The following is a 57,292-nucleotide window of genomic DNA, read 5'->3' as shown; positions in this document are numbered from 1 at the left end:
CTTCCCGCTGCTGACGGCGCTGGCGTTGCAGCAGGTTTCATCCGCGCACTCGCTGGTGTTTATCGGCTTGCTGCCGCTGTGCACCGCCTTGTTCGGCGTGCTCCGTGCCGGGGAGCGTCCGCGACCGCCGTTCTGGCTGTTCTCGCTGTTGGGAGGCGCCTGCGTGGCTGGGTATGCCGCGCTGGGCGGTGGTACTGCCTCGCTGCAGGGAGATCTGTTGATGTTGGCTGCGGTCCTGGTCTGTGGTCTCGGTTATGCCGAAGGTGGCCGGCTGGCGCGTACATTCGGCGGCTGGCAGGTGATCAGCTGGGCACTGGTGTTGTCATTGCCGGTCATGTTGCCGCTCAGCCTGTTCTTCATGCCGGTGGGGCTGGAGCAAGTGCAGATACCGGCTTGGCTCGGGCTCGCCTATGTTTCGCTGTTCAGTATGCTGATCGGCTTCATGCTCTGGTATCGAGGGCTGGCGCAGGGTGGCGTCGCTGCCGTCGGTCAGTTGCAACTGCTGCAGCCCTTCTTCGGTCTTGGCTTGGCTGCGCTGCTGCTCAGTGAGGCAGTGAGCTGGACGATGTTGAGCGCGACTCTAGGTGCGGTGGTCTGTGTTTCGGGGGCTAGGCGATTTGCCTGACGGGGACAGAACGGCGAAGCCCCGCATCAAGGATGCAGGGCTTCTGAAAGAGGTGGTGCCCAGAGGCGGAATCGAACCACCGACACGGGGATTTTCAATCCCCTGCTCTACCGACTGAGCTATCTGGGCAACGAGGCGCGTATTAAACCCGACTTGTGACGGGGTGTCAACGCCCTGTTTTCACTTTTCTTTTATTAGCTTAGTTACTTGCTTTCGGACGGGGGTACGTAGCCTTCGGCCTTGTCGTACTCCTCGCCGGAGAGGAACTTCTCCATCTCCTGCTGCAGGTATTTACGGCTCTGCGGATCCATCAGGTTCAGATGCTTCTCGTTGATCAGCATGGTCTGGTGTTCGGTCCACTCCTGCCAGGCCTGCTTGGACACGTTGTCGTAGATATCCTGGCCCAGTGCGCCGGGATAGGGTGGACGCTCGAGGCCTTCCATCTCTTGTTTGTATTTGCGGCAGATGACTGTACGGCTCATCACTTTCCTCCCTTGTGGCTGGTGCTGCCGAGCGTTTCAAGCAGGCGCTTGACCGGCGCGGCCAGGCCGATATTTTGTGGTTGGCGGCTGTTATACCAGAGTGTCGGCGGGCCTTCCATGACTGAGTTTGTAGGGTCTTTCAGGCTGACCAGTACCGGAGTGATATCCAGGTGGTAGTGGCTGAAGGTGTGTCTGACCGGCTCCAGCGGTGTCGCCTCGAGGATCTCGATACCGAGCTCGGCGGGCGCGTCGCGCAGGTCCTGCACCTCCGGCAGGCTCCATAGACCGCCCCAGATACCGCTGGGCGGGCGCTGGGCCAGCAGCACCTGCTGATCGGGGTCGCGGATGATCAGCATCTGCGTCTGCTTGACCGGCAGGGTTTTCTTGGGCCTGGGGGATGGCAGCTTGCTGGTCAGACCGAGGGCGAAGGCTTTACATTCCTGTTGCAATGGGCACAGCAGGCAGCTGGGTTTGCCCCGGGTGCAGAGGGTGGCCCCCAGATCCATCATCGCCTGGGTGTAGTCGCCGACACGTTTGCTCGGGGTGTTTTGCTCGGCCAGCGACCAGAGCCTGTTCATGACCGCGGGCTGGCCGGGCCAGCCCTCGACCGCATAGAAGCGTGCCAGCACCCGTTTCACGTTGCCGTCGAGAATGGCCGCCCGCTTGCCGGTGGCGATCGACAGTATCGCCCCTGCCGTTGAGCGACCTATGCCGGGTAGTCCCTCCAGACCCTCGACGCTGTTGGGGAAATGGCCACCGAACTCCCGGCTGACGATGCCCGCCGCCTTGTGCAGGTTACGTGCGCGGGCGTAGTAACCCAGCCCGGTCCAGAGGTGGAGTACCTCGTCGATCTCCGCCTCGGCCAGGCAGTGCACGTCGGGAAAACGGTCGATAAAGCGCTGGTAGTAGGGGATCACCGTCGTCACCTGGGTCTGCTGCAGCATGATCTCGGAGATCCAGGTGTTATAGGCGGTTTTTTCCCGCTGCCAGGGCAGGTCCTTGCGGCCGTGCCGGTCGAACCACTCCAGCACGGCGCTGTGGAACCGTTTGGGTGACAGGCTTTTAACCGGGTTAGCCATCAATTGCCCAGCAACCCTTTCAGCAGGGACTTGGCACCCTCATCGCCCAGCTTTTCACCCAGTTTCTCTTCGATCTTCTTGCTCACTTTCTCCTCGACCTTTTTCTTGGCCTCGGCCTTGAGCAGGTTGGCGAAGACGCTGGCGTCGGGTTTGCACATCTTCGCCGGTGGGGTATCGAACGAACCCTTGCAGTTGACCGGGAACTCGACGCCCTCGAGGCGGTTGTTGACCGAGCAGGTCTGCTTGAACAGGTTCTCCTTGATGGTCAGGCCCAGTCGGTAGTCGATCAGAGCCTTGGGCAGGTCGACGTTGCCGCGCCCGGCCAGGGACATGGCATCCAGCGTCGCCGCCAGGTCCTTGTTGCTGACCATGCCGTTGCTGATGGTGAAGTTACCGCCCATGTTGGCGAAGGGGGTGGACTGGTCCACCTGCTCGGTGTTGATGCCGAGGCTGGCAACGTTGTTGATCCCCTGGCAGATGGTCTGTGCCATGTCGATCCCCTCGATCACGCCATCGGCGGCATGGACGCTGGCGTTGCCGTTGAGTGAGTTGACGATGGCGTAGATCGACTGGCCCTGGGCGCTGAGCTTGGCGGTGGAGTTGAGCGCGCCGGTGATTGGGGCGCTGCCGTTCATGGCGGTGAGCAGATCGCCGATCTGTACGCCGCTGATCTTCTTGTCGATACTGATCTGCAGCGGCGATTTGCGCGCATCCAGGGTGACGGCGTTGCGCAGGGTGCCGGAGTAGAGGTCGGCGTCGATGCGACTGATCTTGACCAAACCGTTATGGGCGCTGAGGGTCAGTCCCAGATTACTGGTGTTGAGGCCGGAGATCTGCAGCTGCGCCAGATCCAGCTTGGCGTCCAGGTTCAGTGCCTTGAGCGGCTCGACCGGGATGATCTCCTCTTTTGACCAGCGCTCGCCGCCACTCTTACCGCTGCCGGCGCTCTGCTGCCCTGTTTTTTCCTTACTCGCCGGTGGCAGGTAGCGGTCGGCGTTGAGGCTGTTGCCCTTAAGGGCGATGGTCTGCGCCTGGCTCTTGAGGTCGATCGCCAGCGAGCCGGTGAACTGGGTGTCGTCCAGCGTCAGCGTCAGCGGATTCAGGGTCAGTGTGTTCGCAGGGCCCGCCAACTTGGCGTTGAGGCCGACCGCGGTCAGCGCCTTGGCGTCGCTGGTTTGCGGCGCACTCTGGCCAAGTTCTGTAAGCAGCTGCTTGAGGTCGAATGGAGCCAGGTTCAGTTCACCGCTGAATATCGGCGCGGCGAAGGATTGGATGCCGACCTGGCCAGTGGCGGTCAGGTTGGCCAGCGCCAGCTGTTGCAGGGCCAGATCGATGCGCTCTGCCGCGACATCGGCATCCACCTTGCCCTTGAGTGAGAGTTGCAGCGGCTTGGAGCCAAGGGCCGCACTGTTGAGCTCGACTGTGGCGTCCAGCGCATTCAGCTGGTACTGCTTCTGCTCCAGGTTCAGCTGCGCATTGGTGTTAAGCGCAGCGTTCAAGCCGAGAGTCTGCGTATCGCCCTGGAACTGGTTTATTTGCGCACTCAGTTCAATCGGGATCTCCTGCCCGGGGGCGATGCGACCGGTATTCAGGTTCAACTGGTTGACCTCGATACGGCTGCCGGCGGCTTCGTCGACATAACGCAGTTGAGCGTTGCTCAGGGTGATCGACTCGATATCGAGGCCTTTGAGGGCGCCGCCGCTACGACCCTTGCCATCCTGCTGCTCATCCTTGGCAGGCGTTTCGGCGGCGGTCTGAGCCCGGGTCCAGTTATTGGCGCGCCCCGTGGTGATCAGGTTGAGTTTCAGGCCATCCACCAGAATGCTGCTCATCTCGACGTTGCCGGAGAACAGCGGCATCAATTTGACCGACAGCTGCGCTTGGGTCAGTGTTGCCAGTTGCGGTTGTTCGGGATAGCGGATCGCGATGTCGTTCGCGGCCAGGCCGAGCCAGGGGAAGACCGACCAGTCGATCTCGCCATTGATCTTGAGCTCGACGCCACCGCTTTCCAGCGCCGCCTGCTCTATCTCCGCGCGGTAATCATTCGGGTCGATGACGAATCCGAGGATGACGCCGCCGGCGCCGATCACCAGTACAACAAACACTAGAATGCCGATTAACAGCCTTGTCAGAAGTTTCATGCGTCGAGGGTCCTGTCTGCAGCGGTCTTTATAATAAGACTGCCATTGTAGCCAATAGCTCCCGGTTTTGACCAAAATCAACCGGGCTGTACTGCTAAACTGGGTTTATCGGGTAAACTGCCCTAACGGAGTCAGTCGCAACGTGTTTATAGACAGGGATGGTGCTATGTCTGTAGGACCAGGTTTTTCGGTAGTTTTGCTGGTCGAATCCCGCCAGAAGCGTGAGCAGATGGTGGAGATCCTCAGCAAGAGCTGCCGCGATTTCAAGGTGATCAGCAATGTTGATGACCTGCTTCGTCGTGCGCACGAGCGACCGATCAGTGTGCTGATTTTTGGCCTGGCCTCGATCGAGCAGAGTGAGGTGGCCTACTTCCGCCTGCTCAAGACCGACCCCCATATCGAGCAATATATACGTTCAACCCTGCTGCTGTGTGACCGCAACGAAGTCAAGCAGGCGTTCCAGCTTTGTCGCAAGGGGCTGTTCAATGACTACTATGTTGCCCACCCCCTGTACGATCCCTACCATCTATTGTTGCGTTTCAAGCAGCTCAAGGCGTTGCAGGATGACGGCAAGATGGGCGTGATGAAGCCCTCTTCGATCAGCGCCGTATGTGATTCGCTGGAGCAGATCGCGCATGCGGATACCCAGATCACCGGCATCAACACCGAGATGCTTCAGCGGCTGAGTGAAACCATCACCTTGGCGATGGAAGCGCTGGGCAAGACGGTGGAGAGCCAGATCGGCAGCGGTCAAGGGAGCGCCGGGGAGTTGATAAACCGGCATTCGGACGATCTGGTGCACCGTCCGATCCACTCCAATGTCAGCGAGGCGATACAGCGGGTGAAGCAGGTGACCGCCGAGGCGGCCGAGATCGCCATCGATCAGCGGGTATCGATCGGGCGCGAACACCCAGAGATGCCGCCGCGCCACAAGCGGGTTATTGTCATTGAGGATAATGTGAACTCGTTGCAGGAGCTGGTGCTGGCGCTGGAGAAGAACGACTGTGACTCAGTCTGTTTCAGTTACGGCAGCGACTTCGCGCGCGAGGCGGATGCGCTCAGCGCCGATATCATCATGCTCGACCTGACCCTGCCCGACATGCCCGCCTTCCACCTGATCAAGAAGATAAAAAGCTCACCGTCGCTGTCACGCGCGAAACTCTTCGTCATGGCGCAGCCGGGGGATCGGGAGAAGGTGGAGCTGGTGATCGGTATGGGTGTGGACGAGGTGATCATGAAGCCGATCGACGAGCAGATGATGGCGTTCAAACTGAGTCATTACTGAGCCGAATCACCCTGTCTTAACCTGCCCCTTGATCTGCCGTTGTGGCCCGGTTGTCTGTATAATGTGCGTTTCTTAATGCAAACCACGCGCAACGGCGGAGACAGAGATGGCCGATCGTACTGCCAGAGTGACCCGCAACACTCTGGAAACCCAGATCACCGTATCGATCAACCTCGATGGCACAGGCCAGTTCGAGGCCGATACCGGAGTCCCTTTCCTTGACCACATGATGGATCAGATCGCCCGTCATGGCCTGATCGATATGGAGATCAACGCCATCGGCGACCTGCATATCGACGATCACCACACGGTGGAGGATATCGGCATCACCCTGGGCCAGGCGTTCAAGCAGGCGGTGGGTGACAAGAAGGGTATCCGCCGCTACGGTCACGCCTACGTGCCGCTGGATGAAGCGCTGTCCCGCGTGGTGATCGACTTCTCCGGTCGTCCCGGGCTGGCGATGGACGTGGAGTTTGTTCGCGGCCGCGTTGGCGGTTTCGACGTCGACCTGTTCAGCGAGTTCTTCCACGGCTTTGTCAACCACGCGGGCGTTACCTTGCATATCGACAACCTGAAGGGCAAGAACACCCACCATCAGGCGGAGACGATCTTCAAGGCGTTTGGACGTGCCCTGCGCATGGCGCTGGAGGTGGACGCCCGTGCCGCCGACATCATGCCGTCGACCAAGGGGTGCCTGTAAGTCATGAGCAGCATTGCAGTCATCGATTACGGCATGGGCAACCTGCACTCCGTGGCCAAGGCGCTGGAGCATGTGCAGCCCGGCGTCGAGGTGCGCGTCACCGCCGATCCCGAGCAGGTGCGCAGCGCTGACCGGGTGCTGCTGCCCGGTGTCGGCGCGATCCGCGACTGTATGGCCGAGATCCGTCGCCTCGGTGTGGACAGAGAGGTGCGCGAGGCGATCGCCTCCGGCAAGCCGTTCCTCGGTATCTGTGTCGGTTACCAGGCACTGGTGCAGTTCTCCGAGGAGAACGCTGGCATCGACTGCCTGGGCGAGTTCGAGGGCCGGGTCAACTTCTTCGGCGACGATCTGCGCGATCAGAGCGGCGAGCGTCTGAAAGTGCCGCACATGGGCTGGAACCAGGTGCAGCAGAGTATCGATCACCCGCTCTGGGCCGACATCGACAACGGCACCCGCTTCTATTTCGTACACAGCTACTACGTCAAGCTGGCCAACCGCGGCCAGGTGGCGGCGACCTGCAATTACGGTGTCGACTTCGATGTGGCGCTGGCGCACAAAAACGTGTTTGCCGTGCAGTTCCACCCGGAAAAGAGCCATACCGCCGGCCTGCAGCTGCTGAAGAACTTCCTTAACTGGGACGGCCGCTTCTGAGCGGCCCGACACGCAAGACTTTCAAGGTTTTATCCACAATGCTGATTATCCCCGCGATCGACCTCAAGGATGGCAAGTGCGTACGCCTGCGCCAGGGCCGCATGGACGACTCCACCGTGTTTTCCGACAACCCGGTCGATATGGCCGCCAAGTGGGTCGAGGCCGGCTGCCGCCGCCTGCACCTGGTGGACTTGAACGGCGCCTTTGCCGGTAACCCGGTCAACGGCGAGATCGTCAACGCCATCGCCAGGGCCTACCCGGATCTGCCGATCCAGATCGGCGGTGGCATCCGCTCTGCCGAAATCATCCAGGCTTACCTGGACGCCGGTGTCGACTACGTGATCATCGGCACCAAGGCGGTAAAGGAGCCTGAGTTCGTCACCGAGATGTGCAAGCGGTTCCCCGGCCACATCATTGTCGGCCTGGATGCGCAGGACGGTTATGTTGCTATCGACGGCTGGGCCGAGGTCACCGACGTCAAGGCGGTGGATCTGGCGAAGAGATTTCGCAACGACGGCGTCAGTGCCATTGTCTATACCGATATCAGCCGTGACGGCATGATGCAGGGCGTCAACGTCGAGGCTACCGTCGAGCTGGCGCGCGAAGCCGGTATTCCGGTGATCGCCTCCGGCGGTGTCACCGACATCGAGGATATCCGTAAACTGGCAGCCGTTGCCGATCAGGGCATCCTCGGCGCCATCACCGGCCGTGCCATCTACGAGGGCACGCTGGACGTGGCCGAGGCGCAGCAGCTCAGCGACTCGCTGACCGGCAACTAAGCAGAGGGCAGTTCCATGGCACTGGCAAAACGCATCATCCCCTGTCTCGACGTCGAGAACGGCCGCGTGGTCAAGGGCGTGAAGTTCCTCGATATCCGTGATGCCGGTGATCCGGTCGAAGTGGCCAAGCGCTACGACGAGCAGGGTGCCGACGAGATCACTTTCCTTGATATCACCGCCAGCCACGAGGGGCGCGACACCATGGTGCATACCGTGGAGCGGATGGCATCCCAGGTGTTTATCCCGCTCACCGTCGGCGGCGGCATCCGCAGCTGCGAGGATATCCGCAAGATGCTCAACGCCGGTGCCGACAAGGTGTCGATCAACACCGCGGCGGTGTTCAACCCCGAGTTCGTGCGCGAGGCGGCCCAGCGTTTCGGCAGCCAGTGCATCGTCGTCGCCATCGATGCCAAGAAGGTCTCCGCCGAGGGCGAACCGGACCGCTGGGAGATTTTTACCCACGGTGGGCGCAAGCCGACCGGGCTGGATGCCGTGGAGTGGGCGAAAAAGATGGTCGAGTACGGCGCCGGCGAGATTTTGCTGACCTCGATGGATCAGGACGGGGTCAAGAACGGCTACGATCTCGGTGTCACCCGTGCCATCTCCGAAGCGGTGCATGTGCCGGTGATCGCCTCCGGCGGCGTCGGCAACCTGGATCATCTGGTCGAGGGCTGCATCGAGGGCAAGGCGGATGCGGTGCTGGCGGCGTCGATCTTCCACTTCAACGAGTACACCATCCCCCAGGCCAAGCAGTATATGCGCGAGCACGGGATCGAGGTGCGGCTCTGACATTGCAGTGGCAATGTGATCTGTTAGAGGCTCCGTAAGGGGCCTTTTTCGTTTCTGGTGTGCTGTGACTTAGGTGGTTCGTCAGCCATAGAGGGTCGTTTCACTGACGCGCCGTAAACCCATCCCTGGGGGCTCCACTGCGACATCCATGTCGCAGAGGGTCAGTGAAACGACCCTCTACGGCTTCCTCGGCAGGTTCGCAGTCGGCCACAGGGTCGCCGAGGATGGCTAAAGGTGCAGCTCTGCCGACCTTCCGCGCCATGGATGGCGCGGCAGAGCCCCCATGGATGGGTTTACGGCGTGTCGGCGGAGCTGTGCCTTTAGCCAGACGCTTCTACCATGCTGAATCGTACACCCGCATAAACCGCGCAAACCGAGGCTTGCCGTGGTTGGTCAGGCCGTTGTAGCGGTAGGTGACGGTAGAGCCGATGGGAGGTGGATTTTCGCGTTCGACATCGCTCAGCCCCGATCCGATACGAAAGCGCAGGCCCGTGTCGGTTTCGACGATCAGTGCTCCGGTCATCCCTGCGTACTTGCCGTTGCCGTCGGTGTAGCCGATCACTCTGGCCTCGGCGTCCTGATAGCCCTTGTACTTCAGCAGCAGTTCGCTGCGGCCGTGGATATAGCGGGCCGAGGTGTGATGCAGCATCAGCCCCTCTCCCCCCATACGCTGGATCTGGTCCAGCAACAGTGGCAACTGTTCCGGGCTTGGCGTCTGGCGTTGTTCGATTACGCGGATATTGGGGTTATCCACAGCTGAGATCAGGGTCTGCAGGGCTGCATGGCGCTCGCCGAAGGTTCCCGGATGTCGGGGCAGATCGAACAGCATGAAGCTGACCTCCCGCCATTGATCGTCTGTGCTCTCTTGGCGCCTGATCAGCGCGCTGAGTTCGTCGAACCGGCTGCGGCCTAGCCAGAGTTCGCCATCCAGTTCGATGGGCAGCAGATTGCGGGTGAACCAGTCCGGTGCCGCTATCGGCTCGCCACTGCGGGTAAGCAGCTCCTGTCCTGTCCAGCGCGCGCGCACGCCATCGAGCTTTTCACTGACCAGGTAGTCGGCGGTTTCGATCTGCTGATCGGGTAACAGCGTTTGGGCACTCATCAGTGCCGGTGCGGGCGCGGCGATGACGATTGCCGGAGTCGCGACAAGCGCGAGGGCCGCGCTTAGATGGGGTGTGCTGGGTGACATCCTTGTCTCTCCTTGTTCACGGTTCTGCCCGACACCTCCTGCGCCGGGCCTGATGCTGGATCAGAACTCGTAGCTGAGTTCCACCTTGTATCGCGTGTCGTGCCGGTCAGGGCCGTTGAGCCAGTGTTCGGCCTGCAGCTCCATCTCGAATCCGGGTGCAGGCGACTCATACTCAAGTCTGACTGTGGCCAGCCACTGCTCCTTGTCCTCCCATTGCCAGGCTTCGCCATGGTCGCGTTCGGCTTGCTCCTCCAACTGCCAGCTGGGGCCCGCGATCAGTTCCCAGCCGGCCATCGGCGTGATCCAGTCAAGCCAGAGTTTGGCTTCGTACTGCAGCTCCTGTTCCGCCTTTTCGACCTCATCCTGGGCGGTGTTGGTCCAGGCGCTGAAGCGGGTATGGGTCAGGCTCAGTTTCGGCAGTAGATACAGGCTGTACCAGGGCGTCATATATTCCGCCCGAATACTTACTTCCGATTCGTACCCGGTGCCGCGCCCGGCTATAGGTTTGGCGTCGCTCGCCAGATCGCTGGAGTGGTAGTCCACATCGAAAAAGCGGTCGTGATACAGGCGCAGGGACCAGGCATCTCCACCAAGCTGGGAGCCGTAATCATAGCGCAGACCCAGGCCTGCATAGGGGTATTGGCGCCACTCGGTGCGGGTTTTGTCCTTCTTCAGGCTGCCATCTTCACGGAAGGTTCTTTTGTGGTCGACGGTGCGACGGCTGTTGTAGCCCAGTCGGGCGCTCCAGCGCCACTCCTCTTCCGGCGTCAGTTCGATTTTGAGCAGGGTGTCGCTTTCCCAGCGCGCTTTGCGGCGCACCTCTCGCTGGTCGAAACTGCTGTCCGCCTTGTATTCGACGGTGCTACGCGAGGCGCCGTCCAGATATTTTATGCGGGTCGTGAGTTCGCCCTCTACCGCCAGGACTGAGCTGGCCACCATCAGCAGGGGTAGCGCGAAGGGGATGTAGTTCATGCGGTTTCCTGAACCTCCTGGCGAATCCTGGCCTGCAGCTCGTGCAACGGCATCGGGCGCGCCAGTCCGAACCCCTGGGCCAGGTCGACGCCCATGTCGCGCAGCGTCGCATGCTGCTGCTCCGTTTCGATCCCTTCGGCGACGGTATCGATCGACAGCGACTCGGCCAGGGCGACCATGGCGTCGATCAGCGGGCGTGAATGGCCGTCGATCAGGTTGTGCACAAAAGAGCGGTCGATCTTCAGGCCGTCGATCGACAGGCTGTTCAGGTAGGCCAGTGACGAGTAGCCGGTGCCGAAGTCGTCGATCCAGATCTCGATGCCATTCGCTTTCCAGCGCCGCAGGGCGTTCTCGCTGCTCTCCAGGTGGGTGATCATGCTGGTCTCGGTGATCTCGATGCACAGCGCGTCGTCCGGCAGGTTCCGTTGCTGCTTGAGTTCGCAGATGAAGTCACAGATCGCGGACTGGTGCAGTGCAGCGCCGGAGATATTGATCGACAGACTGAACCCGGGACTGAGTTCAAGCAGGCACTGCAGGTCCGTCACCGCCCGCTGTGCCACCCAGCGGGTCACATCTTCGATCAGGTCCGACTCCTCGATAATCGGGATAAAGCGCGCCGGCGACAGCAGTCCGTGCTGTGGGTGCTTCCAGCGCAGCAGCGCTTCCGCCCCCCTGATCTGGCCGCTGCGCATGCAATAGATCGGCTGGTAATCGAGGAACAGATAATCATGCTCGATCGCCTCGCGTATCCCCTGCTGGATCTCGAGGCGTTCGCGTATCTCCTCGGTCATCTGCGGTTGGAAGAAGGCGAACTGATTGCGGCCATGCTGTTTGGCCGAATACATGGCGATATCGGCGTGTTTCAGAATCTCGCTGCTGCTGACCCCGTCGTCGGGATAGAGGGTGATGCCGATACTGCAGGAGATCGAAAAGTACTGGCCGGACAGCAGAAACGGGGTGTTCAGTGCCGCGGACAGCATGCGTGCGACCTCGGCGGCCTCCTCCCCGGTTTCGATGGCGGGCAGCAATACCACGAACTCGTCGCCGCCGAGGCGGGCCAATAACGGCTGTGGCCGACGACGGGTGTGCCGTTGCTTGAGAATCTGGCTGAGCCGACGTGCGACTTCACGCAGCAACTGGTCGCCCTGGGCGTGGCCCGCGGTGTCGTTGACCTGCTTGAAGTGGTCCAGGTCGATGAACAGCACGGCAAAACGGTTATCCATGCTGGCGCTGCGGTGCATGATCTCACCGAGCTTGTGCTGGAAGCTGCGTCGGTTGGGCAGCGCGGTGACCGGATCCTCGTAGGCCATCTGGTGAACCTGGTCGTGGCTCTCTTCCAATCCCAATCGCATCCGTTCCAGTGCCCGGCCGAGGCGGCCGAGCTCATCCTCGCGCTGCAGATCGAAACTCAGATCACGTTCGCCGTTGGCGTAGCGGATACTGCGCTCGGTCAGCGTAGTCAGCGGCGTGAGCATACGCTTGGTGAGCAAACGGGCGCTGACCAGGCAGACGGGCAGCAGGATGATGAAGGCGATCAGCAGCGCGCTACGCACCGCCTCAAACATCTCCCGCTCATTGGCTTCGAGTGCCTGCGCGCGTTCGGCAGCGATCTGCAGCGGTGCGGTGAAGTCGAAGCCGACGGCGATCGCCGCAAAAGGCTCTCCGCCGGCGGTGATAGGGCTGTGCAGGTAGAGATGCATCCCCTGCCAATACAGTTGCGACTGTAACCCGGAGTGAGAACCCGGGGGAAGGTGGGTGCTGACATCCTCGCCGTAGCGTTTAATCGCGGGACTGCCGTCATGTATTATCCGGCCCTGGGCGTCATGGACATAGATGTAGTCCAAGTCACGGTAGTCTCTGAGATTTTCCAGTGTGTTACCGATGCCGCTCAGATCCTGCCTGTAGATGGCGTCGCTGAGATTGTCCCCCAACGCCCTGATCAGCAGACTGGCGTCGCTTTCCAGTTGTTCGCGCATGGTATCGGTCAGGTAGCTCTGGTCGACCTGAACGGATTGCCGGCGATACTCCTTGAGCGCATCATCCACCGCCATCATCAATGTGATCATGATTACCGCCGACACCAGGGTCAGCAGTATCGACAGGCGAGTAATGACCGAAAACTTGCGCTTCATCGGGTGGTTCCGCCTGTATCGACAACCATGTCATGTAGAAGCTGAAGGTCGCTCGGCTCGATGGGGGCGAAGGCTTCCGTATTTTCGTAGCGGCTCATCAGCGCGCCGTGGCTGGCGTGATCGAGATCGAGCAACAACTGCTTCAGGCGGTGGGCCGCATCCGCAGACAGGGCTGGCGTGACGGTTTCAAACGCCCGCGGATAAAACGGCGAGCGGTAGATGATCCGCAGGCGCTGGCGGACCGAGGGCGGTACGCGGTCCGGATTGTTCCAGTCGCCGTCATTCAGTGCACCGGCCGCGACGATCGCCTTGTCCACCCAGAGGGCATTGTTCTTCTCGTTGCGGCTGAACAGATAACCCACCCCTCCATCGGGCGGAGTATCGCCCGATGATTCGAGAGGAGTTAACGCCAGGCCCGCGCGCTCCAGTATGCGTTTGGGCAGGTAGTAGCTGCTGAACGAGTAGGGGTGTTCGAAAGCGAAGCGCCGGCCGACCAGGTCATGCAGCTCGCGAATGCCCGAGTCATCCCGGGTGTAGATCAGCGTCTGATATTGGCGCTGGCCGTTTTTCCACTTTTTGACCAGTGCCTGTGAGCCGGTTTCCTGGACCAGGCGCGCGGTGGTGTAGGGGGTTTCGGTGACCCAGTGAACCTCACCGGCGCGTACCGCCTCGATCAGTTCGTCGGCGCTGCGGAACAGCTTGACCTCGACACCATCAAAGCCAAATTCGCCCAGCCGGTCGGCGACGTAACTGGCCATCGGGCGTAGCTCGGCATAATCCTTCTTCGGCCGTTCGCTGACCTGGGCCAGCACCAGCGGTTGAGCGCTCAGCGACGCAGGCAGCAGCAGGACGCCGAGCGCCAGCAGCAGATTGGGTAAAGCCTGAGTCAGAAAAAGTGTGCGCGGCCGAGACATTTTAGAATCAATCTGTTAATGCAGCTTGGCAGATTACGAGATGCGGCCGTTGATTGCCAGCAGGGGAGCGTAAGCTCAGATCTTTTCCGGCGTCCACTTGACCGAGCCCAAGGCGATGCCCGCGTTGATGCGTTCCAGCAACGCGGCGATATCCGACTCGACCCAGAGCAGTTCGCGACAGCGGGCGCGGATAAAGCCCTGCTCGGCGGTGTGTTCGATAAATCTCAGTAGCGGATCGTAGAAGCCATCCACGTTGAGCAGGCCGATCGGCTTGTCGTGGTAGTCAAGCTGCGCCCAGGTCCAGACCTCGAACAGCTCCTCGAAGGTGCCGATACCGCCGGGCAGCGCGATAAAGGCATCGGCCAGTTCCGCCATCCTGGCCTTGCGCGCATGCATGTCGGGCACCACCTCCAGTGAGGTCAAACCCTGGTGGGCAACCTCGGCCCTGAACAGGCTTTCAGGGATAACGCCGGTAGCCTTGCCGCCACTGTCCATGACGCCATCGGCAACTGCGCCCATCAACCCTATCGAGCCGCCGCCATAGACCAACGCGCTGTTTTGGGCGACCAGTGCTTGGCCCAGTGCATAGGCCTGGTCGCGGTAAGCGGGTTGGGTGCCCTCACTGGAGCCACAGAATACACAGAGGGTAGTAGCCATTATTCACCTGTCGGATTGGTCTTGGGGTTGGGACCCTATTTTCGGCCTTAGCCCATACTATCATGTCATCGCGTTGCTGCCGCCGCTGAGGGCTTGCAAGGCACGGGATGTAAAGATAACCGAAACATATGACCGATATTTTGAGCTGATTGGGCTGTCCGGGATGCTTGCCCCTACAGCTGTAGCGAATCAGCACGTACAATAGCCAGCTAGACGTAACGAATCCGGCGGAGAGAGTGAATGACGGAACTGATACAGTTGGACAAACAGCTGGAGGGCCTGCAAAGCTGGCAACTGGTTGCTTTCAGTGCCGCCCTGAGCGAACGGATGTTTCCCAACTATCAGTTGTTCTCGCGGTTGGTCGGCTTTGGCGACCACCAGCAACTGCGTGGGATTCTCGATGGGGTCTGGAACCAGCTGGCCGGCAGCGGCGCCAAGATCAACGCCGAGGTGCAGCTGGATAACGTCGAGGCCAATATCCCGAACCTGGATGAGTTCGATATGTACGGGGCGATGCCGGCCTACGACGCGGTCGTGGCGCTGTATTCGACCCTGACCTGTCTGCTCGAGGGGGATGCTGCCGAGGCTGCAGGCGTGGCCAACCTGTCCCATGAGTGCGTGGCCAACTTCATCGAAGTCACCGCCGCCAACGACCAGATGTCCGACGAGGAGCTGGTGCGTTTTATCAATACTCACGACCTGATGCTGGATGAGGATGCCTTCCGCGAGGAGCTGCTGGAGCGCCTGCATGCCCAGGCCAAGCCCGACGCCGCCTTTATCCGTGATCTGCGCACGCTGGCCGAGAATGAAGGGGTCAGCAATATCGGTATCAGCGGTGACGACACCTGATGCTGCGACTGGGCCTGTTACTGCTGATTCTGCCGCCGCTGGGGCTGATGGCGGGCTATATGATGGAGCAGGCGGACGTGGACGCCTGTCTTGATGCCGGTGGTGCCTGGAACTACCTCAAGCGCCTCTGCATCGACAGCGCCGAGACCGGTGCGCTGCCGTTCGTTCCGTTCATGCAGCGTCATCCGGTACTGGTCAACGGCGGCATGTTGCTGTCCGTATTGGGACTGCTGTTCTGTCTGGCCGGACTCTACCGCGGCCGCACCTGATCTGTTCGGAGTTTCCCTATGTTGAAAAAGGTCCTGTTGGCCTTGCTGGCGCTGGCTGTGTTGGGTGGTGGTTATCTATGGCTGAACCGGGATCGGTTTGTCGAGGATTTCAACCGGCAGCGGGCGGAAGAGGTGCGGCGTTTCCACGCGGCCGGTATCGAGTATGGGCGCAATCACGATCAGCAGGCCTGTCTGGACAAGGCACTGACCGACTTTGACACCCAGTGCACCGGCTTCGAATGCACGGTGCGCTACGGTCAGTTTCTCAAGGCGTGCCTCGACAACGCCAGCGTTGCTCCCGCATTTTGCCAGGAGGTGCCGGCGTTCAACGAGGAGCTCACTGAAGAGGATAAGAACTGGGCGCGGCAAAGCTGCTGGGGGCGGGACATTCGCGGTGAAGGTTGCCGCCTGTTGATGCGGCAGCAGCAGCTGTTCTGCTCCTCCGACGCGGCGGCTGCGCCCGGCAGTCTGTCTGCCGGGCAATAGGGCTTGAGCGAAAGCGCTTAGCCGATACTCAGCACCAACTTGCCACGTTGATGGCCGCTGGCGCTGAGCTGGTGTGCCCGCCCGGCTTCGGCCAGGGGCAGCGTGTCAGCCAGGCTCAGTTTCAATTGACCGGCAGCGCACAGGGACGCGAGCTCGGCGAGCTCCATGCCGTTGGGTTCGACCCGTATACCCAAGACGCGATAACCGCCCCGCTCGCCCGCCTCAGCGACCTCAGCCGCCGTGACCGAGGGCAGGGTCACTATTACGCCGCCGGGCTTAAGGCAACCCAACGCCTCTATCGCCGTGGCACCGCCCACGCCATCGATAATGATATCCACATCACGCAGACTGACCGATAGATTGGTGTTGGTGTAGTCGATACACTCGTCACAGCCCAAGGATGCGATAAAGGCCTGGTTGGCGGCAGAGGCGGTGCCGATCACATAGGCACCGGCCGCCTTCGCCAGCTGTACCGCCAAGTGGCCTACTCCGCCCGCCGCGGCCAGTACCAGCACCCGCTGTCCGGCCTGAACACCGGCCTTGCTGTGCAGTGCCTGCCAGGCGGTCAGCCCGGCCAATCCCAGCCCCGCCGCCGCATTTACGTCAAGAGAATCGGGCCGCTTGGCGATCTGATTGACCGGGGCACAGACACACTCGGCATAGCAGCCGGCCGCTTCGGGAAAGCGCAGAAAGCCGAACACCTCATCGCCGACGCTGAACTCGCTGACGCCTTCACCCAGCGCCTCCACCGTGCCGGCGCACTCCCAGCCCGGAATGTAGGGCAGCTCGCCGATAAAGGCGCTGGCACCGCCGCCGGAGCAGGTCTTCCAATCGATCGGGTTGACGCCTGCGGCCCGGTTGCGGATCAGCACCTCGCCAGGTGCCGGTACAGGAGTGTCGACCTCATCGAGGCTGAGGTTTTCCGGACCGCCAAAGGCATGGAGTCGAATCGCTTTCATGTTACTCTCCGTCAACTGAATTACCGGGCGTACAGAGGGTGTGCCCGGCAGGTGTCTATCTAAATCGCGAGAAGGATTCCGATGATCTATCTGGCCATTATCGAGCCATTTCTGTTCTGGGGCGGGTTGCTGGTATTTCTGACCTCACTGGGACTCTATGTCAAACGCACCCAGGACTGGCAAGCAGTGCTGAGGTTCTGGCAACCGCTGATCAGCTTTACACCGCTGGAGTTCAGAATCAACCGTATCGGGCTGTCGTTGATGCTGATCGCCGTGGTGATCCGCTTCGTTTTCTATTTTATGGCATAGGGAGGTGTTATGAAGGGTAACCCGGTCAGGGGCTCAGGTTATTTTTTGCGTGGACTGGCGATGTTGCCGCAGCCGGGCATCCGCAGTTTTGTCCTGGTGCCGCTGCTGATCAATATCCTGCTGTTTGGTGGCGCGATCTGGCTGCTGGCGAGCCAGTTCGGCAGCTGGATCGACTACCTGATGCAGGCCTGGCTGCCGGACTGGCAGTGGTTGGAGTTCCTGCGCTACCTGCTCTGGCCGCTGTTTGCGCTGCTGGTGCTGGTGGTGGTCTATTACGGTTTCTCCATCGTCGCCAACTTCATCGCCGCGCCGTTCAATGGCTTCCTGGCGGAAAAAGTGGAGCGTCAGCTGCGTGGCGACCCTCTGGGTAACGAAGGCTGGGGCGAGGTAGTGAAGATGATTCCCCGGACGCTGCATCGCGAAGTGGCGAAACTGCTCTACTATCTGCCGCGGGTGCTGTTTCTGTTGATCCTGAGTTTTATCCCGCTGGTCAACCTGGCGATGCCGGTGATCTGGTTCCTGTTCGGCGCCTGGATGATGGCGATCCAATACTGCGACTATCCGATGGACAACAACAAGGTCAGTTTTGCCGATATGAAGGGCCTGCTGAAGTCGCACCGCTTTACCGCGGTGGGGTTTGGCTCGCTGGTGCAGTTCGGCATGCTGGTGCCGCTGTTCAATCTGATCATCATGCCGGCGGCCGTGGTCGGTGCCACGATCTACTGGGTCGAGGAGTACGCCGGTGATAATGGTACCGAGCGCGTGATCAATTCCGCTGGGGTCGTTCGCCGTTAGGCCTCGGCGGCGCAGTCCTGCTGCTCCAGGCGGCGCAGCATATCCGGCGGGAAGTGGCAGCTGAAGGTGCTGCCCTTGCCGCTGCGACTCTCGATGGTGAGCTGGGCGCCGTGGCGCATCAGCACGTGCTTGACGATCGCCAGGCCGAGACCGGTACCGCCGCTGGCGGATGAGCGGCTCTCGTCGACGCGGTAGAAGCGTTCGGTCAGGCGCGGGATGTGCGCCGGATCTATGCCGATACCGTTGTCACGCACCGCGAAGTGGCCGCCCCGGCCATCCACTTTCCAGCTGATCTCGATCTCGCCGGACCCTGGTGTGTACCGCACCGCGTTGAACACCAGGTTGGAGAAGGCGCTCTGCAGCTCCAGCTCCTGGCCCACCAGGTCGTACATCGTATCGACGTCAAGGTGAAACTGGTGGCCGCGATCGGCGGACAGATCACGGGCATCCTGGGTGATCTGCGCGATCAGCGCTTGAATACGGATCGGTTGCTCATCGCTGATATGCTGGGTCGACTCCAGCCGGGACAGCAGCAACAGGTCCGCCACCAGGCTCTCCATCCGCTTGGCCTGCTGCTGCATCTGCGACAGTGCACGCTGCAGCGAGCGCGGCAGCTCCTGGTCGAGAAAGGTTTCCAGATAGCCACGGATCACGGTCAGCGGTGTACGCAGCTCGTGGGAGGCGTTGGCGACGAAATCCTGGCGGGTCTGCTCCAGTTTGACCAGACGGGTGATGTCGCGGGCGACCAGCACCCGGTCGTCCTCGCCGAAGCGGCTGATCTGGTACTGCAGGTGGATGTCGGGATTGACCGGTGAGAGCAGCTGCAGCGGCTCTTGGTAGTTGCTCTTGCGGTAGTAGCGTACGAAGCGGGGATCGCGGATCAGGTTCAGCAGCGGTTTGCCGCGATCGCCCGGCTGCAGGCCGAGCAGGTGGTTGGCGGTACTGTTCCACCACTCGAGGCTGTTGTGGCTATCGACGATGATGATGGCGTCGTCCAGCGCGGCGGTGGATTGCTGGAAGCGGGCGATGATCGATTTTAGCTGCTGCTCGCGGGTCTGGGCATGCTTCTGGTGGCGCGCCAGTTCGTCCAGCAGCTCACCCCAGGCGCCCTGGCTCTCCGGCGGCTCGCTCTGATCCTCGCGCTGCAACCAGGTCATCAACAGGTTGTACTGGCGGATCTGCTGGTAGGCCCAGATAGCGATACCGGCCGCCACGCCCCAACCCGGGTAGGCAAACAGCAAGCCGAGCAGCAGGCCGATGCCGGCATAAGCCAGCAGGGCGTAGGTCATGGAGTAGCGCGAACGTCGCATACTATCTCTTTACGGTAGCCGCGAGCGGTTGGTCAGGCGACCTGGGAGGAAAAGCGATAGCCGGTACCACGCACGGTTTGCACCAGGTAGTCGTGGCGTTCACCGAGCGCTTTGCGCAGGCGGCGGATATGGACATCGACGGTACGCTCCTCCACGTAGACATTGCCGCCCCACACCATATCGAGCAGCTGGCTGCGAGAGTATGCACGATCCTGGTGGGTCATGAAAAACTGCAGCAGGCGAAATTCTGTCGGCCCCAGCTCCACCGGATGGCCATCGGCGGTGACGCGGTGGGAGACCGGATCCAGGGTCAGGCCATCGACGGTGACCGGCTCCTCGACACCCTTGGGCGTGGCACGGCGCAGTACCGCTTTCAGCCGTGCTACCAGCTCCCGCGGCGAGAACGGCTTGATGATATAGTCGTCGACACCCGCTTCCAGGCCCTTGATCTTGTTGTCCTCGTCCGCCTTGGCGGTGAGCATGATCACCGGTACATCGGCGGTGACCTCATCCTTGCGCAGGCGACGGGCAAACTCGATACCGCTGGTGCCGGGCATCATCCAGTCCAGCAGCACCATGTCCGGTTTATGATCCAGGATCAGTGCGTGCGCCGCTTGGGCGTTCTCCGCTTCCATGCACTCGTAACCGGCCATCTCAAGCGCCACCGCAATCATCTCCCGGATCGGCGCTTCGTCGTCAACGATCAACACGCGTTTTGATGCAGACATCTGTCTCTGCCTCTGATTTCTTTGCTGTTATCAACCGCGACTATTACAAGACGTTTAGGTTACATAAATATGACAGCTGCGACGCGGCGCGGCAAATACCGCATTCTAGGCGCGGGATTTGCGTTCCGGATCCGAATCAGCCCAGCGCGTAGTCGGCGACGATGCCGAGCAGGACCAGTAGCTCTGCCCAGTGGTTGTTCAGGAAGGCTTTCAGGCAGGGCATCCGCTCACGCTCACGGATCAGCCACTGCTGATAGACGAAGAGTACTGCAGCGCCCGCCAGACCGAGATGGAAGTAGAGTCCGAGATTGGCCAGCAGGCCGACGGCGATCAGCAGCAGCAGGGCACAGATCTGCAGCAGGGCGATGATCAGCCGGTCGTGGTGGCCGAACAGTACAGCCGTAGATTTAATGCCGATCTTGAGATCGTCGTCACGGTCGACCATGGCGTACATCGAGTCGTAGGCCACGGTCCAGAACATCTTGGCCATGAAGATCAGCCAGGCCAGCACCGGCAACTGCTCCTGCACGGCGGTGAAGGCCATCGGGATCGCCCAACCGAACGCGGCGCCGAGCACCACCTGAGGCAGGTGGGTATGGCGTTTCATAAACGGATAGGTGAACGCCAGCGCCAGTCCGCCGAACGACATCAGGATGGTCATGCCGTTGGTGAACAGCACCAGGACAAAGGCGAGCAGCATCAAGCCGGCGAACAGCAGCAGCGCTTCGCGTTCGGTGACGCGGCCGGTGGGCAGCGGGCGCTCCCGGGTGCGCTTGACGTGGCCATCCAGATGGCGATCGGCGTAGTCGTTGATCACGCAGCCGGCGGAGCGGGTCAGAAACACGCCGAGCGTGAAGATCAGCAGCAGATGCAGCGGCGGCACCCCTTCGGCCGCTATCCACAGCGCCCAGAGCGTGGGCCAGAGCAGCAGGTAGGTACCGATAGGACGGTCGGCGCGCATCAGCTGGATATACGCGGTTAACTTGTCGCTTTTCGGGCTGTTGGTCATCGACATCGCCATGCTATCCCCCCTGAGTCTCAGGCCGGGTATTGTATGCCCTCAAGGGCAGGTAGAAAAACCTCGCATACCAGCAGGGGTTTATCGTCGAGATGGAAGATCGAACGCCGGGCCCACAGCCGCTCGCCCCGGGCGTTGTCCACACGCGCTATCTGCAGCGGATCGCGGCGCATGCCCGGGTCGTTGAACAGCAGCGAACCGAGTGAGCGGGAACCGATCAGTTTCAGCGTGCGGTGACGGCCGCGCAGGGTGGTCGCCGGGATCACGGTACGGGCATAGACCCAAGGTTCACCGGCGCCGCAGAGCAGCACCTCGCGGATCAACACGGACTGGCGAGGATTCAGACCCAGCGCCACCGTTTCGCCGGCACCGGGACGGCCATACTCCTGGCGCAGTACCCGAACCGAGAAGCGGCCGCGACTGGCGCGTTTCAGCAGTCGCGTCAGCGATCCTTCGTCGGTCAACCAGCGGCGCAGATGGCGGGGGGCCTGGATCGGGTGTTCCAGTGTACGCCAGTGCAGCGTCTGTTCCGGCCTGGGCTGCGGTGTATCGGTGATCACAGTGTTTCCGCTATTGGTGATGTGTACGCACGACAGGGTCGGCAGAAGGGGGCATAGTTTACCATCCGTATGGGCTGGCGGGCAGGTTGCTTTTGACAGCCTGAGCTGGTGGCGATATCCCTGTATAAAAGGTAGTGCTTGAGCGGTTCATGAATACGGCCACGCTGTTAATAGGGAATAGAACATCTCTACCGGCTTGTCAGAATATCCTTCTTTTTTAGGCTGCTATTGATTTCGATTAAACTTCACAGCAGACTTGCGACCGGAATATTATCTAAAGTGTCGACGACCTATTAGATAGTGTCTCTAGTACAGAACATGGATGTGGTACCTCAATGGATATGAAGTCCAACGGATTCGGACTTTCGGGTCCTGTCGTGTGCTTGGCCATCTTGATGGCACTGACGACCCTGTTTTCTGATTCTGCAATCGCCGCCACCGATCCCGGTGACAAAGAACTTCAGCGGCAGTTGTTGCGCCAGCAACAGCTGGAGCAAACGCTGCAACCCGACGTGCCGGATGTGCGTCTTCAGCCCAGGCTGGAGCCGTTGGCCGAGTCTTTCCCCGAAGAAAGCCCCTGTTTTGTCATCGACTCCGTCGAGCTGATTGGCGGCGAGGCCCTGCCGTCGCAACGCCAGGCGAGGTCGATCATGACCGACGCAAGGGGACACTGCCTGGGCGTCCAGGGGATACAGCTGATAATGTCTCGTCTGCAGAACCTGTGGGTGGCGCAGGGGCTGGTTACGACCCGAGTACTGGCGCCGCCGCAGGACGTCGCCTCGGGCAGGCTGGAACTGGTCGTGGTACCGGGCGTGTTGCGCGCGCTGACCTCTCCGGCGTCCGACGAGGTCAGCCTGCGAAGTGCGATACCAGCCGTGGAGGGTGAGACTCTCAACCTGAGGGATATCGAACAGGGGCTGGAGAACCTGCAACGATTGCCGACCGTTACGGCCGGGTTCAAGATCCTGCCTGCAGAGCAGCCCGGCGAAAGCGACATCGCCGTCGACTGGCAGCAGAGCAAAAAGTGGCGTCTGGCCCTGGCCGCCAACGATGCCGGCTCCCGGGCAACCGGTCGCAATCAGGGCACGGCCACGCTGTATCTCGACAACGCGCTGGGCCTGAGCGATCTGTTCTACCTCTCTTACGGCAGCGACCTTCAGCGGGGCTCCGCGCTGGGCACCGACAGCTACACCGGGCACTACTCGCTGCCTCTCGGTTACTGGAACCTGGGGTTTACCGCCAGCGGATACGACTACCATCAGACCATCGCCGGATCCAGTCGAAACGTCGAGTACAGCGGCGAGAGCAGTACGCAGAGACTCGATCTAGGTCGTGCGATCCAACGCTCTTCCCACTCGAAGACCTCGCTTTCACTGGCGTTTGCCCACCGCAAGTCACGCAACTATATCGAAGATGTCGAGGTCGAACTGCAGCGCCGCGAAACCGCCTACTGGGAGCTGGCATTGAGCAATCGCTATTTTCTGAATAGCGCCACACTCAACAGTTCCATCAGCTACCGCAAGGGGATCCGGGCCTTCGGTGCCGACCCGGCGCCCGAAGAGTCCACCGGCGACGCCACGGCGCTATCCAGCATCCTGATGCTGGACCTGTCGCTGTCCGCTCCCTTCCAGCTAGGCGAGCAGCGTTTGCGCTGGAGCAGCACTCTCAGTGGTCAGTGGACCGATACCCCACTGACCCCGCAGGAACAGTTCACTATCGGTGGTCGTTACACGGTTCGAGGGTTTGACGGCCAGGTATCGCTGGCAGCCGACCGCGGCTGGTATATCCGCAACGACCTGGCCTGGCTGATCCCCGGCAGCCATCAGGAACTCTATGTCGGCCTCGATTACGGCAGGGTCTCCGGCGAGGGCAGCGAGTTCCTTCCTGGTCAATCCTTGACCGGCACCGTGCTGGGGCTCAAGGGTAACTGGAAAGGTCTGAGCTACCGCCTGTTCGCGGGCAGACCTGTCTCCAAACCGGAGGGTTTCGAAACGGATCGCCATACCTATGGTTTCAGCCTGAACTGGGAGATCTAGAGATGGTTTATCTGTCGCCGGCCAACGGCATGCCCTATAGCGAGGCCGAAGCGCTGGGCTCGGCCATTTGGTTGTGGATGCACTCGCAACGGCATCAGGAGGTCAGTGTCGGTCAACTGTCCGGTCTACTGCTGCCCGCAATCAAACATGGACAGTTCATACTGGCCACCGAGAATGGCAAGCCGGTGTTCTTCACCAGCTGGGCCTACTTCAGCGCCGAATCCGAACGCGAATATCTGGATGATCCGCAGCGGATGATGGCCGATGAGGACTGGCACAGTGGCGACCGGCAGTGGTTCATCGACTGGATAGCACCGTTCGGCCACTCGTTCCGGATTTCGGAGTATATACGCTCTGTGCTCTTCCCCAGGCTGCTGGCAAGGGTGCTGAGCAGGCCCAAGCGCGATGGCTCGGTATCGATGTATCAGATCACCGGGCGAGAGATCACCAGGGAGCGAGCCCGAGAGTATTTCTCCCAACGACCTTTGGTATAGACCCTCACCGACTGAATTGTCAGGGAAGACAATGAACAAGCACCTGTTTCGCATCATCTTCAGCAAGGCACGCGGTATGTTGGTCGTCGTTGCCGAGTCCACACGTTCGCGGACCAAGTGCCGCACCGGGAGGGGGCGATCGATCAAGGTCGGACCGCCGATCCTCGCCAAGCCACTGACGCTGTGGATATTGCTGGCACTGGGAGCCCCGTTCGCACTGATCGATCGGGCGGTGGCCGAGATCATCGTCGACAGCACGGCGCCTGCATCCCAGAGGCCCACGCTGGGCACCTCCGCCAACGGCACCACGCGGGTCGATATCCAGACCCCCAGTGCCGCGGGTGTATCGCGCAACACCTACAGCCGGTTCGATGTCGAACAGCGGGGCGTGATCCTCAACAATGCCCGCACGGCGGTTAACACCAGAATCGGCGGATTCGTCGACGGCAACCCGAACCTTGGCCACGGCGAAGCCGGCATCATCCTCAACGAGGTCAACGCGGCTGACCCCTCCCGCCTGAACGGCTTTATCGAGGTCGCCGGCCAACGTGCCGAGGTGATCGTCGCCAACCCCGCGGGGATCAGTTGCAGCGGCTGCGGCTTTATCAACGCGTCGCGCTCCACGTTGACCACCGGCACGCCGCTGATCGAGGGCGGTCGACTCGAGGGTTTCCGGGTCGAGGGCGGTACGATCTCGATCGGCGCAGGCGGGCTGAACGACAGCGACTCCGACTATACCCAACTGATCGCCCGCGCGGTCGAGGTCAACGCCTCGATCCAGGCGCAGGAACTGCGGGTGACCACCGGCAGCAACGATGTCGGCCGCGATGCCCAGCCAACGACAGTCAATACGCCCTCCCCCGGAAGCTCTGCTCCGGCATTCGCCCTGGATGTCGCACAGCTGGGCGGCATGTATGCGGGCAAGATTCTGCTGGTCGGCACAGAGAACGGCGTAGGTGTGCGCAACGCGGGTTCGATCGGCGCCATGACCGGCAGTCTGAGCCTGTCCGCAGATGGCAAGCTGACCAACAGCGGGCTGATCTCGGCGGCCACCGATGCCGAGATCGAGGTTACCGGCGCTCTCGACAACAGCGGTTCGATCTACGCCGCCGGCGATCAGACAATCACTGCCGAGCAGATCGACAATAGCGATATCATTGCCGCCGGTCAGGATCTGAGCCTGACCGCCACCGACTCGATCAGCGGTACATCTGACTCCATACTCGCTGCGGGCGTCAACGGCGACCTGTCCCTGGCCGACAGCGGCTCGCTCAGCCTGAATGCGGCCGGGGCTCTGACGCTCCATGGGCAGAACCTGGCGGCCGACAGGCTGCAGATGCAAGCCGCCGCGATCGATATGACCAACTCCACCAACCTCGCGACCGATGTCGACATCAGAGCGCAAAGTGGTGATATCGATACCGGCAGCACGCGGATCACGGCGGTCGGCCAGGCGACGCTGACCACCGACAACGGCGACCTGCTCAACGGTAATGGCCAGATCCTGGCCAAGAACCTGAACACAAACGTCAACGGCACGCTCGATAACCGCAGCGGCCTGATGCAGGCCTCCGACACCCTCTCCCTTACCGCTGTCAACGTCGACAACCGCAACACCAACGGCGATAACCAGGGTTTGCGTGCAACCGATATCGACTTTGAAGCCGCCACCCTCGACAACAGCTCCGGCTTTATCGGCGCTGTCGACAGTCTGCAACTCAGCGTCGAACAGCAACTGGACAACAGCAACGGCGGGATCACCGCGCTGAACAAGGCGGTGCTGAACGATAGCAGCTCCGGCACGCTGGCCATCGTCAATACAAGCGGCAAGATCCAAGCGGGCAACGACCTGCAACTGCAGGCCCTTACCCTGAGCGGCAGCGGCAGCCTGCAATCGGGCGGCGACCTGAGTCTGACGCTGCAGCAGGACCACACCCTGGAGGGCGAGCTGCGGGCCGACCACGATGCGACACTGAATGTCGCCGGAGAGCTGACCAACGCAGGCACACTGGCGGCGATCAATCAGCTGTCGGTCTACGCCGTTAATCTGAACAACGCCGCCGAGGGCGAGATCACCGCCGCCACCGCATTGCTGAACATCGACGGGGCACTACAGAACCGAGGCCTGATCGACGGCGGACTGGTGCGGATCGAGGCGCAACTGCTTGACAACATCGGCAGCGGGCGGCTCTACGGCGATCATTTGGCAACCCAGATCGATCAACTGCAAAACCGCGCCGAATCCGGAAGCCCAGCCACGCTGGCCGCACGCGACCGGCTCGACCTGGGCCTGCGCACGCTGACCAACAGCGACGGTTCGCTGATCTTCAGCGCCGGTGACCTGGCCATTGGCCGTGAACTGGACAGTGACAACCGCGCCACAGGTCAAGCTGAACTGCTCGACAACCGAAGTGCCAGCATCGAAGCGCTGGGCGATATCGTCATCGATGTGGCAACACTGCAGAACGTCGACGACGACTATCAGGTCACCAAAACCCTGCTCTCGAACGAAGCCCACACCGACTATCGCCCGAAAAACAGCGCCACCCGTTATGACTCAAGCCTGATCCAGTGGGGCCACACCAGCAAGGGCGCCACAAAGATCATCTCCCCGTTCAATGCCGAAGACTTCTATGTCTACAACTACACCCGCTCCATCTCTGAAGACCGGGTCTCCAACCAGGCCCCCGCCAGTATTCTGTCGGGTGGCAATATGCAGATCGACGCCGACACGCTGATCAACGACCAGAGCAAACTGCTGGCCGGTGGCGCCCTGGTGGCCAACGCCGGCACGCTGCAAAACGACGAGATCAACCTTCAGCGCTACACCCAGGACAGCGGCACCGTCTATTTCACCTGGGTAGACTCCTGCGGCAAGGATGACCACTGCCGTGAATACGGTTCAAAATCCAACTACGCCCCTGCACAGCAGATCCAGACGCTGTCCACACTCACCGGTACCGTCGACCAGAACCAGGCGATCACTGGATCGGGCACCAGCCTGTCCGCCTACGCTGCACAGGGCACGCTGATTAATCTCTCTGGCATAGACGGTCAGCAGGTGCAGCTTGGCGGTGACTCCGTCGACGGCGTCGTGCGCAGCGGCGGCTACCTTTCGCTGCCCAACGCTGGCCTGTTCACCACCAGCAGCGGCGACGTCAGTCAACCGCTGATCGAGACCGACCCGCGTTTCACCAGCTACCGCAGCTGGCTGAACGCCGAATACGCCCTAGGGCGTTTAACGACCAACCCGGATATCACTCAGCGTCGTCTCGGTGACGGCTTTATTGAACAGCGCCTGGTGCAACAGCAGATCTCCGAACTGACCGGGCGGCGCTACCTGCCCGGCTTCAGCAACGATGAAGAGCAGTACCGCGCACTGCTTGACGCTGGCGTCACCTTCGGTAGCACATTCAACCTGAGCCCCGGCATCGCCCTGACCGAGGCGCAGATGCAGCAACTCACCAGCGATATCGTCTGGTTGGTCGAAGAGTCAGTCTCCCTGCCCGACGGCACCCGCGCCAACGTACTCGTACCCCGTGTCTACGCCCTGGTGCAGGCCGGTGACCTGAACGGCAGCGGTGCGCTGCTTGGTGGCAACAACGTTGACCTCAATATCGACAACCGCCTGAGCAACAGCGGTCGGATCCTCGCCGCCGAAACCCTGCTGGTCGACGCCGCCGACCTGACCAACCGCCGTGGCGGCATCGCTGCCCGTCAGCTGCAACTGACCACCGCCGGTAACCTCAACAACGAAGGCGGACTGATCCAGGCCGAACACACCCTCAGCCTGGGTGCCGGTGGCGACCTCAACCTCACCACCCTGACCCGCGCGACCGAGAACCGGGTCGACGGAAACGAATTTGAACAGGAGTCGGTCGACAGCGTCGGCACCCTGCTGGTCACCGGCGAGGAGGGCGTCCTCTCCGCCCGCGCCGAAGGCGACCTCAACCTGACAGGCGCCGCCGTCGTCAACCAGGGCGCGAACGGCAGCACCACCCTCTCCGCCGGCAACGACCTCAACCTCCTCGACCTCCACACCCGCCGCCGCGATGCCTTGGTGTGGGACTCGCGCAACTACCTGAAGGAGGAGAGCAGCCAGAGCATCGGCACCCTGCTCAGCGGCGAGGGCCGCGCCACCCTCGTGGCCGGGCGCGATATCAATACCCGTGCCGCCGAGATCGACCTCAACGGCGATCTGCAGGCCGTGGCCGGACGCGACCTCAACATCGCTGCTGGTCAGAACACCTCATCTCAGGACGAGAGCCACTACATCACCTCGTCCGGTCTGCTCTCGAGCAAGACCATGATCAACCAGTATCGCCGCGAGAGCGCCACAGCCCAGGGCAGCAGCCTCCAGGCCGGCAACGCCACCCTCGCGGCCGGGCGCGATCTCAACGTTACCGGCTCCACCCTCATCACCGATAACGACCTGAGCCTGCAGTCCGGCAATGACATCAACATCCAGGCGGCCGAGAACAGCCACCTGAGCGAGAGCTTCTCCAGCAAGACCAAATCCGGGCTGATGAGCGGCGGCGACTTCGGCGTCTTCGTCGGTACCCGCCTCAACTCGAAGCAGATCGACGAGCGCCGGACCGGCCTCTCCGTCTCCACCCTCGGCCCCTCGACGGCTCGATCAGCCTCGAAGTCGACAACGATATCAGCGTCACCGCCTCCGACCTTCTCGCCCGCAGCGGCGATATCCGCCTCTCGGGCGACAACGTCAGCCTCGACAGCGGTTACGACCACCTGGCCCGCGACAAGGTCCAGCGCTTCGAGCAGACCGGCTTCACCCTGGCGATCTCCGGCGGTGTGGTCAGCACCGTGCAGCAGATCCAGCAGGCCGCCGAGAGCGCCAAAGAGAGCGACAACACCAAGCTTCAGGCCCTGCAGGCCTGGCGCAGCGGACGACTGGCCGGCGATCTGATGGGCCAGGTTGACAGCCTGCAATACCTCGGCGACGACTTCAGCGACCCCATGACCGCCAACACCGACACCGATGACGAGGGCAACGCGCAAAGCTCCGGCATGAACCTCTCCCTGTCGTTCGGCGCCAGTCGCAGCGAGCAGACCCGCACACTGCGCGACGATCGTGCCCTCGGCACCAGCCTGATCGCCGACGGCGATATCACGATCCAAGCCCGTGGCGACAGCGCACGCGAAGGCTCGGGCGACATCACCAGCGTCGGCAGCCTGATCGAGGGCCGCAACATCAACCTCGACGCCGCCGACGACATCCGCCTGCTCAGCGCCGAGAACACCCATACCGACGACAGCGACAGCAAGAGCTCCAGCGCCGGGATCGGCATCTCCATCGGCAGCGACGGCCTGCAGCTCTACGTCGAGGGCAGCCTCGCCCGCGGCGAGATCAACCAGAGCAACGACCGCTACCTCGAGACCCAGCTCAACGCCGAACAGAGCGTCTCGCTCACCTCCGGCAACGACACCCGCCTCGAAGGCGCCCAGGTCAACGCCGAGCGCATCCTCGCCGATATCGGCGGCGACCTCAGCATCATCAGCCAGCAAGACGAAGAGCACTACAGCAACCAGCAGCAGTCCCTCGGCGTCAAGGTCGGCGTCGGCATCGGCCCCAGCACCCCGGTCAACCTCAGCCTCAACTACAGCGAGCTCGACGCCAAGTCCGAGTACATCGCGGTACAGGAGCAGAGCGGCCTGTTCGCCGGTGCTGGCGGGTTCGACGTACAGGTCGGCGGCAACACCGACCTGCAGGGCGGCGCCATCGTCAGCGACTCCGATCCGGCCAACAACCGCCTGAGCACCGAGACGCTGACCTACAACGCCCTGAACAACCACGCCGAGTACGACATCGACTCGATGAGCATCGGCATCAGCACCAGCCTCAGCGGCAACATGCAGAACCTGGCCCAGGGCCTCGGCGGCGGGTTCGGCAGCGACAGCGGCGAGGCGAGCAACACCACCTACGCCGCGATCTCCGACGGCAACATCGAGGTCCGCAGCAACCCCGGCCAGAGACTGGATGATCTCAAGCGCAGCAAGGAAGAAGCGCACCGGGTGCTGGAGCGGATATTCAGCGATGACAAGGTCGACGCGGTGCAGGAGCAGGTCGAGCTGACCCAGGTGTTCGCGGAAGAGGCCTATCTGCAGGTGGGTCACCTCTACCGCGACCTCGACAACGCCGAAGCGATGTTGGCCGCCGCCGAACGCCGGGGCGATCCCGAACTGATCGCGCTCTGGCAGGACCGGGTCGCCGTGGAGCAGGCCAAACTGCCGCTGGACAAGTCCCTCGCCCACGCCCTGGTCGGCGGCATGACCGCCGTGCTCGGTGGTGGCGACTTCACCCAGGGTGCGTTGGCGGCGGGCGTCAACGAAGCGGTGGCGGCACAGCTCAAGGAACAGCTGGGCACCTCGGCCACCCTCAACAACCTGGCCAAGGTACTGATCGGCAGCACCGTCGGAGGCACACCCGGCGGCCTCATCGCCGGCACCGCCGACCTGAACAACCGGCAGTTGCACCCGACCGAGATCGATTTGATCGAGGCTAGCGCTGAAGCCTTTGCCGAACGCCTCGGCATCACCGATACGGAACTGGCGACCGCGATCCTGACCGAAGTCGCCCTGAACGGCATCGACAGAGACCGGAACGCCACCGCCGACAACATCGGCATAGGCGCCGATACCCTTGCTGCCGCCCAAGCCTTTCTGAAGGAGCTGGCGGCCACCACCACCGCCAACAACCCGGACGGTATCAACGGCGCCTGGTTCACCGCCACGGACAAGGCCTTCAACGACGCCCTGATCAATGCTGATCGGCTGTTCCCGCAGAGCGAAGACCTGGACGCCTTCGGCTTCGACGCCGCGGAAGGGCTCAATCAACGGCGGGACTACACCGACTTCTACGAGCGATTCGCCGCCGTCAAAGACCCGGTCGCCGCCAAACAGAGCACGCTGGACTATGCCAAAGCCGCCCTGGCCGACAAGGGCGTCAACCTGGCCGATGCCCTGACCAGCAAGGAGACCTGGATCGCCGCCTACGACGGCGCGGTCGAGATCCTCAGCGACGACAACCCCTTCCTCGCCTTCGCCGACAGTCAGCTCAAGGGCATGCAAGGCGACCATGCTCTAAGCGACGCCCTCAAGGCAGTCGAAACCCAGGCCGTCATCTATGAGCTGCAGGGCGATGAAGAAACCGCCAACCGCCTGCGTGGCCAGGCGACCGCCGAGATACTGGTGGCGGAGATCGGGGCCGCCACCAACGCGACAGGCGTGGGCGTATCGACGAAAGTGGGCTCTGTGCTGACCGGCAAACTCAATGATCTTGCGGGTGCAGCGAAGCAGAAGCTGGCGTCCAACATCAGTAGTAAAATCGACCAGCTTGCAATGAGTGCATTGATTGACAGCGGGGGTATCATCGATAAAACCGGTACGCCTCTTCTCGATTTAAGAGTACTCACGAGAGAGCAGAAGGGTATCCTGGGCGATCTGTTCGGTGCCGAAACGGTCAAACGGATAGTGCCAGAGGGGCAGAAGCTGGCGCGTGTGCCGGGTGTCGGTGAAACCGGCATCGACGACTTGTACAAGGTCAATCGGGCGGACGTGGATTACGTGGTGATCGAGTACAAGTTCGTGGGAACCGACAGCAAGACCGGTGCACAGTCGTTGGGTAGAACGAAGGACGGTCGCCAGGGGAGCGATAGTTGGACTTTGGGCTCTGGGCGGATTGAAAAAGCGGTGGGTGAGAAAAACGCTACGGCTATTTATAAAGCTATTGATAATAATCGTGTTGAGACGTGGGTCGTTACTACACGGGCTGATGGTGCAACCGAAATTCAAGTACTTGATGCATTGGGAGTGGCAAAAGAGATTGATACATCAAGCATTCTGAATTCTACAATGAGCTTAACAGGGGCTGCTCCATGATAAGGGCATCTATTGGCAATCAGAGCTATTGGTGTGAATGGACGGAATTCAGTGCTAAGACAATTGAAGACATTGAGATTCAGTTGTCATCTACCAGTGGCAACACTCTGTATCGGCCGCAGTATGTTTGGAATCTTACAAGTGAGTACTGCCGCATCATCCTCCGCCGATACTCCCGAGGCGATTCAATTTTAGAGCTAGCCCAATACTTCCCAGGCCTGCTCGACGCCTGGGAGCTATCCAACAAGCTAGCCGCAGAAGTTTGTGCCGCCCATAACCTCAAAACCTGCCGGGACTGGATCTTCAATCTGTCCGATCTCAATCACTACAACTGGTGTTTCTGGTTGGTGGGATTGGCGTTGGCGCTGGAGATTCCCGATGACCAATGGCAGCGTCTGCTCGACTTGATCGACGCCGAAGGGGAAGACGTGCTGCTCGACAGGGTCATTGCCAGTCGGCAACCGGGACGCAGGATCGGCTCCCAGCTTCTGCATAAGAAGCCCTACGGACGCTTGCTCAGCGCAATCGATGCTTCAAAAGAGCGACAAGCAGACTTGCTGCGCGAGTTTGTCGATCATTGGTATCCCGAGCTCGCCCGTAAGGGTAAAAACGAATTGTGGTGGTACCTCTATGGCGACCCGGAGAAACATCCGCTGGAGATGGGTAGCTACTTTGGGCGTTGGTGCATAGAAGCGGTAGCGGCAGTGAAAGCACTGGGGCTGGACGATAGTCAGTGCCTGGGACATGAACACTATCCCGGTGACTTGCTAAGACCCGAAGGGCCGACTACCCATCCATATCGTGAAGAGGTTGAAAAACCGAACACGAAAAGTTGGATAAAGCGGATATTCGGAGGATAAAAAACACCACCAGCTCAACGGAGCTGGCGCGCTACTCTGATTGCTAGGGTGCGATCATGACGACCTGTTGCCTGCCAGGGTTACTTTTGCCGCGCTTGGCGGTAGGATCGCGGCATGAAGATGATGACCGAAGAACAACGCTTGATCGAACAAGCGCAGAACCTGACCCGTGACTGGGTCGAAAAGATGGTGGTGGGCCTGAACCTCTGCCCCTTCGCCGCACCGGTGGTGCGCGCCGGCACGATTCGTTACCGGGTATCCGAGGCCCGGGACGAGGAGAATTTTCTGCGCGATTTCCTGCAGCAGCTGTCGGATCTGGTGGAGACGCCGGAGGCGGAGCTGTCCACGACGCTGCTGATCACGCCCTGGCTGCTGGCCGATTTCGACGATTTTCTGGATATCGTCGCCGATGCGGAGGCGTTGATCGAGCAGGCCGGGGTCGAGGATCTGTTCCAGATCGCGACCTTTCATCCCGGCTATCTGTTCGACGGCGTCGATGCGGACGATATCAGTCACTGGACCAACCGGGCGCCCTATCCGACGCTGCATCTGATCCGCCAGGATGAGATGAGTCGGGCGCTGGCCAGCTATCGCGACCCCGAGTCGATACCGGGGCGCAACATCAAGCGGCTGCGAGAGCTGGGCAGAGCGGGACTGCTGGCGCAGTTCCCGCCCCTGGCCGCTTACTGGCCTGAAGAGGAGCTTTAGACGACGGACGATTACTCGACGTCGTCGCTGTCCTCGTCGCTGCTGCCGGTCTCGTCGCGTACCGCCTGCTTCATCGTCTGCAGGCTCTTGTGGCGCACGTCGGTGCCGCTGACCTGGTAGATCAGGTGTTCGGCCAGGTTGCGGGCATGATCGCCGATACGCTCCAGGCTGCGCAGTACCCAGATCACGTTCATGATGCTGGAGATCGAACGTACGTCTTCCATCATGTAGGTGACCAGGGTACGCATGGCGGTGCGGTACTCCTGATCGACGATGCGATCCTGCTTGGCCACGCGGTAGGCCATCTCAAGGTCGTTGCGGGCGAAGGCGGTGAGTACGTCCTTGACCATGTCGCGGACCACGTTGCCGATGTGGCGTACTTCGTGGAAGCCGTGCTGGGTGCGGGTACCCTCGGCCATCTCGATCGCCTGCTGGGCGATGCGGCTGGCTTCGTCGCCGATGCGCTCCAGGTCGGCCACGGCGCGGCTGATCGAGATGATCAGGCGCAGGTCCGAGGCGGCCGGTTGGCGGCGGGCGATGGTCATGGTGCACTGCTCGTCGATCAGCAGCTCCATTTCGTTGGTCTGCTTATCGATACGACGCGCCTGCTCGGCCAGCTCGTTATCGCCGGTCAGCAGTGCTTCGATGGCGTCATGAACCTGACGCTCGACGATTCCACCCATGGTCAGCATCTGAGTGCGAATGGTCTCCAGCTCTTCGTTGAATTGCTGGGAGATATGGGTGGAGTAACTATCCTTTTCGAATTCCACGGTCTCTGTCTCCGTTACGGAATGTTGCTGGGCAGTTCAGGGATGGCGAGTGAGGCGCCATCAGCCGTAACGACCAGTAATATAGTCTTCGGTCTGCTTCTCAGCCGGGTTGGTAAACAGGGTGTCGGTGACACCGAACTCGATCAGATCACCCATGTACATGAAGGCAGTGTAATCGGAAACACGGGCTGCCTGCTGCATATTGTGGGTAACGATGACGATGGTGAAGTCGCGCTTGAGCTCATGGATCAGCTCCTCGATCTTCAGTGTGGAGATCGGGTCCAGTGCGGAGGCCGGCTCGTCCAGCAGCAGTACCTCGGGTTTTACCGCCACGGTACGGGCGATAACCAGACGCTGCTGCTGACCACCGGACATACCCAGCGCCGATTCGTGCAGGCGATCCTTGACCTCATCCCAGAGCGCCGCCGAGCGCAGCGCCCACTCGACGGTATCGTCGATCACGCGCTTCTTCTTCACGCCCTGGATACGCAGGCCATAGGCCACGTTCTCGTAGATCGACTTGGGGAAGGGGTTGGGCTTCTGGAACACCATGCCGACGCGGCGGCGCAGATCGGCCACATTGACCGTACGATCGTAGATGTTTTCGCCGTCTAGCAGCAGCTGACCCTCAATGCGGCAGCTGTCCACCAGGTCATTCATGCGGTTGAAACAGCGTAGCAGGGTGGATTTACCGCAGCCGGATGGGCCGATGAAGGCGGTGACGCGGTTCTTGGCGATATCCATGTTGATACCGTGCAGGGCTTCTTTCTCGCCGTAGAACAGCTTGAGATCGCGTACCTGCAGGGTATGCGTTTCCTCTTCCAGGCGCAGTGTGCGGCTATCGCGCTGCATGGAGGCGATATCGATGGCGTGAGTTTTGATTTCGCTAGTCATCTCTAAAAACCTTTATTCAGTAATCGGTGCCGACATCACATTTCGAGCGCTTTGTACTTTTCACGCAGGTGGTTGCGGATCGCGATGGCCGAGAAGTTCAGCAGTGCAATCACAACCACCAGCAGCAGCGCCGTGGCGTAGACCAGCGGACGGGCCGCTTCGACGTTGGGGCTCTGGAAGCCTACATCATAGATGTGGAAACCCAGGTGCATGAACTTCTGATCCAGATGCAGATAGGGGTAGTTGGTATCCAGCGGCAGGCTCGGCGCCAGCTTGACCACGCCCACCAGCATCAGCGGGGCGACCTCACCGGCGGCACGGGCGATGGCGAGGATAACACCGGTCATCATCGCCGGGCTGGCCATCGGCAGCACCACCTTCCACAGGGTTTCGAACTTGGTCGCACCCAGGGCCAGGGAGCCCTCGCGCACCGCGCGCGGGATACGCGCCAGGCCCTCTTCGGTGGCGACGATCACCACCGGCACGGTGAGCAGGGCCAGGGTGATCGAGGCCCACATCAGACCGCCGGTGCCGAAGGTCGGTGACGGCTTGGCTTCGGGGAAGAACAGGTCGTCGATATGGCCGCCGAGGAAATAGACGAAGAAGCCGAGGCCAAATACGCCGTAGACGATCGATGGTACACCGGCCAGGTTGTTCACCGCGATGCGGATCAGACGGGTGACAAACCCCTGCTTGGCGTATTCACGCAGGTAGACGGCGGCGATGACGCCGAACGGCGTTACCAGTACCGACATCAGGATCACCATCATCACGGTACCGAAGATCGCCGGGAAGATACCGCCCTCGGTGTTGGCTTCGCGAGGTTCGTCGGAGAGGAACTCCCACACCTTCTCGGCGTAGTGGATGATCTTGGCGCCCAGGCCCATATCGTTGGGCAGGAAGGCGCGGACAATCTTGGCGATGGCGATCTCCACTTCGCGACCATCGGCGATCTCGGCGACAAAAGTATCGCGGTTGATTTGCGTGTAGAGGTCGGTCAGACGCTGCTGCAGCCCCTCATACTCCGCATTCAGTTCCTTACGGCGTGCGTCGATCCTGGCGTAGGCCTCGGTATCGGTGGACTGTTCGAGGTCCAGGCCGCGCTCTTTCAGGCGCAGTCGCTCGATCTCGTAGTTGATGCTGCCGATCTCTTGCTTCTCGATCACCAAAATCTGTTCGCGGATCTCGAGAACACGCTCGATACGTTGCTGGAACTCGGCCCAGAGCGTCAGGTACTCCTGGTTCTTTTCGTAACCGGTATAACGACTGACGCTCTGCCCCGCTTCCTTCACTTCACGCAGGTAGCCGTAGAAGTTGCCCCACTCCAGCCGCTCGGCAGTGAACAGCATCTCCGGACGCTGGATGTCGGTGATGAAGTGATCCATCGCCCAGAGGAAGTCGGCGCTGCCAAAGTCCCGGTTGCCGACCTTGATCAGGTCGCGGGCCATCGCCTCGACCCCTTCCGGCACCTCGATGCCGGCACCGCGAAGCTGCGGGGCCGGTACCATTTCGCGCTCGACCAGTTCACCGATAATGGTATGTTTCTGGCCGCGCTCTTCGTAGTCCGCCTGGATCACGTCGGCGGGCCAGAAATGGCCCAGGCCGCGCACGGCGATCAGCGCCAACAGGCCGACCACCATGATGATACAGATGGCGACGGCACCGGCGTTGAGCCAGACCCAGGGAGAGCCCGACTTGGTCCATTCGCTGAATGAGATACGCATAGTCAATCCTCAGTGGTGCCTTAAAGTGAACCGTATTTCTTGCGCAGGTGCTGACGGATCGACTCCGCCAGAGTGTTCACGACAAAGGTGAACAGGAACAGCACGAACGCGGCCAGGAACAGGATGCGGAAGTGAGTACTGCCCACCTCGGATTCCGGCATCTCCACGGCGATGTTTGCCGCCAGGGTGCGCATACCTTCGAAGATGTTCACATCCATGATCGGGGTGTTGCCTGTAGCCATCAGTACGATCATCGTCTCGCCCACGGCGCGGCCCATACCGATCATCAGCGCCGAGAAGATACCGGGGCTGGCGGTGGGCAGCACGACGCGGGTCAGTGTCTGCCACTGGGTGGCGCCCAGGGCCAGGGAACCGTAACTGAGGTGCTTGGGCACGGCGAAGATCGCGTCCTCGGTGATCGAGAAGATGGTCGGGATCACGGCGAAGCCCATGGCGATGCCGACCACCAGGGCGTTACGCTGGTCGTAGGGGATGCCGGCTTCGTTGCTGAGCCAGGTGCGCAGGTCGCCGTCGAACAGCAACTGTTCCAGCGGTATCGCAATGCCCAGTGCGAACCAGGTGGCCAGAATCACCACCGGGATCAGCAGAGCGGCGTCCCAGCCTTCCGGCAGCAGGAAACGGATCCGGTCCGGCATGTTCTGCCAGGTAAAGCCGAACGCGACCACTGCAACCGGGATTACCAGCAGCGCTGCGAAGATACCGGCCAGATTGGCTTCCATGAACGGTGCCAGCCAGAGGCCGGCGAGGAAGCCGAGGATTACGGTGGGCAGCGCTTCCATCAGCTCGATAAACGGCTTCACCTTGCGGCGCATGCCCGGCACCATGAAGTAGGCGGTGTAGATGGCGCCGCAGATTGCCAGCGGTGTGGCCAGCAGCATGGCGTAGAACGCCGCCTTCAGGGTACCGAACGCCAGTGGCATAAGGCTGTACTTGGGCTCGAAGTCGTTGTTCGACGCGGAGGATTGCCAGATGAACGCCGGCTCGTCATAGCCTTCGTACCACACCTTCTCCCAGAGTACCGACCAGGAGATCTCCGGGTGTTCGTTTTCCACGTGCCAGTAGGAGAGCTTGCCGTTCTGCTCCACCAGCAGTGCATCGGCACGTGGTGCCATCGCGATATGACCGACCGGGCCGTCGAACAGCGGCTCATTGAACGCGGTGCGACGGGCAGTGGCGTTGTACAGCGACAGATCGCCCTGGCTATCCACGGTAATCAGGCCCTTGCGGCGCTGTTCGGTGGTCATGCCGACGATGGCATCGCTGGAGTGCTCGAAATCACGAATGTGGGTTAACTCCGGGGCGCCGGCATCGTTGCGGACGAAGAACCACTGCGACAGCTTGCCCTTGTCATCGCCAATCAGCAGGGAGTTTGCGCCGAGCAGCAGCTGGAAGCTGGTGATCTGGCCTTCGGAGGCATCGAACAGCTGGGTGATCTCAGGTTCGCCGCGCAGGTTGACCACGGCGACCTTGCCATCGGCGGCGCTGGCCATCAGCCAGGCCAGGTCCGGCGTCAGCAGCAGTTTTCGCGGCGCCAGACCCAGCGGCGGCAGCTGCTTCTCGCTACGCTCGACACTGGTCTCGCCGGTAAACAGGTTTTCAGTCAGCGAGATGCGGGTAAAGCTCAGTTGACCGTTGCTCAGGGTGACGATGCCCCAGCGATCGCCGTCGCTGGTAAGCGCCAGCCTGTCGATAGCGCCGTCGGTCAGCTTGATGGCATCTTTCCCCAGCGGGTACTCGATGATCGGTGTAAGGACACGTTGCCCGCCCGGGTATGTCGCCTTGTAGCTGTGGCGCAGTACGCGTATCTCGCCATTGCTCAAACCAAAGGCGAAGATGCGACTGGCTTCCGACAGCAGCGCAAAACTGCTGATCTCGACGCCCTCCGGCAGCTCCAGAACCATGCTGTCGACCGGGGTGCCGTCGGCGGCCTGGAAAAACACCATCTCGCCATCCGCACTGACGCGGAAGCCGATCTCCGCCTGCTCCTCTACCGCCAGATAGCGGGTATCCGCCTGGCTGCCCGGTACTGCATAGGGTGCAACCGGTGCCCCCTGGACGTGCCAGGGCTCGACGCTGGCGGGCTGGAACAGGGGGGCTACCTCATACAGCAGGTAGAAGAAGATCATGACGACAGCGATGATGACACTGACGCCGCCAACGGCGATGCCTCCGGCGGCCAGTTTGTCCTGCAGCATGCGACGCTGACGCAGACGGCGGGACGCCGGCGTCGTGAAGTCGAGATCCGGCGGTGCTGTGGTTTGGTCAATGCTCATGGTTGAGGATCCTGAGAGAGCTCTGAACGTGATTTGCAGCGTACGATAAGTCAATAGTATGACGGTTATGTTACAACGTCCGGCAAACGCGAAAGGGGAGTCCAGTGGACTCCCCCAAGGGTCTTTTCAGCTTTTAATCTGAAGCTTACAGACCCAGGTCGGAAAGCTGTTTCTCAACAACTTTCGCTGGCAGCGGGATGTAGCCGTCCTTGACTACGACTTCCTGGCCAACCTTGGACAGTACCAGCTTGACGAACTCACGCTCCAGCGGCGCCAGTTCCTGGCCCGGCTTCTTGTTCACGTAAACCCACAGGAAGCGAGACAGCGGGTAGCTACCGTTGGCAGCATTTTCCGGAGAGGCTTCAACGTAGTTGGTACCTTCCTTGGACAGCGGCAGGGCGCGTACGGACGCGGTCTTGTAGCCGATACCGGAGTAGCCTACACCGTTGATGGAGGTAGAGACAGACTGTACCACGGAAGCGGAGCCCGGCTGTTCGTTGACGCTGTTCTTGAAGTCGCCTTTGCACAGTGCGTGCTCTTTGAAGTAACCGTAAGTGCCGGATACAGAGTTACGACCGAACAGCTGGATGCTCTGGTCTGCCAGGGAGCCGGTCAGACCCAGATCGCCCCACTTGGTGATGTCGGTGCCATCGCCACACTTATGGGTAGAGGAGAAGATGGCATCGACCTGAGCCATGCTCAGACCCGCGATCGGGTTATCCTTGTGTGCGAATACGGCCAGGGCGTCGATGGCGACCGGAATAGCGGTTGGCTTGTAACCGAACTTCTTCTCGAACGCTTCGATCTCCTTGTCCTTCATCTTGCGGCTCATCGGCCCCATGTTGGAGGTGCCTTCGGTCAGCGCTGGGGGAGCGGTAGAGGAACCGGCCGCCTGAATCTGGATATTAACGTTCGGGTAGTTGCGCTTGAACTCTTCAGCCCACAGAGTCATCAGGTTGGCCAGAGTATCGGAACCCACGCTGGACAGGTTGCCGGACACGCCTGAAGCCTTTTCATAGGTCGGCAGGTTCGGGTCAAGCAGGTCAGCGGCATTCGCAGTTACGGCTGCAGCGGAGATCGCTACGGCTGCGAACAGCTTGTTCATCGGTTTCATTGTACGCTCCTGATCGGTGCATTTGGTTTCAATTCGTGTGCGTACTATAGGATCGGTTTGTGACCGCTATGTTACAGGTGTTGATCCGATGCAAATTTCTGTTTAGGGCTGAACCTGGGCAGGTATAATGCACTGCAACATAAGGTATGCCGGTCGCCCGGTAATCAATACGCGCAGGTTCCAAATAATGAAAATAGAGAACGATCAATTGCTCCAGCCCGAGGGGGAGTTGAGTTTGCAACTGCCCGCAGGGCCCGATGCCGTCAATATGTTTGGCGATGTCTACGGTGGTTGGGTGAGCGCGCAGGCAGTACTGGCCTGTGAAATCCGCGCCGGTCAGGAGGCCAAGGGGCGTATCGCGACGGTTTCCGTCGGTCGCATGTCGTTCATGTCGCCCGTTATGAAGGGCACCATACTCGGCTTTTATACCCAGGTGTTGGAGCGCGGCCATAGTTCGCTGCGCATCGCCGTCGAGTGTTGGGGGCAGTGTCCGGACGGGCGGGAGCCGCGCAAGGTCACCGTCTGTGAGTGTGTACAGGTGGCGATCGATGCCGACGGTCATATCCGGCGGCTGCCACCGGCAGCGGGTACGAATTAAAGCATCAGCATTGCAGCGCCGGTGATGACGGTGGTCATCACCGCGTTGAGCACGATGCCGGCGCGCATCATCTGGGCCTGGGGTACCGCGCCCGAACCGTACACGATGGCGTTGGGCGGCGTCGCCACCGGCAGCATAAAGGCGCAAGATGCCGCTACGGCGATCACCATCGCCATCACCACCTCTGGCATGCCCATGGCACCGGCGATACCCACGAAGATAGGCACCAGCAGCGCGCTGCTGGCGGTGTTGCTCGCTATCTCGGTCAACATCACCACGAACCCGGCGACGACAAGCACGAATAGAATGAGCGGCGCGCCGGCGAGAAGATCGCTGATCGACTGAGCCAGGTAGAGACTGGTACCGGTCTCTTTCAACATCGCGGACAGGGTCAGCCCACCACCGAACAGCAGCAATACGCCCCAGTCGGCGGACCTCTCCACCGCCTTCCATGACACCAGCCGCAACATGCAGAGCATCAGGAGCGCGGCGATGGCGATCAGCGAGTCCATGCCACCCTTGATGCCGAGCCATGTCGACAGTGGCGCACTGAACAGCCAGAGGCATACGGTCAGTGCGAACACGCCAAGTGTTGCCCATTGGGTGGCGTTCAGGGGTTGATGCGAGGCTTCGCGTTCGAAGTGGTGGTCCAGGTTGGGACGGATCACCAGCCAGAGTACGGTGATCATCAGTGGGAAAGAGACGATCACCAGTGGCAGGCCGATCTTGAGCCAATCCACGAAACTGAGCCCGACCGCCGCAGCCGCTATGGCATTGGGCGGACTGCCGACCAGGGTGCCGATGCCGCCGATACTGGCGGAATACGCCAGACCGAGCAGGATGAACCAGTAACTGCGCTTGTTCTCTTCATAGGGAAGTTGTTTGAGCAGTCCCAATACCAGCGGCAGCATCATCGCGGTGGTGGCGGTATTGGATATCCACATCGACAGGCCGGCGGCGGTCAGAAACAGCAGCAGCGAGGCGATAACGAGCCGGCCGCCGGCCAGTCGCAGGACCTGGTTGGAGATATAGCGATCGAGCTTCTGTTCGCTCAATGCGGCAGCCAGGGCGAAACCGCCGAGGAACAGGAAAATGATCGGATTGGCGAAGTTTTTCAGTGCATCAGCCGTCGTAAAGGTACCGGTCACCACCGCCAGTACCGGGATCAGCAGTGCCGTGACGGTGATATTGAAGGTCTCGGTCATCCACAGGATGGCGATCAGTGCCAGCACCGACAGGCCGGTGCGCAGAGCCGGGTCGAACGGGGACATAAAGTAGATCGCCGCGGCGGCGAGCAGCGCTATCGGGAAGGTTATCTTGCTACCGGGCACCTATGAGGCTCCTGCTGGCTGTCGATGTAGGTTTGAGTGTAGTCCGCTGACCGATACATGTCGCCGCTCCTGCGCATCCATGCGCCCGCGGCATACCGTACTTCCTGTACATAAAAACGGCGCCCGCTTTGGACGCCGTTCAAGTATCGCTGACGGTCAGATCGCTTCCAACCGGGCGAAGCCCACCACCAGCCACTTGCTGCCTTCATAGTCGAAGTTGATCTGCACCCGCGCCTTCGGTCCGCTGCCTTCGAAATTGACTACCAGGCCATCGCCGAACTTGGGATGACGTACCCGCTGGCCCAAGTTGAAACCGGTTTCTGGAATATCGCTGCCACCCAGGCTTGATGAGCCACCGAACAGCGAACCGCCCTCCTGTTGATAACCGCCGCTGCCGTAGGGGCGGCGCACGGTGGCGTTCAGGCGCACCTCTTCGACCAACTCGGTGGGTATCTCCTGGATAAAGCGCGAGGGCCGGTTGTAGTTCTCCTGGCCGTGCAGACGGCGGGACTCGGCGTAGGTCAGGTAGAGCTTCTGCATGGCGCGGGTGATGCCGACGTAGCAGAGGCGGCGCTCCTCCTCCAGCCGTCCCGGCTCTTCGGCGGACATGCTGTGCGGGAACAGCCCCTCCTCCATGCCGGCCAGGAACACCAGAGGGAACTCCAGCCCCTTGGCCGAGTGCAGCGTCATCAGCTGGACGCTGTCGGTGTGCACGTCGGCCTGGGCGTCGCCGGCGTCCAGTGCGGCCTGGTCAAGGAAGGCGGCGAGCACGGAGTTGAACCCTTCCGGCGCCTCATCCTCCTGCCACTGGCCGGCGAACTGGCGTGCGGCGGTGACCAGCTCCTCCAGGTTTTCGATTCGCGACTGGGCCTTCTCGCCCTTCTCCTTCTCGTGGTGCTCGATCAGGCCGGAGTGCTGGATCACATGCTCGGTCTGCTCATGCAGCTCGGTGTCGCGGGTGGTGCTGTCCAGGCTGTTGACCAGGTCGAGGAAACCCTGCAGGGCGTTGCCGGCACGGGCGGCAAGCTGGCCCAGCTCGATGATCTCGTTGGCGGCGCGCCACATCGATACCCCTTCGGCGCGGGCGTGCTCGCGGATCTGTTCGATGGTGCGGGTACCGATACCGCGGGTGGGTACATTGATGATCCGCTCCATCGCCGTGTCATCGTCACGATTGGCGATCAGGCGCATATAGGCGAGGGCGTTCTTGATCTCGAGGCGGTCATAGAAGCGCTGGCCGCCGTAGATGCGGTAGGGGATGCCGGTGCGGATCAGTGTCTCCTCCAGCACCCGCGACTGGGCGTTGGAGCGGTAGAGGATCGCGCTCTCGTCGCGGCGGTTGCCCTCGTCGACCCACTTGCTGATCTGGTCGATGATGAAGCGCGCTTCGTCCTGCTCGTTGAACGCGGCATAGACGCTGATCGCCTCGCCGTCGCCCAGATTGGTCCACAGCTCCTTGCCGAGGCGGCCGAAGTTGTTGCGGATTACCGCGTTGGCGGCACCGAGGATGGTACCGGTGGAGCGGTAGTTCTGCTCCAGACGGATGGTTTCGGTGCCGGGGAAGTGTTCCGGCAGGTGCTGGATATTCTCGATTCGGGCACCACGCCAGCCGTAGATCGACTGGTCGTCGTCGCCCACCGCCATCAGCTTGTCGTCGCCCTGGCAGAGCAGGCGCAGCCAGGCGTACTGGATGGCGTTGGTGTCCTGAAACTCGTCCACCAGTACGTAGCGGAAGCGCTCGCGGTAGTGCTTGAGTAGCGCAGGCGCCCGGTCGCGCAGCAATTCCAATGCGCGCAACAATAGTTCGCCGAAGTCGATCATGCCGCCGCGCTCGCACGCCTCTTCGTAGGCTTCGTACACCCTGACCATCGTGTCCTGGAACAGGTCGCCGCTACGCTCGATATGCCGGCTGCGCAGCCCCTCATCCTTCTGCGCGTTGATGTACCACTGCATCTGCTTAGGCGGCCAGCGGGTCTCGTCCAGGTTCATCTCCTTGCACAGCCGCTTGATCAGCCGCAGCTGGTCGTCGCTGTCCATGATCTGGAAGTTGTCGCGCAGCCCGGCGTCCTGCCAGTGTGCGCGCAGCAGGCGGTGGGCCAGGCCGTGGAAGGTACCCACCCACATGCCGTGGGTATTCAGCCCCAACAGATGCTCGATACGCCCGCGCATCTCCCGCGCCGCCTTGTTGGTAAAGGTCACGGCCATGATCGAGTAGGGCGAGATCCCCTCCGCCTCGATCAGCCAGGCGATACGGTGTACCAGCACCCGGGTCTTGCCGGAGCCGGCTCCGGCCAGCACCAGCAGGTTCTTGACGTCGGCGGTCACCGCCTGGCGCTGGGCATCGTTGAGGGAGTCGATGATGTGGGTAACGTCCATGGGATCTGCGTCGTTTGGGGTCTGGTTGGCTACAAAACGGAAACGAGTATACCGAACAGCGGGAATACTGGAAAAGTATACAGGAAAAGGCCCCGTTGTCGGGGCCGGATATCGAAGCGGATCCGGTTCAGCCGAGATCCGCCGGGTGGGCGATCCGTGTCAGCAGGATCCGCTTGAGCTCGTCGGGGTCTTTCAGCTTCATCTCCCCGCCCTGGCGAGAGGCCTGGGCGATGCCGAGCCAGGGGATCAGGCGTGACAGCCAGAAACGCATCGCGGCGGTGCGGCATAGCTGCGGCCAGGCCGCGCGCTCGGCGTCGTTGAACGGCCGCACCTCGGCGTAGGCGTCGAGCAGGGCGCGCTCGCGCACGTTGTCGATGCTACCGTCCGGGTTCACGCACCAGTCGTTGGCGACGATCGCCAGGTCGTACAGCCAGTAGGCGGTGGCGGCGTTGTAGATATCCAGTATCGCCTCGACCTCACTGCCGACAAACAGGGCGTTGTCGTGGAACAGGTCGCCGTGGGTAATCCCCATCGGCAGCTGCTCGGCGTTCTGGCGCAGTTCGTCGAACAGGCGTACCTCCTGCAGCAGCAGTTCGCCATCCTCTTCACTCAACCGCGGTGCTATGCTCTCGCTCTCCCGGCGCCACCAGAATACTCCGCGGTGCGCCTGACGGGTCAGATAGAAGTCCTTGCCGGCCAAGTGCAGGCGGGCGAGTGCACGGCCGATGCTGGCGCAGTGCTCGGCGGTCAGCGCCCGCTGGTCGACATGCTCTCCCCTGAACCGGGGCTGCAGAAACGCGGGGCGACCGCACAGCTGTTTCAGGCCGATACCGTTGCGGTCTTCGATAGCGTAGGGCACGGGAACGTCGCGTTCGGCCAGCCATTTGCCAAGCTCGACGAAGAAGGGCATCTCATCGTAGCTGAACTCTTCGAACAGGGTCAGCACATATTCGCTACGCTTACCCTCCTGTTCGAGGGTGACGAAGTAGTTGGTGTTTTCGATGCCACCGTCGATCCCCTTGAGGTCGACACAGGTGCCAAGGTCATAATCAGCCAGCAGCTTGTCCAGCTCGGCTCGGGATACGGATGTGTAGACTGCCACGATCGATGGTTACCAGCTGAAGATGACCCATTTCGGGATCAGGATTTGTGATTCTTCGACCCGAATATACTCATCGCCCGAGCCGGGGGCGGGGACCAGATAGTAGGGTTTACCCACCTTCGGCACCACCTTGATCTCCTTGAGCTGACCGTTGACCTTGTACTCGTAGTAGGTGGCCTCCTGATCATGGGTGATGGTGATCTCCGGCTCACGGGTTTCGGTGTCGGTCACCACCTCCGCCTGCGCCAGCGGAGCCAAGACCAGCAGTCCCGCCAGCAGAAACTCTTTCATCATTGCGATTTTCCCTGTTTTACCAACGGCCGTAACGCATTGGTCGTCGCGGCCTTATTTGTCTATGATTGTGGGCCTTTACGGCGGACCGAACAAGCCCGCACCCGTATTCACCAGTCGATGGAAACCAGCGATGAGCGCACAGAAACCTCCTGTTATTCTAGTTGACGGCTCCTCCTATTTATATAGAGCCTTCTTCGCCTCACAGCAGGCGGACCTGAGAACGGCAGAGGGTTTTCCGACCGGTGCGGTGCGGGTGGTGACATCGATGCTGCGCAGTCTGCTGAAACAGTATCCGGAAAGCCCGGTCGCTGTGGTGTTCGATGCCAAGGGCAAGACCTTTCGCGACGATCTCTACCCGGAGTATAAGTCGCACCGCCCCCCCATGCCGGATGATCTGCGCGACCAGATCGAGCCGATTCACGACATTATCCGCGCCATGGGGATCCCGATCTTCGTCGAAGAGGGGGTCGAAGCGGACGATGTGATCGGTACCCTGGCGTGCCAGGCCGAGGCGGCCTGCTGTGATGTGGTGATCTCCACCGGCGACAAGGATATGGCGCAACTGGTGGATGACAAGGTCACACTGATCAACACCATGACCGATACCCGGCTCGATATCGATGGTGTGCGCGAGAAGTATGGCATCGAACCGGCGCTGATCATCGACTACCTGGCACTGATGGGGGATAAGGTCGACAACATTCCCGGCGTGCCCGGAGTGGGCGAGAAAACCGCGCTGGCGTTGCTACAGGGGATCGGCAGCATCAAGGCTCTGTACCAGAACCTGGACCGAATTTCAGAGCTCGGTTTTCGCGGCGCCAAGACAATGTCGAAAAAACTGGAGGAAAACCGCGAGATGGCGGAGCTCTCCTACCTGCTGGCCACGATCAAGACCGACGTGCAGCTGCATATCGGCCTGGGCGATATCAAGCTTACGGAGCCTGATCGCGACAAGCTGATGGAGCTGTTCAAGCGCTTCGAGTTCAAGAGCTGGGTCGCCGAGCTGGAGCAGGGTGACAGCGCGGCTGAATCTGCGCAGCCGGAGTCGCCCGCTGTTGAGGTCGAGTATGAAACGGTATTTGATCAGGCCGAGCTGGATCGCTGGCTGGACAAACTGAAGGCGGCGGGCAGTTTCGCCTTCGATACCGAGACCACAAGCCTCAACTATATGGAGGCCGAGCTGGTCGGGGTCTCCTTCGCCGTCGAGCCCGGCAAGGCTGCTTATGTGCCGCTGGCGCACGACTACGTCGGTGCACCGGCTCAGCTCGACCGTAAAGCGGTGCTCGCACAGCTCAAGCCGCTGCTGGAGGATCCGCAGCTGAAAAAGATCGGTCAGCACATCAAGTACGACATGAATGTGCTGGCGAACTACGGTATCGAGCTGCAGGGCATAGGCTCCGACACCATGCTCGAGTCCTACGTGCTCAACTCCACCGCCAGTCGTCACGATATGGATACGCTGGCGCAGCGCTATCTGAATACCGAAACGGTCAGCTTCGAGGCGATCGCCGGCAAGGGCAAGAAGCAGCTCACCTTCAATCAGATCGACCTGGAGCAGGCCGCGCCCTATGCCGCCGAAGATGCCGATATCACCCTGCGCCTGCATCAAACCCTGATGTCGAAGCTGGAGGCCGAGGGTGAGCTGGTCTCGGTATTGAATGAGATTGAGTTGCCGCTGGTGCCGGTGCTGTCGCGGATCGAGCGCAACGGCGCGTTGATCGATGCCGGTCTGCTGGCGCAGCAGAGCCGGGAGATCGAGCAACGGCTCAAGGAGCTGGAGGTCGAGGCGCATGAGTTGGCCGGTGGGCCGTTCAATCTGAGCTCCACCAAGCAGCTGCAGGAGATTCTGTTCGACAAGCAGGGCCTGCCGGTGAAGAAAAAGACCCCCAAGGGGGCGCCGTCCACCGCGGAGGAGGTGCTGCAGGAGCTGGCGCTGGACTATCCGTTGCCGAAGGTGATCATCGAGCATCGGGGCCTGAGCAAGCTCAAGTCGACCTATACCGACAAGCTGCCGCAGATGATCAACAAGGCCACCGGCCGCGTTCATACCTCCTACCATCAGGCGGTGACTGCGACCGGACGACTCTCCTCCACCGACCCCAACCTGCAGAACATCCCGGTGCGTACCGCCGAGGGGCGGCGTATCCGCCAGGCGTTTATCGCGCCCAAGGGCTACAAGATCGTCGCCGCCGACTATTCCCAGATCGAGCTGCGCATCATGGCACATCTATCCGGCGACCAGGGGCTGCTGGATGCCTTTGCCAAGGGCGAAGATATCCACAGGGCCACGGCCGCCGAGGTGTTCAAGGTATCGCGCGACCAGGTAAGTGCCGATCAACGGCGCAGTGCCAAGGCGATCAACTTTGGTCTGATCTACGGTATGTCCGCATTCGGTCTGGCCAAGCAACTGGGATTGGGCCGTAAGGAGGCGCAGACCTATATCGATCACTACTTCGAGACCTACCCTGGCGTGCAGCGCTATATGGACAGTACCCGTGAACGGGCGCGCGAGCAGGGCTATGTGGAGACGATCTTCGGTCGCCGGCTCTACCTGCCGGAGATCAACGCGCGCAACCCGATGAGCCGTCAGGCCGCCGAGCGCACCGCGATCAACGCTCCGATGCAGGGTACGGCGGCCGACATCATCAAGAAGGCGATGGTGCGGGTCGACGACTGGCTCCGGGAAAGCGATATCGATGCCCGCATGATCATGCAGGTGCACGACGAACTGGTGTTCGAAGTGCGCGAATCCGATGTGGAGGCGTTTCTCGCACAGGTGCATCCACTGATGGAAAAAACCGTGCAGCTGGATGTACCGCTGCTGGTCGAAGCCCAGTCCGGGGACAACTGGGAACAGGCGCATTGAGTTTTTTTTCACCAGCGGTGAACTTTTATTTTTTTGACTACTCTTAGATATAGAGACCGTTGGTGTTCAGGACGCAGCATGTAAGAAGAGGCGGTCTCTGTGTCATGACAAATCCACTGACCCCGGGCGCCGTTTCCCTTCCCCTTCGCGGCTCCGGGGTTTTTTATGGCCTGCCATCCGTGGCGGCCATCCTTCGGGCAATCGCTATCGGCATCAACTAGGCTTCGGCGTCCTCATCGGCACCGGCCTGTTCCGGCAACAGCCAGCTGTCGAGACGGGCGCGCAGCTGATCGACACCGGTTCTCTTCAGTGCCGAGAAGGTCTGCACCGAAACGCGGTCTCCCAGCGCCTCCTTGAGCAGTTTACGTATCTGCAGCAGCGTGCTTTGGGCCGGGCCGCGTTTGAGCTTGTCGGTTTTGGTCAGCAGTACATGCAGCGGTACGCCGGTGGATCGGCACCACTGCACCATCATCTCGTCGAACTCCTTCATCGGGTGGCGGATATCCATCACCAGCACCACGCCGCGCAGGCATTCGCGATGCTGCAGGTAGGCATCGAGATGTTTCTGCCAGTGCTGTTTCAGCGCGATCGGTACCTTGGCATAGCCGTAACCCGGCAGGTCGACCAGGCGTAGCCCTTCGATATTCAGATCGAAGAAGTTGATCAGTTGGGTGCGCCCCGGTGTTTTGGATACGCGAGCGAGTTGAGTATGCTGAGTCAGGGTATTGATCGCGCTCGATTTTCCGGCATTCGAACGGCCGGCGAAGGCCACCTCGGCACCTTCGTCGGCCGGACACTGGCTCAGCTTGGAAGCGCTGGTGTTAAAACGGGCGGATGGATAATGAATAACCGGTTCGCTGGAGGACATGGGATTCCGCTGATGGAGCCCCGACTAACGGATACGCTTATATACGTTCCAGTTTGTGGGGATATTAGTTTATAATGCCGCCAAATTTTACCCGCGATCTGGTTAGCGCTCCAGTCAGGGATAGTACGACTTCGAATGTTTTCACTGTTTTTAGGGCAGTGGGAATACTACATTTTTGTCTTACAAGGTCTGGGTTATTCACAATGAACAAACTACTGATCAGCTTACTGGTTACTCTCGGCATCACCGGTGTTGCGCATGCTGCGGGCGACGCTGCACAGGGCAAGCAGAAAGTGGCCGTATGTGCAGCCTGTCATGGTGCCGATGGTAACAGCCTTGCTCCCAACTTCCCGAAACTTGCCGGTCAGAATGAAGGCTACCTGCTCAAGCAACTTACAGATATCAAGGCAGGCGATCGTACCGTGCTGGAGATGACCGGCATGCTGAATAACCTGAGTGATCAGGATCTGGCCGATATCGCTGCGTTTTTTGCAAGTCAGAAGATCCAGCTCGGCCAGGCAGCCGAGGATCAGGTAGCAGCTGGCCAGCAGATCTACCGTGCCGGAATTGCCGACAAGGGTGTTACCGCTTGCACCGCTTGCCACGGCCCGCAGGGCAAGGGCAATAACTCTGCAGGTTTCCCGTCGCTGGGCGGACAGAGTGCGGCTTATGTCGAGAGTTCTCTGAAGAAGTTCGCAGCGGGTGAACGCGCAAACGATCCGGCAGGCATGATGCGCGATATCGCGGTGAAGATGAACGATGCCGAGATCAAGGCGGTGGCTCAGTACGTACAGGGCCTCCATTAATCGTTGATTCAGTGATCTAGTTTTACAAAGGCAGCCTAGTGCTGCCTTTGCTGTTTCTGCGTCTGGAAATGAACTTTAAACCGGCGCGCAGTCTCTGAACGATATTGATGCCTATGGACTGGAGATGACGTGATGAAAAAATGGTTGCTGGCTGCTGTTGCAGCCTGTTTTGCGGTAACGGCCTGGGCTCAGGAAGCTCCGCGCTATGAAGAGGGTGTGCAGTACGAGCGGATTGCACGACCTGTGCCGACGACGACCGGAGACAAGATCGAAGTGGTCGAGATGTTTGGCTACCTCTGTCCACACTGCAACAGTTTCGAACCTCTGTTGGAAAGCTGGACAGCCAAACAACCGGCTGACGTGCAGCTGGTCACCATTCCGGTCGTTTTCGGGCGTAGCTGGGAGCCGTTGGCACGTGCTTTCTACGTGGCCGAGCTGCTCGGCAAAGTGGATGAGACCCACAAGCCGATGTTTGATGCGATCCACAAGGAGCGTCGTAATATGCGTTCGGCGGATGACCTGGCCGACTTCTACGCGGATTATGGTGTGGAGCCGGACAACTTCCGCAAGCAGTACGAGTCCTTTGCCGTCAATATGAAGCTGAAGCAGGGTGATGCCAAGGCGCGCGGCTATGAAATTACCGGCGTTCCGACCCTGATCGTAAACGGCAAGTACCGCATTACTGCCGGGAGCGCAGGTGGTCATGAGCAGATGCTGAAAGTTGCGGACTACCTGATCGAGCAAGAGCGGCAGGGCAACTGACAACCCTGATCTAGTTCAGGAATTTTGCTCTTGCCCCGGGGTTCGGTCTGTTAACTATCGCGTAGCGTGATATATTGCGGCATTGGATCAATCAGGGCGCTACAAGGCGTTTCGTAGCGTGGAGCTTCCCGGTAGTGGCAGAGCAAGACGACTGGAAACAGAAATATAAGGAACTGGCGCAGGAGTGCGAGGTGTTGCAGCAGCAGGTTGATGCAGCACAAACACTCAATCGTACGTTGAGTAACCAGCTCGCTTTGGGGGTGCGCGGGCAGAGCGCAGCCCTCGATGTAGAATTGGATCAACTGCGTGATCTGGTGCAGAAGTCTGCCGGTGGCAGCCAGTTCGACAAGGCGTTGGCTCGAGTTGAGCGGCAGATCAAGCTGCTCGACGACCAGCGCTTGTCTGTTTCCGGCGATATTCGCAACGCGTTTGAGCGCTGGTTGGGGCAGCTGCGTGGGCTCAGTCAGAGCGAAGCCTTTGCCAACCTTCTGAAAAGCGCCGCCCGGCGTGTCCCGGATGCATCGGAGCATCTTTACAAGCTTTCCAGCTTGCTGCTGGAGATGGTTGAACTGCAGAAGGGGCTATTGCCTCGTTCTACCGAAGAGCAGTCATTCGCGCTGAATCACGGCAACCAGGAGGATAGCCTCGATCTTGAGCTGCTCGAGAGCCAGGTTGCCGAGGAGATGCTCAAGCTGATCGAGGCGCTCAATGTGCAGAGCTCCGGCGTCGCGCTGGCCCGTCAGCTAATCGAGCGTATCGAGTCTGGCCTCAAGATCGCCGAGATTGGTGAGGTGATGGTAGACCTGGTCAAGCTGGCGCGTCTCTCGGCCGGGCTTGAACACCAGGAGTTCGAGAACTACCTGTTGAACCTGAATGAACAGCTGGCCTATGTGCAGAACTTCCTCTCGCATAGCCAGGACGAGGAGCGTTTGGCGTTTGAGGCGCACCAGCACTTCGATCGAGAGGTTCGCCAGAATGTCAGCAAACTGCATCAAAGCGTTAAATCGTCCAATGATCTGCCATCGTTAAAACAGGCGGTGTCACAGCAGCTGAATAGCATCGTGCAGAGCATGGATCAGTATCGCTTACGTGAAAGCGAGCGGGAAAAACGGATGCAGGTGCGCTATGAGTCTCTGCTGGAGAAAGTGGAGCAGATGGAGGCGGAAACCAGCCGTGTCCGTTCCCGAATGGAGGAGGAGCAGCTGCGCGCGCGTACCGATCCTTTGACCGGCCTGCCTAACCGGGTCGCCTACGACGATCAGTTGAAAGATACGATGGGTCGCTGGGAGCGCTACCAGACGCCGTTTTCCGTGGCCGTTATTGATCTTGACCGGTTTAAGGAGATTAACGATGCCTATGGCCATCTGGCCGGGGATAAGGTGCTCCGGCTGGTTGCACGAGTACTGCAGCGCAATCTCCGTAGTAGTGATTTTATTGCACGCTACGGTGGGGAAGAGTTTGTCGTTATTTTTCCATCCACTGTCGATGCCGATGCCAGGGCCGCGGCTGAAAAGCTGCGCGATGCGGTAGCCAAGAGCCCGTTCAATTTCCATGGTGAGCCGGTAACGGTAACGGCCTCCATCGGGGTCGCTGAAGTCAGTAACGGAGATGATGATGACAAGGTTTTTGCCCGTGCTGATAGCGCATTGTACAAGGCGAAAGAGCAGGGGCGTAACAAGGTAGTCTCCGCTTAACGTACCATCCCTTCTTTACACAGTAACGCTACCCTCTGGAGCCCTTTTGTGCGAACGGTATTCCGTCTGATCAAAATCGCGCACGTTGTTGCGCTCTACCGACTTGATACCTTTATCCAAGAGGCGCCCCTCCCCGGGTTCCTGCGTTTTCTGCTGCTGTTTTTACCCTCGCGCTGGTTTATTCGGGTCCGCGAACCTCGGGGTGTGCGTTTACGTCTGGCGCTGGAAGCGCTGGGCCCCGTTTTCATCAAGTTCGGCCAGATGTTGTCTACCCGGCGAGACCTCTTGCCCGACGATCTGGCGGTTGAGTTGGCGCGTCTGCAAGATAGGGTGCCGCCCTTTGCCGGCGAGGAAGCTCAGCGCATTATTGAGCGCTCGCTTGGCCGCTCGATTACTGAGCTGTTCTCTGAATTCAGTGTGACGCCGATGGCGTCTGCGTCAGTTGCACAGGTACATGGAGCACGGCTGCATAGCGGCCAGGAGGTCGTGGTTAAAGTGATACGGCCGGGTATTGCAGCGGTTATCCGACAGGATGTCGCACTGCTCTACACTCTGGCTCACTTGGTGCAGAAACTCTGGTCGGAAGGGCGGCGTCTGCGGCCGGTGGAGGTAGTCGCCGAGTATGAGCAGACTATTTTCGATGAGCTGGATCTGCGCAAAGAGGCCGCCAATGGCTCCCAGCTGCGGCGCAATTTCGAAGGTTCGTCGATGCTTTATGTGCCGGAGATCTATTGGGACCTGACGCGCCAGAATGTACTTGTTATGGAGCGCATATACGGCATTCCGGTCGCTGATGTGGAGCAGTTGAAGCGCCGGGAGACCGACATGAAGCTCCTCGCTGAACGCGGTGTCGAGATCTTCTTTACCCAGGTGTTTCGCGACAGCTTCTTTCACGCCGACATGCATCCCGGCAATATATTTGTCTCCGACCAGTCGCCTGCAGATCCGCGTTACATCGCAGTCGACTTTGGCATAATTGGTGCTCTGTCTGAAGAGGATCAAAGTTATCTGGCGCGTAATATCCTGGCGTTCTTTAAACGGGACTATCGCCAGGTAGCACAGCTGCATATAGATTCCGGATGGGTGCCAGCCGATACCAACGTAAACGCATTCGAAACGTCGATCCGCAGTGTCTGTGAGCCTATATTTGAGAAGCCGCTGAAGGATATCTCTTTCGGAATGGTGCTGCTGGGGCTTTTTCAGACCGCGCGGCGCTTCAATATGGAGGTGCAGCCTCAGTTGGTGTTACTGCAGAAGACCCTGCTCAATATCGAGGGCTTGGGGCGTCAGCTCTATCCCGATCTGGATCTGTGGAAAACCGCCAAGCCGTTCTTGGAAAACTGGATGCATGAACGGATGGGACCAAAAGCGGTCTACCGAAAGATGAAGCAACAGGCACCGGACTGGCTGGACAAGCTACCGCACATGCCTCAACTGGTGTTTGACGGCTTACAGCAGATGCGCCGATTGGAGGAGAGTCAGCAGCGGTTGATGCGGCAGTATGACGAGTCGCAAGGACGACGGCAGAGCGCTGGCCGTCGTTTCTTGAGTCTGGGCGTGTTGCTGCTGCTGCTGGCGATGCTGAGTGCTCTACCGGAGGGGCGTCTATTGGTTGAACAGATGCCGTGGTATGGTTGGGTTAGTGCGGTGGCCGGTGCGGCGTTACTCTGGCGGGCGTAATTGAGATCGACGTGATCGATTATGTTTTCAGCTCTTGCCAAAACGAAAGTTTATTGTGAATAAGATAGTCAAAACGATGGAAAATAGCTGGCTAGACGAAGTAATTTGGGATGACAAGGGCTTGGTGCCCGCGATTGCTCAGGATTGGTCCAGCGGTCGTATACTGATGGTGGCCTGGATGAATCGTGAAGCGCTGGAGCTTACGGTACGTGAACAGCGAGCCATATATTGGTCACGTTCCCGTGGCAAACTTTGGCGAAAGGGCGAAGAGTCGGGGCATGTTCAACGTCTGCATGAGCTGAGATTGGACTGCGACGGCGATGTCGTCCTGCTGCAGGTAGAGCAGATAGGTGAGATTGCTTGCCACACCGGGCGCGAGAGTTGCTTTTACAGAAAACTCGACAATAACGGTGAATGGCAGGTAACGGATCCGGTGCAAAAAGATCCGCATGAAATCTACGCGAATCAGGAAAAATAGAGATGAGCAGTGTGCTTGAGCAGCTCGGTGTGGTGCTGGAGCAGCGCAAAATGGCATCGGCAGAAACCTCTTACGTCGCCAGCTTGCATGCCAAAGGGCTGAACAAAATACTGGAGAAGGTAGGGGAGGAAGCGACAGAAACCATACTGGCGGCAAAGGATGCGCAGCTCAGTGGCGAGAATGCCGATCTGATCTACGAAACGGCGGACCTATGGTTTCACACTCTGGTAATGTTGTCGCATCTTGGTGAATCGCCCGAGGCGGTGCTGAACGAGCTAGCCAGGCGATTTGATCTGTCCGGGTTGGAAGAGAAAGCCTCCCGTACAACTAAATGATTGAGGGGCCGGTTGGCCTCGGTAGTGGAGAATAGATATGGGCTTTGGTGGAATCAGTATCTGGCAGTTGGTGATCGTGCTTGGCATCATTATTCTGCTGTTTGGAACCAAGAAACTGCGCAATCTGGGTAGTGACGTCGGGGGAGCGGTGAAGGGTTTTAAAAAGGCGATGAATGAGGACAGCAGCAAAGACGATAGTACTGTTCAGAAATCTATCAGCCAGGATGATGCCGACTTCGCCGCTTCGGACAAGAGCGCGGAGCAGTCAGAAAAGAAAACTGAAAATAAATAATTACACGGCTGAGTGACAGATGTTTGATATCGGCTTTGCCGAACTGCTGGTGGTGGCGGTCGTCGCGCTTCTGGTACTCGGTCCGGAAAAACTGCCGATGGCAGCGCGCACCTGTGGCCTATGGTTGGGTCGGGTGCGGCGAACGGTCGGCAATATTCAGCGCGAAATAAACGAAGAGCTGCGAGTCGAAGAGTTGCGCCGTACTACGGCGATCAACAAGGAGAAGTTAGATGAAGAGCTTGCAGAGATGCGTAAGCCTTTTGCTTCCAACGACTCAGTAGCTGCCGAGTCACCTCAGTCTGAGAGTGAGTCTCCGCAACCGGAAAACGGTGCCAATGAGCCCAGTCTGAAGAAAACGACTACAGATGAGTGAATCACATCCTGATCCAGAACAGCCGCTGATCTCTCATCTGGTTGAGCTCCGGCAACGCCTGCTGCATAGTGTGCTGATCATTCTGGCGATCTTTCTGGCACTGTTCTACTTTGCCAACGACCTTTATGAATGGTTGTCTGCACCGCTGACGGCCCTCTTGCCAGAGGGTGCAAGCATGATAGCGACCGATGTTACGTCGCCGTTTTTTGCGCCGTTCAAGCTGACGTTGGTTGCGGCGATCTTTGCGGCTATGCCTTTTCTGCTCCATCAGGCCTGGGCGTTTATCTCCCCTGGTCTGTATAAGCATGAGAAACGCCTTGCGGTGCCTCTGCTGCTATCCAGTATCGTGCTGTTTTATCTTGGCATTGCCTTCGCCTATTTTGTCGTGTTTCCGCTAGTGTTTGGTTTCTTCACCAGTGTTGGGCCGGAGAATGTGGCGGTAATGACGGATATCAGCAGCTACCTCAATTTCGTTCTTAAGCTGTTCTTCGCTTTTGGGATAGTGTTTGAAATACCGGTAGCGACGTTGCTGATCGTGTGGTCCGGCATGACCGATGTACCATCGCTCGCCTCTAAGCGAGCCTACGTTATCGTAGGCTGTTTCGTCGTTGGTATGCTTTTAACTCCTCCCGATATCATTTCCCAGAGTCTTTTGGCAGTGCCGATGTGGTTGCTGTTCGAGCTCGGCTTAATCATGGCGCGCTTGACCCACCGTGCCCGTGATGAGTCTGTGGGCGAAGAGGGCGAGGCGAATAGCTGACCTCGCTCTTTGGGGTATCGCATATTTATTGAAAAAATATTACAGCGCCCTGTTGACTCCCTCGGTGAGGTCTGTAGAATGCGCCTCCTCGCTTGAGCTGAACGCCTTAACGGGCCGGGCAAGATCAAGCGAGGCGGTCTCCAAGCTGTTGAATTCATTGTTTATTTTTTGAGTTCGAGGCGAAGAGGTCGCGGTGAAAAAGCGAA

General features: G+C 60.3%; 51 protein-coding genes and 1 tRNA gene (1 of these 52 cut by a window edge). 28 read left to right on the top strand and 24 right to left on the bottom strand.

Features of this window, described 5'->3' with window-relative positions; translation table 11 throughout:
- Positions 1–625: the 3' portion of a DMT family transporter gene (locus KQ940_RS14610; RefSeq protein ID WP_217414474.1), read on the top strand. 236 nt of this gene lie to the left of the window's left edge; the window shows 625 of its 861 coding nt (coding positions 237–861); the start codon falls outside the window, past its left edge; it ends in the stop codon at positions 623–625.
- A 53-nt stretch (positions 626–678) separates the two neighbouring features.
- Here the strand turns inward: KQ940_RS14610 and KQ940_RS14605 are convergent.
- The 4 genes from KQ940_RS14605 to KQ940_RS14590 all read right to left on the bottom strand — a co-directional run bounded on the left by KQ940_RS14605 (position 679) and on the right by KQ940_RS14590 (position 4,327).
- A tRNA-Phe gene (locus KQ940_RS14605) sits at positions 679–754 on the bottom strand.
- 74 nt (positions 755–828) lie between these two features.
- Entirely contained in the window at positions 829–1,107 is a 279-nt protein-coding gene (locus KQ940_RS14600; RefSeq protein ID WP_188751885.1) for an oxidative damage protection protein, read from the bottom strand.
- Positions 1,107–2,186: an A/G-specific adenine glycosylase gene (gene mutY / locus KQ940_RS14595; protein ID WP_246590088.1), complete on the bottom strand. Its 1,080-nt coding sequence runs from the start codon at positions 2,184–2,186 to the stop codon at positions 1,107–1,109. Before mutY ends, KQ940_RS14600 begins: the two co-directional genes overlap by 1 nt.
- Positions 2,186–4,327 (bottom strand): AsmA family protein, encoded by a 2,142-nt coding sequence (locus KQ940_RS14590; RefSeq protein WP_217414473.1) that lies wholly within the window; start codon positions 4,325–4,327, stop codon positions 2,186–2,188. The genes mutY and KQ940_RS14590 overlap by 1 nt, the downstream gene beginning before the upstream one ends.
- A gap of 166 nt (positions 4,328–4,493) precedes the next feature.
- Here KQ940_RS14590 and KQ940_RS14585 point away from each other — a divergent pair, with 166 nt between their 5' ends.
- From KQ940_RS14585 to hisF, 5 genes are all read left to right on the top strand, one after another.
- Positions 4,494–5,612 carry a response regulator gene (locus KQ940_RS14585; RefSeq protein WP_217414472.1) on the top strand — a complete coding sequence of 373 codons (1,119 nt, stop codon included), beginning with the start codon at positions 4,494–4,496 and terminating at the stop codon, positions 5,610–5,612.
- Between the two features lie 106 nt (positions 5,613–5,718).
- The gene (gene hisB / locus KQ940_RS14580; RefSeq protein WP_217414471.1) at positions 5,719–6,312 is read left to right on the top strand and encodes an imidazoleglycerol-phosphate dehydratase HisB; all 594 of its coding nucleotides are present in this window, start codon (positions 5,719–5,721) and stop codon (positions 6,310–6,312) included.
- Positions 6,313–6,315: 3 nt separating this feature from the next.
- Positions 6,316–6,963: an imidazole glycerol phosphate synthase subunit HisH gene (gene hisH, locus KQ940_RS14575; protein ID WP_217414470.1), complete on the top strand. Its 648-nt coding sequence runs from the start codon at positions 6,316–6,318 to the stop codon at positions 6,961–6,963.
- A gap of 38 nt (positions 6,964–7,001) precedes the next feature.
- The gene (gene hisA / locus KQ940_RS14570) at positions 7,002–7,742 is read left to right on the top strand and encodes a 1-(5-phosphoribosyl)-5-[(5-phosphoribosylamino)methylideneamino]imidazole-4-carboxamide isomerase (protein WP_217414469.1); all 741 of its coding nucleotides are present in this window, start codon (positions 7,002–7,004) and stop codon (positions 7,740–7,742) included.
- 15 nt (positions 7,743–7,757) lie between these two features.
- A complete protein-coding gene (hisF, locus tag KQ940_RS14565; RefSeq protein ID WP_217414467.1) occupies positions 7,758–8,531 on the top strand; it encodes an imidazole glycerol phosphate synthase subunit HisF in 774 nt (257 codons plus the stop codon).
- 334 nt (positions 8,532–8,865) lie between these two features.
- On the opposite strand, the gene KQ940_RS14560 is transcribed toward hisF, so the two are convergent.
- The 5 genes from KQ940_RS14560 to KQ940_RS14540 all read right to left on the bottom strand — a co-directional run bounded on the left by KQ940_RS14560 (position 8,866) and on the right by KQ940_RS14540 (position 14,395).
- Positions 8,866–9,720 carry a DNA ligase gene (locus KQ940_RS14560; RefSeq protein ID WP_217414465.1) on the bottom strand — a complete coding sequence of 285 codons (855 nt, stop codon included), beginning with the start codon at positions 9,718–9,720 and terminating at the stop codon, positions 8,866–8,868.
- Between the two features lie 60 nt (positions 9,721–9,780).
- Complete coding sequence (locus tag KQ940_RS14555) at positions 9,781–10,692, bottom strand: hypothetical protein (protein WP_217414464.1); 912 nt, start codon at positions 10,690–10,692, stop codon at positions 9,781–9,783.
- Entirely contained in the window at positions 10,689–12,824 is a 2,136-nt protein-coding gene (locus KQ940_RS14550) for a putative bifunctional diguanylate cyclase/phosphodiesterase (RefSeq protein WP_217414463.1), read from the bottom strand. Before KQ940_RS14550 ends, KQ940_RS14555 begins: the two co-directional genes overlap by 4 nt.
- Positions 12,821–13,738 carry a phosphate/phosphite/phosphonate ABC transporter substrate-binding protein gene (locus KQ940_RS14545; RefSeq protein ID WP_217414462.1) on the bottom strand — a complete coding sequence of 306 codons (918 nt, stop codon included), beginning with the start codon at positions 13,736–13,738 and terminating at the stop codon, positions 12,821–12,823. Before KQ940_RS14545 ends, KQ940_RS14550 begins: the two co-directional genes overlap by 4 nt.
- A gap of 75 nt (positions 13,739–13,813) precedes the next feature.
- Positions 13,814–14,395: an LOG family protein gene (locus KQ940_RS14540; protein WP_217414461.1), complete on the bottom strand. Its 582-nt coding sequence runs from the start codon at positions 14,393–14,395 to the stop codon at positions 13,814–13,816.
- Between the two features lie 240 nt (positions 14,396–14,635).
- Between KQ940_RS14540 and KQ940_RS14535 the strand changes: the two genes are divergently transcribed.
- The 3 genes from KQ940_RS14535 to KQ940_RS14525 are packed head-to-tail and all read left to right on the top strand — an operon-like array spanning position 14,636 to position 15,999.
- Positions 14,636–15,244 carry a YjaG family protein gene (locus tag KQ940_RS14535; protein WP_217414460.1) on the top strand — a complete coding sequence of 203 codons (609 nt, stop codon included), beginning with the start codon at positions 14,636–14,638 and terminating at the stop codon, positions 15,242–15,244.
- On the top strand, positions 15,244–15,513 hold the full coding sequence (locus tag KQ940_RS14530) for a hypothetical protein (protein ID WP_217414458.1): 270 nt from the start codon (positions 15,244–15,246) through the stop codon (positions 15,511–15,513). The genes KQ940_RS14535 and KQ940_RS14530 overlap by 1 nt, the downstream gene beginning before the upstream one ends.
- An 18-nt stretch (positions 15,514–15,531) precedes the next feature.
- Positions 15,532–15,999, top strand: a complete 468-nt coding sequence (locus KQ940_RS14525) for a hypothetical protein (protein WP_217414456.1) — start codon at positions 15,532–15,534, stop codon at positions 15,997–15,999.
- A gap of 17 nt (positions 16,000–16,016) precedes the next feature.
- Here the strand turns inward: KQ940_RS14525 and KQ940_RS14520 are convergent, their stop codons facing one another.
- A complete protein-coding gene (locus tag KQ940_RS14520; protein ID WP_217414455.1) occupies positions 16,017–16,958 on the bottom strand; it encodes an NADP-dependent oxidoreductase in 942 nt (313 codons plus the stop codon).
- A gap of 81 nt (positions 16,959–17,039) precedes the next feature.
- On the opposite strand from KQ940_RS14520, the gene KQ940_RS14515 reads away from it, so the two are divergent.
- Positions 17,040–17,267: a hypothetical protein gene (locus KQ940_RS14515; RefSeq protein WP_217414454.1), complete on the top strand. Its 228-nt coding sequence runs from the start codon at positions 17,040–17,042 to the stop codon at positions 17,265–17,267.
- 9 nt (positions 17,268–17,276) lie between these two features.
- Positions 17,277–18,062, top strand: coding sequence for a sulfate transporter CysZ (gene cysZ, locus KQ940_RS14510; protein ID WP_217414453.1), 786 nt, complete (start codon positions 17,277–17,279; stop codon positions 18,060–18,062).
- Here cysZ and phoR read toward each other — a convergent pair.
- From phoR to KQ940_RS14490, 4 genes are all read right to left on the bottom strand, one after another.
- Positions 18,059–19,372, bottom strand: coding sequence for a phosphate regulon sensor histidine kinase PhoR (phoR, locus tag KQ940_RS14505; RefSeq protein ID WP_217414452.1), 1,314 nt, complete (start codon positions 19,370–19,372; stop codon positions 18,059–18,061). The two genes, cysZ and phoR, sit on opposite strands and share 4 nt — an antisense overlap.
- A 32-nt stretch (positions 19,373–19,404) precedes the next feature.
- Entirely contained in the window at positions 19,405–20,100 is a 696-nt protein-coding gene (phoB, locus tag KQ940_RS14500; RefSeq protein ID WP_217414451.1) for a phosphate regulon transcriptional regulator PhoB, read from the bottom strand.
- A 136-nt stretch (positions 20,101–20,236) separates the two neighbouring features.
- A complete protein-coding gene (gene ubiA / locus KQ940_RS14495; protein ID WP_217414450.1) occupies positions 20,237–21,121 on the bottom strand; it encodes a 4-hydroxybenzoate octaprenyltransferase in 885 nt (294 codons plus the stop codon).
- A 17-nt stretch (positions 21,122–21,138) separates the two neighbouring features.
- Positions 21,139–21,678, bottom strand: a complete 540-nt coding sequence (locus tag KQ940_RS14490) for a chorismate--pyruvate lyase family protein (RefSeq protein ID WP_217414449.1) — start codon at positions 21,676–21,678, stop codon at positions 21,139–21,141.
- A 395-nt stretch (positions 21,679–22,073) separates the two neighbouring features.
- Here KQ940_RS14490 and KQ940_RS14485 point away from each other — a divergent pair, with 395 nt between their 5' ends.
- The 6 genes from KQ940_RS14485 (at position 22,074) to KQ940_RS14460 (ending at position 33,675) form a co-directional block, all read left to right on the top strand.
- Complete coding sequence (locus tag KQ940_RS14485; protein WP_217414448.1) at positions 22,074–23,714, top strand: ShlB/FhaC/HecB family hemolysin secretion/activation protein; 1,641 nt, start codon at positions 22,074–22,076, stop codon at positions 23,712–23,714.
- A 2-nt stretch (positions 23,715–23,716) separates the two neighbouring features.
- Entirely contained in the window at positions 23,717–24,208 is a 492-nt protein-coding gene (locus KQ940_RS14480; RefSeq protein WP_217414447.1) for a toxin-activating lysine-acyltransferase, read from the top strand.
- Positions 24,209–24,239: 31 nt separating this feature from the next.
- Complete coding sequence (locus tag KQ940_RS14475) at positions 24,240–29,135, top strand: two-partner secretion domain-containing protein (RefSeq protein WP_217414446.1); 4,896 nt, start codon at positions 24,240–24,242, stop codon at positions 29,133–29,135.
- Entirely contained in the window at positions 29,021–32,107 is a 3,087-nt protein-coding gene (locus KQ940_RS14470) for a hemagglutinin repeat-containing protein (protein ID WP_217414444.1), read from the top strand. The genes KQ940_RS14475 and KQ940_RS14470 overlap by 115 nt, the downstream gene beginning before the upstream one ends.
- Positions 32,104–32,967 carry a PoNe immunity protein domain-containing protein gene (locus KQ940_RS14465; protein WP_217414443.1) on the top strand — a complete coding sequence of 288 codons (864 nt, stop codon included), beginning with the start codon at positions 32,104–32,106 and terminating at the stop codon, positions 32,965–32,967. The genes KQ940_RS14470 and KQ940_RS14465 overlap by 4 nt, the downstream gene beginning before the upstream one ends.
- Before the next feature lie 114 nt (positions 32,968–33,081).
- Complete coding sequence (locus KQ940_RS14460; protein ID WP_246590087.1) at positions 33,082–33,675, top strand: DUF1415 domain-containing protein; 594 nt, start codon at positions 33,082–33,084, stop codon at positions 33,673–33,675.
- 11 nt (positions 33,676–33,686) lie between these two features.
- On the opposite strand, the gene phoU is transcribed toward KQ940_RS14460, so the two are convergent.
- The 5 genes from phoU to KQ940_RS14435 all read right to left on the bottom strand — a co-directional run bounded on the left by phoU (position 33,687) and on the right by KQ940_RS14435 (position 40,471).
- Entirely contained in the window at positions 33,687–34,445 is a 759-nt protein-coding gene (gene phoU / locus KQ940_RS14455) for a phosphate signaling complex protein PhoU (protein WP_217414442.1), read from the bottom strand.
- Positions 34,446–34,505: 60 nt separating this feature from the next.
- On the bottom strand, positions 34,506–35,339 hold the full coding sequence (gene pstB, locus KQ940_RS14450) for a phosphate ABC transporter ATP-binding protein PstB (protein WP_217414441.1): 834 nt from the start codon (positions 35,337–35,339) through the stop codon (positions 34,506–34,508).
- A gap of 35 nt (positions 35,340–35,374) precedes the next feature.
- Positions 35,375–37,063, bottom strand: coding sequence for a phosphate ABC transporter permease PstA (gene pstA, locus KQ940_RS14445; RefSeq protein WP_217414440.1), 1,689 nt, complete (start codon positions 37,061–37,063; stop codon positions 35,375–35,377).
- A 20-nt stretch (positions 37,064–37,083) separates the two neighbouring features.
- Complete coding sequence (locus tag KQ940_RS14440) at positions 37,084–39,357, bottom strand: ABC transporter permease subunit (RefSeq protein WP_217414439.1); 2,274 nt, start codon at positions 39,355–39,357, stop codon at positions 37,084–37,086.
- A 145-nt stretch (positions 39,358–39,502) separates the two neighbouring features.
- A complete protein-coding gene (locus KQ940_RS14435) occupies positions 39,503–40,471 on the bottom strand; it encodes a PstS family phosphate ABC transporter substrate-binding protein (RefSeq protein ID WP_217414438.1) in 969 nt (322 codons plus the stop codon).
- Positions 40,472–40,658: 187 nt separating this feature from the next.
- Between KQ940_RS14435 and KQ940_RS14430 the strand changes: the two genes are divergently transcribed.
- Positions 40,659–41,069 (top strand): acyl-CoA thioesterase, encoded by a 411-nt coding sequence (locus KQ940_RS14430; protein ID WP_217414437.1) that lies wholly within the window; start codon positions 40,659–40,661, stop codon positions 41,067–41,069.
- On the opposite strand, the gene KQ940_RS14425 is transcribed toward KQ940_RS14430, so the two are convergent.
- The 4 genes from KQ940_RS14425 to KQ940_RS14410 all read right to left on the bottom strand — a co-directional run bounded on the left by KQ940_RS14425 (position 41,066) and on the right by KQ940_RS14410 (position 46,172).
- Positions 41,066–42,400, bottom strand: coding sequence for an SLC13 family permease (locus KQ940_RS14425; RefSeq protein ID WP_217414436.1), 1,335 nt, complete (start codon positions 42,398–42,400; stop codon positions 41,066–41,068). The genes KQ940_RS14430 and KQ940_RS14425 overlap by 4 nt on opposite strands.
- Positions 42,401–42,556: 156 nt before the next feature.
- Positions 42,557–44,776, bottom strand: coding sequence for a DNA helicase II (gene uvrD, locus KQ940_RS14420; protein ID WP_217414435.1), 2,220 nt, complete (start codon positions 44,774–44,776; stop codon positions 42,557–42,559).
- A gap of 127 nt (positions 44,777–44,903) precedes the next feature.
- Positions 44,904–45,878, bottom strand: a complete 975-nt coding sequence (locus KQ940_RS14415; RefSeq protein WP_217414434.1) for a homoserine kinase — start codon at positions 45,876–45,878, stop codon at positions 44,904–44,906.
- A gap of 9 nt (positions 45,879–45,887) precedes the next feature.
- On the bottom strand, positions 45,888–46,172 hold the full coding sequence (locus KQ940_RS14410; protein ID WP_217414432.1) for a DUF2782 domain-containing protein: 285 nt from the start codon (positions 46,170–46,172) through the stop codon (positions 45,888–45,890).
- A 130-nt stretch (positions 46,173–46,302) separates the two neighbouring features.
- Between KQ940_RS14410 and polA the strand changes: the two genes are divergently transcribed.
- Positions 46,303–49,038, top strand: coding sequence for a DNA polymerase I (gene polA, locus KQ940_RS14405; protein WP_217414430.1), 2,736 nt, complete (start codon positions 46,303–46,305; stop codon positions 49,036–49,038).
- A 217-nt stretch (positions 49,039–49,255) separates the two neighbouring features.
- Here the strand turns inward: polA and yihA are convergent, their stop codons facing one another.
- A complete protein-coding gene (gene yihA, locus KQ940_RS14400) occupies positions 49,256–49,906 on the bottom strand; it encodes a ribosome biogenesis GTP-binding protein YihA/YsxC (protein ID WP_217414429.1) in 651 nt (216 codons plus the stop codon).
- A 203-nt stretch (positions 49,907–50,109) separates the two neighbouring features.
- On the opposite strand from yihA, the gene KQ940_RS14395 reads away from it, so the two are divergent.
- The 9 genes from KQ940_RS14395 to tatC all read left to right on the top strand — a co-directional run bounded on the left by KQ940_RS14395 (position 50,110) and on the right by tatC (position 57,086).
- Positions 50,110–50,712, top strand: a complete 603-nt coding sequence (locus KQ940_RS14395; protein WP_217414428.1) for a c-type cytochrome — start codon at positions 50,110–50,112, stop codon at positions 50,710–50,712.
- 132 nt (positions 50,713–50,844) lie between these two features.
- Positions 50,845–51,474, top strand: coding sequence for a thiol:disulfide interchange protein DsbA/DsbL (locus tag KQ940_RS14390; protein ID WP_217414427.1), 630 nt, complete (start codon positions 50,845–50,847; stop codon positions 51,472–51,474).
- 134 nt (positions 51,475–51,608) lie between these two features.
- Entirely contained in the window at positions 51,609–53,168 is a 1,560-nt protein-coding gene (locus KQ940_RS23090; protein WP_217414426.1) for a GGDEF domain-containing protein, read from the top strand.
- A 48-nt stretch (positions 53,169–53,216) separates the two neighbouring features.
- A complete protein-coding gene (gene ubiB, locus KQ940_RS14380) occupies positions 53,217–54,848 on the top strand; it encodes a ubiquinone biosynthesis regulatory protein kinase UbiB (protein WP_217414425.1) in 1,632 nt (543 codons plus the stop codon).
- A 76-nt stretch (positions 54,849–54,924) separates the two neighbouring features.
- Positions 54,925–55,326, top strand: coding sequence for a phosphoribosyl-AMP cyclohydrolase (gene hisI / locus KQ940_RS14375; RefSeq protein WP_217414515.1), 402 nt, complete (start codon positions 54,925–54,927; stop codon positions 55,324–55,326).
- A 2-nt stretch (positions 55,327–55,328) separates the two neighbouring features.
- Complete coding sequence (locus KQ940_RS14370; RefSeq protein ID WP_217414424.1) at positions 55,329–55,661, top strand: phosphoribosyl-ATP diphosphatase; 333 nt, start codon at positions 55,329–55,331, stop codon at positions 55,659–55,661.
- A 37-nt stretch (positions 55,662–55,698) separates the two neighbouring features.
- Positions 55,699–55,953 (top strand): Sec-independent protein translocase subunit TatA, encoded by a 255-nt coding sequence (tatA, locus tag KQ940_RS14365; protein ID WP_217414422.1) that lies wholly within the window; start codon positions 55,699–55,701, stop codon positions 55,951–55,953.
- 19 nt (positions 55,954–55,972) lie between these two features.
- Positions 55,973–56,326, top strand: a complete 354-nt coding sequence (tatB, locus tag KQ940_RS14360) for a Sec-independent protein translocase protein TatB (protein ID WP_217414420.1) — start codon at positions 55,973–55,975, stop codon at positions 56,324–56,326.
- Positions 56,319–57,086 (top strand): twin-arginine translocase subunit TatC, encoded by a 768-nt coding sequence (tatC, locus tag KQ940_RS14355; protein WP_217414419.1) that lies wholly within the window; start codon positions 56,319–56,321, stop codon positions 57,084–57,086. Before tatB ends, tatC begins: the two co-directional genes overlap by 8 nt.
- Positions 57,087–57,292: the final 206 nt, after the last annotated feature.

This window comes from Marinobacterium ramblicola, from assembly GCF_019084545.1.
In the GTDB taxonomy this organism is placed as follows: domain Bacteria; phylum Pseudomonadota; class Gammaproteobacteria; order Pseudomonadales; family Balneatricaceae; genus Marinobacterium_D; species Marinobacterium_D ramblicola.
The sequence above is the reverse complement of the archived record's forward strand: the minus strand, read 5'-3'. Positions and strand labels throughout refer to the sequence as shown.

Coding starts and splice junctions, on each gene's coding strand:
- KQ940_RS14600 (WP_188751885.1), bottom strand. CDS start 1,107: ATGAGCCGTACAGTCATCTGCCGCAAATACAAACAAGAGATGGAAGGC.
- mutY (WP_246590088.1), bottom strand. CDS start 2,186: ATGGCTAACCCGGTTAAAAGCCTGTCACCCAAACGGTTCCACAGCGCC.
- KQ940_RS14590 (WP_217414473.1), bottom strand. CDS start 4,327: ATGAAACTTCTGACAAGGCTGTTAATCGGCATTCTAGTGTTTGTTGTA.
- KQ940_RS14585 (WP_217414472.1), top strand. CDS start 4,494: ATGTCTGTAGGACCAGGTTTTTCGGTAGTTTTGCTGGTCGAATCCCGC.
- hisB (WP_217414471.1), top strand. CDS start 5,719: ATGGCCGATCGTACTGCCAGAGTGACCCGCAACACTCTGGAAACCCAG.
- hisH (WP_217414470.1), top strand. CDS start 6,316: ATGAGCAGCATTGCAGTCATCGATTACGGCATGGGCAACCTGCACTCC.
- hisA (WP_217414469.1), top strand. CDS start 7,002: ATGCTGATTATCCCCGCGATCGACCTCAAGGATGGCAAGTGCGTACGC.
- hisF (WP_217414467.1), top strand. CDS start 7,758: ATGGCACTGGCAAAACGCATCATCCCCTGTCTCGACGTCGAGAACGGC.
- KQ940_RS14560 (WP_217414465.1), bottom strand. CDS start 9,720: ATGTCACCCAGCACACCCCATCTAAGCGCGGCCCTCGCGCTTGTCGCG.
- KQ940_RS14555 (WP_217414464.1), bottom strand. CDS start 10,692: ATGAACTACATCCCCTTCGCGCTACCCCTGCTGATGGTGGCCAGCTCA.
- KQ940_RS14550 (WP_217414463.1), bottom strand. CDS start 12,824: ATGAAGCGCAAGTTTTCGGTCATTACTCGCCTGTCGATACTGCTGACC.
- KQ940_RS14545 (WP_217414462.1), bottom strand. CDS start 13,738: ATGTCTCGGCCGCGCACACTTTTTCTGACTCAGGCTTTACCCAATCTG.
- KQ940_RS14540 (WP_217414461.1), bottom strand. CDS start 14,395: ATGGCTACTACCCTCTGTGTATTCTGTGGCTCCAGTGAGGGCACCCAA.
- KQ940_RS14535 (WP_217414460.1), top strand. CDS start 14,636: ATGACGGAACTGATACAGTTGGACAAACAGCTGGAGGGCCTGCAAAGC.
- KQ940_RS14530 (WP_217414458.1), top strand. CDS start 15,244: ATGCTGCGACTGGGCCTGTTACTGCTGATTCTGCCGCCGCTGGGGCTG.
- KQ940_RS14525 (WP_217414456.1), top strand. CDS start 15,532: ATGTTGAAAAAGGTCCTGTTGGCCTTGCTGGCGCTGGCTGTGTTGGGT.
- KQ940_RS14520 (WP_217414455.1), bottom strand. CDS start 16,958: ATGAAAGCGATTCGACTCCATGCCTTTGGCGGTCCGGAAAACCTCAGC.
- KQ940_RS14515 (WP_217414454.1), top strand. CDS start 17,040: ATGATCTATCTGGCCATTATCGAGCCATTTCTGTTCTGGGGCGGGTTG.
- cysZ (WP_217414453.1), top strand. CDS start 17,277: ATGAAGGGTAACCCGGTCAGGGGCTCAGGTTATTTTTTGCGTGGACTG.
- phoR (WP_217414452.1), bottom strand. CDS start 19,372: ATGCGACGTTCGCGCTACTCCATGACCTACGCCCTGCTGGCTTATGCC.
- phoB (WP_217414451.1), bottom strand. CDS start 20,100: ATGTCTGCATCAAAACGCGTGTTGATCGTTGACGACGAAGCGCCGATC.
- ubiA (WP_217414450.1), bottom strand. CDS start 21,121: ATGGCGATGTCGATGACCAACAGCCCGAAAAGCGACAAGTTAACCGCG.
- KQ940_RS14485 (WP_217414448.1), top strand. CDS start 22,074: ATGGCACTGACGACCCTGTTTTCTGATTCTGCAATCGCCGCCACCGAT.
- KQ940_RS14480 (WP_217414447.1), top strand. CDS start 23,717: ATGGTTTATCTGTCGCCGGCCAACGGCATGCCCTATAGCGAGGCCGAA.
- KQ940_RS14475 (WP_217414446.1), top strand. CDS start 24,240: ATGAACAAGCACCTGTTTCGCATCATCTTCAGCAAGGCACGCGGTATG.
- KQ940_RS14465 (WP_217414443.1), top strand. CDS start 32,104: ATGATAAGGGCATCTATTGGCAATCAGAGCTATTGGTGTGAATGGACG.
- KQ940_RS14460 (WP_246590087.1), top strand. CDS start 33,082: ATGAAGATGATGACCGAAGAACAACGCTTGATCGAACAAGCGCAGAAC.
- pstB (WP_217414441.1), bottom strand. CDS start 35,339: ATGACTAGCGAAATCAAAACTCACGCCATCGATATCGCCTCCATGCAG.
- pstA (WP_217414440.1), bottom strand. CDS start 37,063: ATGCGTATCTCATTCAGCGAATGGACCAAGTCGGGCTCTCCCTGGGTC.
- KQ940_RS14440 (WP_217414439.1), bottom strand. CDS start 39,357: ATGAGCATTGACCAAACCACAGCACCGCCGGATCTCGACTTCACGACG.
- KQ940_RS14435 (WP_217414438.1), bottom strand. CDS start 40,471: ATGAAACCGATGAACAAGCTGTTCGCAGCCGTAGCGATCTCCGCTGCA.
- KQ940_RS14430 (WP_217414437.1), top strand. CDS start 40,659: ATGAAAATAGAGAACGATCAATTGCTCCAGCCCGAGGGGGAGTTGAGT.
- uvrD (WP_217414435.1), bottom strand. CDS start 44,776: ATGGACGTTACCCACATCATCGACTCCCTCAACGATGCCCAGCGCCAG.
- KQ940_RS14410 (WP_217414432.1), bottom strand. CDS start 46,172: ATGATGAAAGAGTTTCTGCTGGCGGGACTGCTGGTCTTGGCTCCGCTG.
- polA (WP_217414430.1), top strand. CDS start 46,303: ATGAGCGCACAGAAACCTCCTGTTATTCTAGTTGACGGCTCCTCCTAT.
- yihA (WP_217414429.1), bottom strand. CDS start 49,906: ATGTCCTCCAGCGAACCGGTTATTCATTATCCATCCGCCCGTTTTAAC.
- KQ940_RS14395 (WP_217414428.1), top strand. CDS start 50,110: ATGAACAAACTACTGATCAGCTTACTGGTTACTCTCGGCATCACCGGT.
- KQ940_RS14390 (WP_217414427.1), top strand. CDS start 50,845: ATGAAAAAATGGTTGCTGGCTGCTGTTGCAGCCTGTTTTGCGGTAACG.
- hisI (WP_217414515.1), top strand. CDS start 54,925: ATGGAAAATAGCTGGCTAGACGAAGTAATTTGGGATGACAAGGGCTTG.
- KQ940_RS14370 (WP_217414424.1), top strand. CDS start 55,329: ATGAGCAGTGTGCTTGAGCAGCTCGGTGTGGTGCTGGAGCAGCGCAAA.
- tatA (WP_217414422.1), top strand. CDS start 55,699: ATGGGCTTTGGTGGAATCAGTATCTGGCAGTTGGTGATCGTGCTTGGC.
- tatB (WP_217414420.1), top strand. CDS start 55,973: ATGTTTGATATCGGCTTTGCCGAACTGCTGGTGGTGGCGGTCGTCGCG.
- tatC (WP_217414419.1), top strand. CDS start 56,319: ATGAGTGAATCACATCCTGATCCAGAACAGCCGCTGATCTCTCATCTG.